This window comes from Myceligenerans salitolerans (assembly GCF_017349295.1).
GTDB lineage: Bacteria > Actinomycetota > Actinomycetes > Actinomycetales > Cellulomonadaceae > Myceligenerans > Myceligenerans salitolerans.
On sequence record NZ_JAFMPK010000016.1, the window covers coordinates 1 to 47,909 of the forward strand.

46 protein-coding genes are annotated in these 47,909 nt (G+C 72.8%); 38 read left to right on the forward strand and 8 right to left on the reverse strand.

Going from position 1 to position 47,909, the window contains the following annotated elements; all coding sequences use genetic code 11:
• From J0911_RS01510 to J0911_RS01610, 21 genes are all read left to right on the forward strand, one after another.
• Positions 1 to 1,815, forward strand: a 1,815-nt coding sequence (locus tag J0911_RS01510; protein WP_207273635.1) for a peptidoglycan D,D-transpeptidase FtsI family protein, incomplete at its 5' end; no start/stop codon positions are given.
• Between the two features lie 78 nt (positions 1,816 to 1,893).
• Complete coding sequence (locus tag J0911_RS01515) at positions 1,894 to 3,582, forward strand: UDP-N-acetylmuramoyl-L-alanyl-D-glutamate--2,6-diaminopimelate ligase (RefSeq protein WP_207273636.1); 1,689 nt, start codon at positions 1,894 to 1,896, stop codon at positions 3,580 to 3,582.
• Positions 3,579 to 5,054, forward strand: coding sequence for a UDP-N-acetylmuramoyl-tripeptide--D-alanyl-D-alanine ligase (locus tag J0911_RS01520; RefSeq protein WP_207273637.1), 1,476 nt, complete (start codon positions 3,579 to 3,581; stop codon positions 5,052 to 5,054). The genes J0911_RS01515 and J0911_RS01520 overlap by 4 nt, the downstream gene beginning before the upstream one ends.
• On the forward strand, positions 5,051 to 6,133 hold the full coding sequence (gene mraY / locus J0911_RS01525) for a phospho-N-acetylmuramoyl-pentapeptide-transferase (RefSeq protein WP_207273638.1): 1,083 nt from the start codon (positions 5,051 to 5,053) through the stop codon (positions 6,131 to 6,133). Before J0911_RS01520 ends, mraY begins: the two co-directional genes overlap by 4 nt.
• A gap of 74 nt (positions 6,134 to 6,207) precedes the next feature.
• Positions 6,208 to 7,809: a UDP-N-acetylmuramoyl-L-alanine--D-glutamate ligase gene (gene murD / locus J0911_RS01530; RefSeq protein WP_307864864.1), complete on the forward strand. Its 1,602-nt coding sequence runs from the start codon at positions 6,208 to 6,210 to the stop codon at positions 7,807 to 7,809.
• Positions 7,810 to 7,824: 15 nt separating this feature from the next.
• Positions 7,825 to 9,057 carry a putative lipid II flippase FtsW gene (gene ftsW / locus J0911_RS01535; RefSeq protein WP_207273640.1) on the forward strand — a complete coding sequence of 411 codons (1,233 nt, stop codon included), beginning with the start codon at positions 7,825 to 7,827 and terminating at the stop codon, positions 9,055 to 9,057.
• 15 nt (positions 9,058 to 9,072) lie between these two features.
• Positions 9,073 to 10,203, forward strand: a complete 1,131-nt coding sequence (murG, locus tag J0911_RS01540) for an undecaprenyldiphospho-muramoylpentapeptide beta-N-acetylglucosaminyltransferase (protein WP_207273641.1) — start codon at positions 9,073 to 9,075, stop codon at positions 10,201 to 10,203.
• Positions 10,200 to 11,666, forward strand: coding sequence for a UDP-N-acetylmuramate--L-alanine ligase (gene murC, locus J0911_RS01545; protein WP_307864857.1), 1,467 nt, complete (start codon positions 10,200 to 10,202; stop codon positions 11,664 to 11,666). The genes murG and murC overlap by 4 nt, the downstream gene beginning before the upstream one ends.
• 251 nt (positions 11,667 to 11,917) lie before the next feature.
• Positions 11,918 to 12,652 (forward strand): cell division protein FtsQ/DivIB, encoded by a 735-nt coding sequence (locus J0911_RS01550; protein ID WP_242636139.1) that lies wholly within the window; start codon positions 11,918 to 11,920, stop codon positions 12,650 to 12,652.
• A 221-nt stretch (positions 12,653 to 12,873) separates the two neighbouring features.
• The gene (ftsZ, locus tag J0911_RS01555; protein WP_207273643.1) at positions 12,874 to 14,205 is read left to right on the forward strand and encodes a cell division protein FtsZ; all 1,332 of its coding nucleotides are present in this window, start codon (positions 12,874 to 12,876) and stop codon (positions 14,203 to 14,205) included.
• Positions 14,206 to 14,240: 35 nt separating this feature from the next.
• Positions 14,241 to 15,032, forward strand: coding sequence for a purine nucleoside phosphorylase YfiH/LACC1 family protein (locus J0911_RS01560; RefSeq protein ID WP_207273644.1), 792 nt, complete (start codon positions 14,241 to 14,243; stop codon positions 15,030 to 15,032).
• A 249-nt stretch (positions 15,033 to 15,281) separates the two neighbouring features.
• On the forward strand, positions 15,282 to 15,755 hold the full coding sequence (locus tag J0911_RS01565; protein WP_207273645.1) for a cell division protein SepF: 474 nt from the start codon (positions 15,282 to 15,284) through the stop codon (positions 15,753 to 15,755).
• Between the two features lie 135 nt (positions 15,756 to 15,890).
• On the forward strand, positions 15,891 to 16,190 hold the full coding sequence (locus J0911_RS01570; protein ID WP_207273646.1) for a YggT family protein: 300 nt from the start codon (positions 15,891 to 15,893) through the stop codon (positions 16,188 to 16,190).
• Positions 16,191 to 16,376: 186 nt separating this feature from the next.
• Entirely contained in the window at positions 16,377 to 17,015 is a 639-nt protein-coding gene (locus J0911_RS01575; protein WP_207273647.1) for a DivIVA domain-containing protein, read from the forward strand.
• Between the two features lie 218 nt (positions 17,016 to 17,233).
• On the forward strand, positions 17,234 to 17,695 hold the full coding sequence (locus J0911_RS01580; protein ID WP_207273648.1) for a TraR/DksA family transcriptional regulator: 462 nt from the start codon (positions 17,234 to 17,236) through the stop codon (positions 17,693 to 17,695).
• 250 nt (positions 17,696 to 17,945) lie between these two features.
• Positions 17,946 to 18,323 carry a hypothetical protein gene (locus J0911_RS01585; RefSeq protein ID WP_207273649.1) on the forward strand — a complete coding sequence of 126 codons (378 nt, stop codon included), beginning with the start codon at positions 17,946 to 17,948 and terminating at the stop codon, positions 18,321 to 18,323.
• Between the two features lie 248 nt (positions 18,324 to 18,571).
• Positions 18,572 to 19,207, forward strand: a complete 636-nt coding sequence (locus J0911_RS01590) for a signal peptidase II (RefSeq protein WP_207273650.1) — start codon at positions 18,572 to 18,574, stop codon at positions 19,205 to 19,207.
• Entirely contained in the window at positions 19,207 to 20,142 is a 936-nt protein-coding gene (locus J0911_RS01595; RefSeq protein WP_207273651.1) for an RluA family pseudouridine synthase, read from the forward strand. The genes J0911_RS01590 and J0911_RS01595 overlap by 1 nt, the downstream gene beginning before the upstream one ends.
• A gap of 189 nt (positions 20,143 to 20,331) precedes the next feature.
• Positions 20,332 to 23,898: a DNA polymerase III subunit alpha gene (dnaE, locus tag J0911_RS01600; RefSeq protein ID WP_207273652.1), complete on the forward strand. Its 3,567-nt coding sequence runs from the start codon at positions 20,332 to 20,334 to the stop codon at positions 23,896 to 23,898.
• Complete coding sequence (locus J0911_RS20960; protein WP_307864858.1) at positions 23,895 to 24,713, forward strand: NUDIX domain-containing protein; 819 nt, start codon at positions 23,895 to 23,897, stop codon at positions 24,711 to 24,713. Before dnaE ends, J0911_RS20960 begins: the two co-directional genes overlap by 4 nt.
• Entirely contained in the window at positions 24,710 to 25,114 is a 405-nt protein-coding gene (locus J0911_RS01610; protein ID WP_207273653.1) for a pyridoxamine 5'-phosphate oxidase family protein, read from the forward strand. Before J0911_RS20960 ends, J0911_RS01610 begins: the two co-directional genes overlap by 4 nt.
• A 58-nt stretch (positions 25,115 to 25,172) precedes the next feature.
• On the opposite strand, the gene J0911_RS01615 is transcribed toward J0911_RS01610, so the two are convergent.
• Positions 25,173 to 25,775 carry a response regulator transcription factor gene (locus J0911_RS01615; protein ID WP_207273654.1) on the reverse strand — a complete coding sequence of 201 codons (603 nt, stop codon included), beginning with the start codon at positions 25,773 to 25,775 and terminating at the stop codon, positions 25,173 to 25,175.
• The gene (locus J0911_RS01620) at positions 25,772 to 27,013 is read right to left on the reverse strand and encodes a sensor histidine kinase (RefSeq protein ID WP_207273655.1); all 1,242 of its coding nucleotides are present in this window, start codon (positions 27,011 to 27,013) and stop codon (positions 25,772 to 25,774) included. The genes J0911_RS01615 and J0911_RS01620 overlap by 4 nt, the downstream gene beginning before the upstream one ends.
• A gap of 183 nt (positions 27,014 to 27,196) precedes the next feature.
• Between J0911_RS01620 and J0911_RS01625 the strand changes: the two genes are divergently transcribed.
• Positions 27,197 to 28,096, forward strand: a complete 900-nt coding sequence (locus J0911_RS01625) for a hypothetical protein (protein WP_207273656.1) — start codon at positions 27,197 to 27,199, stop codon at positions 28,094 to 28,096.
• A 13-nt stretch (positions 28,097 to 28,109) separates the two neighbouring features.
• Here J0911_RS01625 and J0911_RS01630 read toward each other — a convergent pair whose 3' ends face one another.
• A complete protein-coding gene (locus J0911_RS01630) occupies positions 28,110 to 28,385 on the reverse strand; it encodes an RNA-binding S4 domain-containing protein (protein WP_207273657.1) in 276 nt (91 codons plus the stop codon).
• 138 nt (positions 28,386 to 28,523) lie between these two features.
• Between J0911_RS01630 and hisD the strand changes: the two genes are divergently transcribed.
• The 3 genes from hisD (at position 28,524) to J0911_RS01645 (ending at position 33,518) form a co-directional block, all read left to right on the forward strand.
• Complete coding sequence (hisD, locus tag J0911_RS01635; RefSeq protein ID WP_207273658.1) at positions 28,524 to 29,861, forward strand: histidinol dehydrogenase; 1,338 nt, start codon at positions 28,524 to 28,526, stop codon at positions 29,859 to 29,861.
• 229 nt (positions 29,862 to 30,090) lie between these two features.
• On the forward strand, positions 30,091 to 31,806 hold the full coding sequence (locus J0911_RS01640) for a cellulose-binding domain-containing protein (protein WP_207273659.1): 1,716 nt from the start codon (positions 30,091 to 30,093) through the stop codon (positions 31,804 to 31,806).
• Between the two features lie 419 nt (positions 31,807 to 32,225).
• A complete protein-coding gene (locus J0911_RS01645) occupies positions 32,226 to 33,518 on the forward strand; it encodes a carbohydrate-binding protein (RefSeq protein WP_207273660.1) in 1,293 nt (430 codons plus the stop codon).
• 54 nt (positions 33,519 to 33,572) lie between these two features.
• On the opposite strand, the gene J0911_RS01650 is transcribed toward J0911_RS01645, so the two are convergent.
• Entirely contained in the window at positions 33,573 to 36,275 is a 2,703-nt protein-coding gene (locus tag J0911_RS01650) for a RecQ family ATP-dependent DNA helicase (RefSeq protein WP_307864860.1), read from the reverse strand.
• A gap of 81 nt (positions 36,276 to 36,356) precedes the next feature.
• Positions 36,357 to 36,785, reverse strand: a complete 429-nt coding sequence (locus J0911_RS01655; RefSeq protein ID WP_207273661.1) for a hypothetical protein — start codon at positions 36,783 to 36,785, stop codon at positions 36,357 to 36,359.
• Between the two features lie 78 nt (positions 36,786 to 36,863).
• Between J0911_RS01655 and J0911_RS01660 the strand changes: the two genes are divergently transcribed.
• From J0911_RS01660 to J0911_RS01690, 7 genes are all read left to right on the forward strand, one after another.
• A complete protein-coding gene (locus J0911_RS01660; protein WP_307864861.1) occupies positions 36,864 to 37,385 on the forward strand; it encodes a QcrA and Rieske domain-containing protein in 522 nt (173 codons plus the stop codon).
• Positions 37,386 to 37,535: 150 nt separating this feature from the next.
• The gene (locus J0911_RS01665; protein ID WP_207273675.1) at positions 37,536 to 38,675 is read left to right on the forward strand and encodes a histidinol-phosphate transaminase; all 1,140 of its coding nucleotides are present in this window, start codon (positions 37,536 to 37,538) and stop codon (positions 38,673 to 38,675) included.
• Positions 38,675 to 39,331: an imidazoleglycerol-phosphate dehydratase HisB gene (gene hisB / locus J0911_RS01670; protein ID WP_207273676.1), complete on the forward strand. Its 657-nt coding sequence runs from the start codon at positions 38,675 to 38,677 to the stop codon at positions 39,329 to 39,331. Before J0911_RS01665 ends, hisB begins: the two co-directional genes overlap by 1 nt.
• Before the next feature lie 5 nt (positions 39,332 to 39,336).
• Positions 39,337 to 39,942 carry a hypothetical protein gene (locus tag J0911_RS01675; RefSeq protein WP_242636134.1) on the forward strand — a complete coding sequence of 202 codons (606 nt, stop codon included), beginning with the start codon at positions 39,337 to 39,339 and terminating at the stop codon, positions 39,940 to 39,942.
• Positions 39,942 to 40,601: an imidazole glycerol phosphate synthase subunit HisH gene (gene hisH / locus J0911_RS01680; RefSeq protein ID WP_207273663.1), complete on the forward strand. Its 660-nt coding sequence runs from the start codon at positions 39,942 to 39,944 to the stop codon at positions 40,599 to 40,601. Before J0911_RS01675 ends, hisH begins: the two co-directional genes overlap by 1 nt.
• Positions 40,602 to 40,719: 118 nt before the next feature.
• Positions 40,720 to 41,460 carry a bifunctional 1-(5-phosphoribosyl)-5-((5-phosphoribosylamino)methylideneamino)imidazole-4-carboxamide isomerase/phosphoribosylanthranilate isomerase PriA gene (gene priA / locus J0911_RS01685; protein ID WP_207273664.1) on the forward strand — a complete coding sequence of 247 codons (741 nt, stop codon included), beginning with the start codon at positions 40,720 to 40,722 and terminating at the stop codon, positions 41,458 to 41,460.
• Positions 41,457 to 42,206 carry an SseB family protein gene (locus tag J0911_RS01690; RefSeq protein WP_207273665.1) on the forward strand — a complete coding sequence of 250 codons (750 nt, stop codon included), beginning with the start codon at positions 41,457 to 41,459 and terminating at the stop codon, positions 42,204 to 42,206. The genes priA and J0911_RS01690 overlap by 4 nt, the downstream gene beginning before the upstream one ends.
• Positions 42,207 to 42,263: 57 nt before the next feature.
• On the opposite strand, the gene J0911_RS01695 is transcribed toward J0911_RS01690, so the two are convergent.
• From J0911_RS01695 to J0911_RS01705, 3 genes are read right to left on the reverse strand one after another with little or no spacing between them, the layout of a single operon-like run.
• Complete coding sequence (locus J0911_RS01695) at positions 42,264 to 43,004, reverse strand: S1 family peptidase (protein ID WP_207273666.1); 741 nt, start codon at positions 43,002 to 43,004, stop codon at positions 42,264 to 42,266.
• A complete protein-coding gene (locus J0911_RS01700; protein ID WP_242636135.1) occupies positions 43,001 to 43,585 on the reverse strand; it encodes a hypothetical protein in 585 nt (194 codons plus the stop codon). The genes J0911_RS01695 and J0911_RS01700 overlap by 4 nt, the downstream gene beginning before the upstream one ends.
• A 60-nt stretch (positions 43,586 to 43,645) precedes the next feature.
• Positions 43,646 to 43,996: a DUF1844 domain-containing protein gene (locus tag J0911_RS01705; protein ID WP_207273667.1), complete on the reverse strand. Its 351-nt coding sequence runs from the start codon at positions 43,994 to 43,996 to the stop codon at positions 43,646 to 43,648.
• A 239-nt stretch (positions 43,997 to 44,235) separates the two neighbouring features.
• On the opposite strand from J0911_RS01705, the gene infC reads away from it, so the two are divergent.
• The 6 genes from infC to thpR form a co-directional block, all read left to right on the forward strand.
• Positions 44,236 to 45,315: a translation initiation factor IF-3 gene (gene infC / locus J0911_RS01710; protein ID WP_307864862.1), complete on the forward strand. Its 1,080-nt coding sequence runs from the start codon at positions 44,236 to 44,238 to the stop codon at positions 45,313 to 45,315.
• A gap of 101 nt (positions 45,316 to 45,416) precedes the next feature.
• Positions 45,417 to 45,611 (forward strand): 50S ribosomal protein L35, encoded by a 195-nt coding sequence (rpmI, locus tag J0911_RS01715; RefSeq protein ID WP_207273668.1) that lies wholly within the window; start codon positions 45,417 to 45,419, stop codon positions 45,609 to 45,611.
• A gap of 69 nt (positions 45,612 to 45,680) precedes the next feature.
• Complete coding sequence (gene rplT, locus J0911_RS01720; RefSeq protein WP_192863042.1) at positions 45,681 to 46,064, forward strand: 50S ribosomal protein L20; 384 nt, start codon at positions 45,681 to 45,683, stop codon at positions 46,062 to 46,064.
• 50 nt (positions 46,065 to 46,114) lie between these two features.
• Entirely contained in the window at positions 46,115 to 46,969 is an 855-nt protein-coding gene (locus J0911_RS01725) for a TrmH family RNA methyltransferase (protein WP_307864863.1), read from the forward strand.
• 102 nt (positions 46,970 to 47,071) lie between these two features.
• Positions 47,072 to 47,446 (forward strand): spore germination protein GerW family protein, encoded by a 375-nt coding sequence (locus tag J0911_RS01730; protein ID WP_207273670.1) that lies wholly within the window; start codon positions 47,072 to 47,074, stop codon positions 47,444 to 47,446.
• A gap of 42 nt (positions 47,447 to 47,488) precedes the next feature.
• The coding region (gene thpR / locus J0911_RS01735; protein ID WP_207273671.1) for an RNA 2',3'-cyclic phosphodiesterase at positions 47,489 to 47,909 on the forward strand (421 nt) is incomplete at its 3' end.

Sequence of the window (47,909 nt, forward strand, 5' to 3'; positions counted from 1 at the left end):
GCCCGCCGGCCCGCCCCGCTGGAGGGCCGCCGCTACACCCCGGCCCGCCCGGCCCCGGGCCGGCCGGAGGTCCGGCAGCGCTGGCTGATCGGCGTCACCGCCGTGATCGTGCTGGTGTTCGTCGCCCGGCTCGTCCAGGTACAGGTGATCCAGGGGCCGGCGCTGGCGGCGGACGCCCAGGCGTCACGCCTGGCGACCGCCGTCACGCCCGCGCACCGCGGGGACATCACCGATGCGGACGGTGTCGTGCTGGCCACCTCCGTGGACCGCTACACGGTCATCGCCGACCCGGTCGCCATCAAGGAGTTCCGGGGGCACGGCCGTGTCGACTCGCGTGGCGAGGCCGTGCAGGACGGCGCGCTCGGCGTGGCCCAGCTCCTGGGCCCGGTCCTGAACATCCCCGACGCCGAGCTCGCCGCCGAACTGGTCGGTGATTCCCGGTACGTGGTCCTGGCCAAGGACGTGGTGCCCCGTGCCCAGCGGGCGATCGCGGAACTCGGGCTGCGTGCCTACGTCCGCACGGACCTGGTCAGCAAGCGCACCTACCCTGCGGGCACCGTGGGGGCGGGACTGCTCGGCTTCGTCGACGGCGAGCAGACGGGCCAGGCCGGTATCGAGGCCGCGTACGACGACCTGCTGGCGGGCACACCCGGCTCGGAGACCTACGAGCGCTCGCGCGACGGCCTGCGCATCCCGGCGGCGGAACAGGAGCGGACGCCGGCCGTGCCGGGGGACGACGTGCGCCTGACCCTCGTGCACGACGTGCAGTGGAAGGCGCAGGACGCCGTCGACCAGGCGGTCCGTGACACGGGTGCCGCGTACGGGATCGCCGTCGTGCAGGACGTGCGGACCGGCGAGGTGGTCGCGCTCGCCGACTCCGGCGCCCCCGACCCGAACGACCGTTCCACCGCAGCCGTGGCCGAACCGTCCAAGGCGGTCACCGCGGTGTTCGAGCCGGGTTCCACCGGCAAGGTCATCACGATGGCGGCCGCGCTGGAGACCGGCGCCTGGACGCCGGAATCGCAGTTCACGGTGCCGTACCGGTGGACCGCGCCGTCGGGCCAGACGTTCACCGACTCCCACGAGCACGCCGTCGAACGCCTGACGCTGACCGGCGTGCTCGCGGAGTCCTCGAACGTGGGAACCGTCATGGTGGGGGAGAAGATCCCGCTCCAGACGCGCCAGGACTACCTGACGAAGTTCGGGTTCGGCAGGCCGACCGGGCTCGGCCTGCCGGGGGAGTCGGCCGGGCTCATGCCGCCCGACGACGTCGAGCAGTGGGACCTGCGCACACGGGACACCGTGCTGTTCGGCCAGGGCGTCGCCGTGAACGCGATCCAGGCGACCAGCGTCTTCTCGACCGTCGCGAACGGCGGCATCCACACGCCGCCCACGCTCCTGGCCGGCACGACCGACGAGGAGGGGCAGGAGACACCTGCCCCGCGGCCGGACGGGGAGCGGGTCATCTCCACGGACACGGCCGACACGCTCCTGCACATGATGGAGGCCGTCACCGACGAGGACGGCACCGCGGTGGACGCCAACGTGCCCGGCTACCGGGTGGCGGGCAAGACCGGTACCGCGCAGATGTGGCTCGAGAACGGGCAGCAGACGTACATGGCCTCGTTCGTGGGCGTGGCACCCGCCGACGACCCCCGCTACACCGTCGGCGTCTTCCTCCGCTCGCCGCAGAGCAGCATCTACGGCGGTGACGTCGCCGCGCCCGTGTTCAGCGACGTCATGGGCTTCACCCTGCAGACGATGGACGTACCGCCGAGCGACGAGAAGTACCGGCCCCTGAAGACGACGTGGTGAGTCGCGGTGCGCCGCGGACGGGCCGGCCCCACACCGCCGCGTACGGCAGGCATGCCCGCAGACGGTAGGTTCTACCCCGTGACATCCCCGCAAGCTCGGATCCGCCCGGCAGCCGTGACACCACATCGGGCGAGCGACCTGGCCGCGGCCCTCGGAGCGCCGGTTCCCGACACGGACGCCGAGGTCACGGGCGTCGTCTCCGACAACCGTGCGGCCGGACCGGGAGATCTCTTCGTCGCCCTGCCCGGAGCCCGCGTGCACGGAGCCCGCTTCGCCGCCGACGCCGTCGCGCGCGGCGCCACGGCCGTCCTCACCGACCCGGCGGGTGCCGCTCTCCTGACCGGCACGTCGGTGCCCGTCGTCGTCGTGGCCGATCCTCGCTCCGCCGCCGGACCGGCCGCCGCCCAGGTGTACGGCGCCCCCGCCGAGCGACTCCTGACCTTCGGCCTCACCGGCACCAACGGCAAGACGACCACCACCTACCAGCTCGACCACCTGCTGCGGGCGCTGGGCCGCACCAGCGGTCTCGTCGGCACCGTCGAGACCCGCTCCGGTGACCGCGTGCTGCCCAGCGTCCTGACCACGCCCGAGGCCGCCGACCTGCAGGCCGTCCTCGCCGCCATGGTGTCCGACGGCGTCGACTCGCTCGCCATGGAGGTGTCCTCGCACGCCATCGCGCAGCACCGGGTCGACGGCATCGTCTACGACGTCGCCGGCTTCACCAACCTCACGCAGGACCACCTCGACTTCCACGGCGACCTGGACACCTACTTCGCCACCAAGGCGGAGCTGTTCACCCCCGCCCGCTCCCGCCGCGCCGTCGTCGTCGTCGACGACGAGCACGGCGCCGCTATGGCGCGCCGCGCCGAGGTTCCCGTCACCACCCTGTCCACCGGCACGGGAACCCGCCCGCTCGATCCGGCCGCCGACTGGACCGTCTCCGCCGTCGCCCCCGAGGGCACCGGGTCGGCCTTCACGATCACCCACCGCGACGGCCGGACGCTGCGCACGAGCACGGCCCTGCCCGGCGGTTACAACGTGGCCAACGCGGCGCTCGCCGTCGTCATGGTGCTGGAGTCCGGGACGGGGATCGACGCCGTCGACGAGGCGCTCCGGTCGGCCGGCGGGCTCGGCGCGACGGTGCCGGGCCGCATGGAGGTGCTGGCGAGCGCGCCGCGTGTGGTCGTCGACTTCGCGCACAACACCGAGGCGCTCGAACTCGCGCTCTCGGCGCTGCGTCCCACGACGCGCGGCCGGCTGTCGGTGGTCTTCGGCGCCACCGGGGACCGCGACCCGGGCAAGCGACCCTTCATGGGAGCGGCGGCGGTGCGCGGCGCCGACGTCGTCGTCGTGACGGACGACGACCCGCACGGCGAGGACCGTGCCGCCGTGCGTGCCGCCGTGCTCGACGGCGCGCGCGAGGCGCTCGCGGACGTCGGGCGCGAGGTCGAGCTCACCGAGGTCGCCGACCGCGCCGAGGCGATCGCGCGGGCCGTCGCGGCCGCCCGCGGCGTCGACACGGTCCTGGTCGCCGGGCGCGGCCACGAGACGATCCAGGAGATCGCGGGGGTCGACCATCATCTGGACGACCGCGAGGAGGCCCGCGCGGCACTCGCGGCATGGTCGGAGCCGGAGCCGGAGCCGGAGCCGGAGCCGGCGGGCCCGGCGGCGTCACGCCGCTCGGCCGGGCGCCCGGACGGCCGCATCGACCACGAGGGGACGAACCGGCCCGCGCGGCCGGAGTACGAGAGGACCGAGGGAGCATGATCGAGCTGACTGCGGCGCAGGTCGCCGCAGCCACCGGGGGAACGCTGCACGGGGACGCGGACGTGACGGTGACCGGACCGGTGGTCACCGATTCGCGCAAGGCGGGGCCCGGGGCGCTCTTCGTCGCCTGGCAGGGCGAGACCGCGGACGGCCACGACTTCGTCCCGGCCGCGGTGGCGGCCGGCGCCGTCGTCGTGCTGGCCGCGCGCGAGCTGCCCGGCGCGGGGGTACCCGTCGTCGTGGCGGCGGACCCGCAGCGCGCGCTGGGAGACCTGGCGCGCCACGTGCTGGCACGGGTCCGCGAGGAGAACACGGACCTGCGGGTGGTGGCGGTGACCGGCTCGGTGGGCAAGACCACCACGAAGGATCTGCTCGGTGCGCTGCTGCGGCCCGAGGGCGCCACGATCGTGCCCGCCGGGTCGCTGAACAACGAGGTCGGGCTCCCGATGACGGTGCTGGAGGTCACGCCCGCCACGCGGTTCCTCGTGCTGGAGATGGGTGCCGACGCGCCGCGCAACATCGAGTACCTCACGTCGATCGCTCCGCCCGAGGTGGGTGTCGTGCTGGCCGTGGGCGCCGCGCACGTCGGCAAGTTCGGCGGCGTCGAGGCGATCGCGCGGACCAAGGGGGAGATGGCCGAGGGCACGCGGCCGGGCGGGACCGTCGTGCTCAACGCCGACGACATGCGTGTCGCCGCGATGGCCGACCGGGTCGACCGCGCCGCGGGGACGGGCGTCGTCACCTTCGGCACGATCCCGGCGGCGGACGTCCGCGCCCAGGACGTGACGATCGGGCCGGACGGCCGCCCGTCGTTCGTGCTGCGGGTGCGCCCGTCCGTGACCGGGGCCGCCGCGCCGGTGGAGACGCCGGTGTCGCTGGCCCTGGTGGGCGAGCACCACGTGTCCAACGCGCTCGCGGCGGCCACGGTCGCGCTGCGTCTCGGTCTCGACCCGGCGGTGATCGCCGGGCGGCTCGCCGAGGCGGGCCCGGCGAGCCCGCACCGCATGGCCGTGACCGAGCGGCCCGACGGCGTCACGGTGATCGACGACGCCTACAACGCCAACCCCGACTCCATGCGCGCGGGGCTCAAGGCTCTGGCGATCATGGCCGGGCGCGAGCGGCGGTCCGTCGCGGTGCTCGGCGAGATGCTGGAGCTGGGCGACGACTCACGGGTCGCGCACCACGACGTCGGCCTGCTGGCCGTCCGGCTCAACATCAAGCTCCTCGTCGTGGTCGGCGAGGGGGCTTACCACATTCACGAGGGAGCTACCCAGGAGGGTTCCTGGGGGGAGGAGACGGTGTTCGTGCCGGACATCGAAGCGGCGGCGCACTACCTGGACCGCGAGCTGCGCTCGCGTGACGTGGTGCTCGTCAAGTCGTCACTCGGGGCCGGGCTCTGGCGCCTCGGCGATCACCTCGCCGGTACCGGCGAGAAGATCGTGGCGCGGTCCGGGCAGGAGGCCACCCGGTGATCGCGATCCTCGTCAGCGCGGCCGTCGCGCTGGTGGTGTCCCTGTTCGGCACGCCGCTGTTCATCCGCTTCCTCATCCACAAGAACTACGGCCAGTTCGTGCGGCAGGACGGACCGACCGCGCACTTCACCAAGCGCGGCACGCCCCAGATGGGCGGCGTGGTGATCATCGTCGGCACGCTCGTCGGGTTCGCGGTGTCGATGCTGGTCAGCCAGCGCCTGCCGAGCATCTCGGCGTTGCTGTGCCTGTACCTCATGGTGGGCCTCGGCTTCATCGGGTTCCTCGACGACTTCACCAAGATCCGCAAGCAGCGATCCCTCGGCCTGACGGCACGTGCCAAGCTGATCGGTCAGGGGTTCATCGGCATCTCGTTCGCGGTGCTCGCGCTCGGCTTCCCGAACGAGAACTCCCGCACGCCGGCGTCCACCAAGATCTCCTTCCTGCGCGACACGAACATCGACCTCGCGTTCTTCGGCGCGACCGTGGGCCTCATCCTCTTCGTGATCTGGGCGAACCTGCTGGTCGCGGCGTGGTCCAACGCCGTCAACATCACCGACGGCCTCGACGGTCTCGCCACCGGCGCCTCGCTCATCACGTTCGGCGCCTACGTCCTGGTCGGCGTGTGGCAGCTCAACCAGTCCTGCCAGCGCTTCGCCGCCGCGGGCCCGAGCTGCTACGAGGTGCGCGACCCGCAGGACCTCGCGATCATCGCCGCCGCCATCATGGGCGCCTGTTTCGGCTTCCTGTGGTGGAACGCGAACCCCGCGAAGATCTTCATGGGGGACACGGGGTCGCTCGCCCTCGGCGGCGCGTTCGCCGGCCTGTCGATCCTGTCCCGGACCGAGCTTCTCGCGGTGATCATCGGCGGCCTGTTCGTCATCATCGTGGCGTCGGTCCCGATCCAGATCGGGTCCCTCAAGCTGACCGGGAAGCGCGCCTTCAAGATGGCGCCGCTGCACCACCACTTCGAGCTGTCCGGGTGGGGCGAGGTGACCATCGTCATCCGGTTCTGGCTCATCGCCGGACTCTTCGCCGCGCTCGGTATGGGCATCTTCTACGCCGAATGGGTGGTGTCGTGACGCCGGAGCCGGTGTCGTCGGAGGCGGGAGGGCCGTCACCGTCCGGTGCGGGCCGCCCGGTCGTCGAACCGGACGTGCCGCTGGCGCGCGCACGCGTCGTCGTCGCCGGGTACGGCGTCACCGGCCGCGCCGTGGCGGCCGTCCTGCGGGGCCGCGCCGCGAGTGTCGTCACGGTCGACGCCCGGTCCGACGACGCCGACGTCCGCCTCCCCGCCCCGGCCGCCACCGGTCCCGCCGCCCCGTCGGCGACCACGCCGCCGTCCGCGGTGCAGGCGCCGTCACCCGGCACGACGGCGCGGTCGCAGCCCGGCGAGGTCGTGGCGCAGCTGGTGGCCGGGGCCGACCTGGTCGTGGCCTCGCCCGGGTGGCCGCCGTCGTCGCCGCTGCTCGTCGCGGCTCGCGCGGCCGGGGTGCCCGTGTGGAGCGAGATCGAGCTGGCGTGGCGGCTGCGGGTGGACCGGGCGCCGTCGGGCCGCAGTCCGGCGGCCGGACGGGGGGACGCCCGGCTCGGCCCGGCGCCGTGGCTCGCCGTCACCGGGACGAACGGCAAGACCACCACGGTCGAGATGCTGGACTCGATCCTGCGGGCCGCCGGGCTGCGGTCCGCGGCGGTCGGGAACGTGGGACGCCCGCTGATCGAGGCCGCGCTGGACCCCGCTCTCGACGTGCTCGCGGTGGAGCTGTCCAGCTTCCAGCTGCACCACACCCACACGATGGCGGCCGAGGCCGCCGCCGTGCTCAACATCGCGCCCGACCACCTCGACTGGCACGGCTCCCTCGACGCGTACGCAGCCGCCAAGGGCCGCGTCTACGAGCGCGTCCAGGTCGCCTGCGTGTACAACCGGGCCGACCCGCGCACCGAGGAGCTGGTCCGTGCGGCCGACGTCGCCGAGGGCGCGCGCGCCGTCGGGTTCGCCGCCGGTGCGCCCGGCCCGGGTGACGTGGGCCTCGTGGAGGACGTGCTCGTCGACCGCGCCTTCCATCTCCCCGCCGGCGACCCGGCCCGGCACGGCTCCGCCGCGGAGCTCGGCACGCTCGCCGACCTCGAGCACCTCGCCGGCGGCGGCGTCCCGCCCGCGCACGTGGTCGCGAACGCCCTCGCCGCGGCCGCTCTGGCACGCGCCCACGGTGTCCCGGCCACCGCCGTGCGGGACGGCCTGCGCGCCTTCACACCCGGCGACCACCGGATCCAGCCCGTGGCCCGGATCGGCGACGTCGCGTACGTGAACGACTCCAAGGCGACCAACGCGCACGCCGCCGCGGCCTCGCTCGCCGGGTTCCCGCACGGCACCGTCGTGTGGGTGGCCGGGGGGCTGGCCAAGGGCGCCGACTTCGACGAGCTCGTCGCCACCCGTGCGGACCGGCTCCGGGCGGCGGTCGTCATCGGGGCCGACGCCGAGCCCCTCTCGGGCGCGCTGGAGCGACACGCGTCCGAGATCCCCGTGGTGCGGATCGATCCCGGAGACACTGGGACCGTGATGCGGCGGGCCGTGGCCGCCGCCCGAGGCCTGGCCCGGGCGGGGGACACGGTGCTCCTGGCCCCCGCCGGCGCGTCGATGGACCAGTTCGCCTCCTACGCGGAGCGCGGCGCGGCGTTCGCCGCCGCGGTGCGCCAGGAGATCGAGCGGGACGACGCTCGCGGCGGCGCGGACCACGGGGCCGGGGATCGTCACTGACGAAGCGAGGGGAGCATGGCGACGACGTCGGCCGGGCGCACGCGTGGCGAGCGCGAGTGGCTGGGCCAGTGGAACAACGCCGTGACGAGCTACTTCCTGCTCGTCGGCGCCACCGGTCTGCTCACCGTCATCGGGCTCGTCATGGTGCTGTCCAGTTCCGCGGTCACGTCGATCGCGGACGGCGACTCCCCGTACCGGGACTTCGTCACCCAGGCGCAGTACGCGCTCATGGGCCTGCCGGTGATGGCCGCCGCCACGCGCGTGCCCGTGCGCTGGTACAAGCGGCTCGCGCTGCCCGCCCTGCTGGCCGCCGTCGCCCTGCTGCTCCTCGTGATCTTCCTCGGCGAGATCCGTAACGGCCAGCAGAACTGGCTCGTCGTCGGGCCGGTCAGCTTCCAGCCGTCCGAGCTCGCGAAGCTGGCCCTCGCGCTCTGGCTCGGCACCGTCCTCGGGCGCAAGCAGGCGCTGCTGGGCTCCTGGTCGCACGCGATCATGCCCGCGGTACCGGGCGCCGCCGTCGTCCTCGGGCTGGTCCTGGCCGGAGGGGACGTCGGGACGGCGATCGTCATCGGCCTGCTCGTCGCCGGCGCCTTCATCGTGGCCGGCGTACCCGCCGGGCTCCTGGGGCTCGGCGCGGCGGTGGCCGCCGTCGTCGGCTACGTGTTCGTGGTGCTCCAGGAGAGCCAGGACCGGCTGCAGCGCATCCTGGCCACCTACGGCGCCGACTGCGACGTGTCGAGCGAGTGCTACCAGTCGCTGCACGGACTGTTCGGCCTCGGCACGGGCGGGCTGTGGGGCGTCGGTCTCGGCGCCAGCCGGGAGAAGTGGTCCTACCTGCCCGAGGCGCACAACGACTTCATCTTCGCTGTGATCGGCGAGGAGCTGGGCCTGCTCGGCACACTGCTCGTGCTGGGCCTCTTCGCGGTCCTCGGGCTCGCGATGAGCCGGATCGTGCGACGCCACCCCGACCCGTTCGTCAAGGTCACGACGGCGGCCGTGGCGTGCTGGATCGTGGGCCAGGGACTGGTGAACATCGGGGTGGTGATCGGGCTCCTGCCGGTGATCGGCGTGCCGCTGCCCCTGGTGTCCGCGGGCGGGTCCGCCCTCATCACGACGATGGGGGCACTCGGGATGGTGATCTCGTTCGCGCGGACCGAGCCCGGGGCTTCGGAGGCGCTCGCCGCACGCGGTAGCGTCGTCCGCAGGTCGCTGGCCGTGCTCGGCACAGCGGCGAGAAGGAGACGATGACGAGGTGGAACTGAGTTGACCCAGACAAACGTCCGGTCGGTGGTGCTCGCCGGTGGCGGGACCGCAGGACACGTGAACCCCCTGCTCGCCGTGGCGGACGAGATCCGCCGCCGCGAGCCCGAGGCCCGGCTGCTCGCCCTGGGCACCGCGACCGGCCTGGAGGCGGAACTGGTCCCCTCCCGCGGGTACGAGCTGCGGCACGTGCCGCGGGTGCCCCTGCCCCGCAAGCCCTCGACCGATCTCTTCGCGCTGCCCGGCCGGCTGCGCGAGGCCGTGCGCGCGGCCGAGGCCGCCATCGAGGAGATCGACGCCCAGGCGGTGGTCGGGTTCGGCGGCTACGTGTCGACCCCCGCCTACCTCGCCGCCCGCCGCAAGGACGTCCCCGTGGTCGTCCACGAGCAGAACGCGCGTCCCGGTCTCGCCAACAAGCTCGGCTCCCGCTGGGCCGCGCGGGTCGGCCTGACGTTCCCCGGGACCGCGCTCAAGGGCGGTGTCCTGACCGGCCTGCCGCTGCGCGCCGAGATCGCCCGCCTCGTCGACGAGCGCGCGGCCGACGCCGCCGGGACCCGCGCCCGCGCCGCCGCCGCCCTCGGCCTCGACCCGGCACGGCCCACCCTGGTCGTGACCGGAGGCTCCCTCGGCGCCCTCAGCCTCAACCGCGCCGTCGGCGGCGCCGCGCGGGCCATCACGGCCACCGGCGCCCAGGTGCTCCACCTGACCGGCAAGGAGAAGGACGGGCCCGTGCGCGAGATCGCCACCGCGCTGCCCGGCGAGTCCGCGGCCCGCTACCAGGTGCGCGACTACCTCGCCGAGATGCAGCTCGCGCTCGCCGTCGCCGACGTCGTGGTGTGCCGCGCGGGCGCCGGCACGGTGAGCGAACTGGCCGCCCTCGGTATCCCCGCCGTCTACGTGCCGCTGCCGATCGGCAACGGCGAGCAGCGCCTCAACGCCGCTCCCGTCGTCCAGGCCGGCGGCGGGCTTCTCGTGGACGACGCCGACCTCACCCCGGACTGGGTGGCCGGCACGATCCCCGCCCTCCTCGGCGACCCCGAGCGGCTCGGCGTCATGGCGAAGGGCGCGGCGACCGCCGGCGTGCGCGACGGCGCCGCCCGGGTCGTCGACCTCGTCGCGGAGGCGATCGCGTGACCCACGCCGTCGCCGACCTCGGCCGCGTGCACATGATCGGCATCGGCGGTGCCGGCATGTCCGTCATCGCGCACCTGCTGCACGCCCGTGGCGTACCGGTGCGCGGATCCGACGGCGCGGACTCCGCCGCCGTCGCCCGGCTGCGCGCGGCGGGCGTCCCGGTCTGGGTGGGACACGACGCCACGCACGTCACCGGTGAGGACGGCGACGGCAACGGGCCGGCGGACACCGTCGTCGTCTCCAGCGCGGTGCGTGAGAGCAATCCGGAGCTCGCCGCCGCCCGTGCCGCCGGGCTGCCGGTACTGCACCGCTCCGAGGCGCTCGCGGCCCTGATGGCCGGCGGGCGGGGGGTGGCCGTGGCCGGCGCCGCGGGCAAGACCACGACGTCGGCCATGCTCGCCGCCGTGCTGCGGGAGGCCGGGGCCGACCCGTCGTACGCGATCGGCAGCACCGTGCGCACGGCCGACGGCGAGACGCCCGGTGGGCATCTCGGCTCGTCGGACATCCTCGTGGCCGAGGCGGACGAGTCCGACGGCTCCTTCCTCAACTACGAGCCGGTCGTCTCGGTCGTCACGAACGTCGAGCCGGACCACCTCGACCACTGGGGTACGGCCGAGGCCATCCACGCGGCGTTCGTCGAGTTCGCGGGCCGGCTCGCACCGGGCGGGACGCTGGTCGCGTGCGCCGACGACGACGGCTCGCGGGCGGTCGCGCGGGAAGTGGCCGAGGCCGGTGGCCGGGTCGTCACCTACGGCAGGTCCGACGACGCCGCGGTGCGGGTCGGCGACCTGGTCACCGGTGCGGACGGCTCGACCGCGTCCCTGCACGGCGCGCTGCTCGGCCCCGAGCCGCTCACCCTGCGGCTGACGGTGCCCGGCCGGCACAACGTGCTCAACGCCACGGCGGCCGTCGTCGCCGCCGTGCTGCTGGGCGTGGCCCCGGCCGAGGCCGTCGCCGCGGCCCGGGCCTTCGTCGGTACCGGCCGGAGGTTCGAGCCGAAGGGCGAGGCGGGCGGGGTGCGTGTGGTCGACGACTACGCGCACCATCCCACGAAGGTGGCCGCGCTCCTGGAGGCCGCGCGGACGGTGGCCGCGCCCGGACGGGTGCTGGTGCTCTTCCAGCCGCACCTGTACTCGCGTACCCGGGACTTCGCGGCCGACTTCGCCAGGGTGCTCTCCCTGGCGGACGAGGTCGTCGTCACCGGTGTGTACGCGGCGCGCGAGGACCCGGACCCGGCGGTGGGCCCGCAGACCGTCACCGGGCTCATGTCACGGGCCACCGCGCACGCGGTGGACGACATGCACGAGGCGGCGCGCGTGGTGGCGGATCTGGCCCGGCCGGGCGATCTGGTGCTCACCGTCGGCGCGGGGGACGTCACGATCCTCGGGCCGGAGATCCTGGCCCGGCTCACCGAGCGCGCCGCGGCCGGGCAGCTGCGTGCCGTGGGAAGCCCGCGCGGATGAGACCGCCGCAACCGCCGACGAAGGGCGCAGCGCAGGGTGGGGGCCGAGGGACGAGGCGCGCGCCCGGAGCGGAGCACGAGGAGTCGGTGGGCAGGGGGCAACCGCCGACGAAGGGCGCAGCGCAGGGTGGGGGCCGAGGGACGAGGCGCGCGCCCGGAGCGGAGCACGAGGAGCGGGCCGCGTCCGCGCGGCCCGCCGACGGCCCGGGCGTGGTGGCGGACCGGTCTGCTTCCTCGACGGGACCGGTGAGCATGGTCGACCGGCTCGCCGAGCGTGACGCGGAGCGCAGGGCGATGGCGCGCACGCGCTTCTGGCGCGGCGCCGCCTGGGCGGTGGGGGGCGCCGCGGTGGCCGTGGCGGTGGGCTGGCTGGCCTTCTTCTCGCCGCTCCTGGCGCTCGACCCGGCGCGGGTGACGGTCTCGGGCGAGGGGACGACGATCGACGTCGGCGAGGTTCGCGACGAGATCGTTCCGGAGCGGGGTGTGCCGCTGCCCCGGCTGGACACCGTGGCGCTGCGGGAGCGGGTCCTGGGGCTGAGCGGTGTCAAGGACGTGCGGATCATGCGCGACTGGCCGCGGGGGCTGACCGTGGAGCTCACGTCGCGCGAGCCGGTGGTCGCGGTGCCGGACGGCGGTGCGTACGCGCTGCTCGACGAGGACGCCGTGCGCGTCGGGACGGTGGCGTCGCCGACGGACGTGCCGGTGGTCAGCGCGCCGCTGTCGGACGACGCCCGTTCACGGGCCGCGCTGTTCGCCGCGCTGGACGTCATGGCGGCGTTGCCGCCGGGCCTCGCCGGCAAGGTCGCGTCCGTCACGGCCGACACGCAGGACGACGTCCGTACCCGGCTCGACGACGGTACGGCGGTGGTGTGGGGGAGCGGCGACCGGCTGGAGCTGAAGGCGCGTGTCGTGACCACTCTGCGCAAGGCGGAGCCGGACGCGCGCGTGATCGACGTCTCGTCGCCGGACCTTCCGGTCACTCGCTGAGCTCTCCCCGCGGCGACGTGGGGCCGGCGGAATCACATCGGTGTCATTCGAGCGTGCATCGTGGCGCGACACGCGCGACGATGTTCTTGGACCGGCAGTGGTACGCACATACCGTCGGAGTCAGCAGCAACGTGACATAACACTAACCCTCTACCTTAACCTGAGACTTTCTCGGGGACCAGGGGGCGAGGTCGCAAGGACCCGGATCGAAAGGCGACGACGTGGCAACTCCGCAGAACTACCTGGCAGTGATCAAGGTGGTCGGTATCGGTGGCGGTGGTGTGAACGCCGTCAACCGCATGATCGAGGTCGGCCTCAAGGGCGTCGAGTTCATCGCGATCAACACCGACGCACAGGCGCTCCTCATGTCCGATGCCGACGTCAAGCTCGACGTCGGTCGCGAGCTCACCCGCGGTCTGGGCGCCGGCGCCGATCCCGAGGTGGGCAAGAAGGCGGCCGAGGACCACGCCGAGGAGATCGAGGACGTGCTGCGCGGTGCGGACATGGTCTTCGTCACGGCCGGTGAGGGCGGTGGCACGGGCACGGGTGGCGCGCCCGTGGTGGCCCGCATCGCGCGGTCGCTCGGCGCCCTGACGGTCGGTGTCGTGACCCGTCCCTTCACCTTCGAGGGGCGCCGCCGCGCCGTCCAGGCCGATCAGGGCATCGAGAACCTGCGCGACGAGGTCGACACGCTGATCGTCATCCCGAACGACCGGCTGCTGTCGATGTCCGACCGCAACGTGTCCGCGATCTCCGCCTTCCACTCGGCCGACCAGGTGCTGCACTCCGGCGTCCAGGGCATCACCGACCTCATCACCACGCCGGGCCTGATCAACCTCGACTTCGCCGACGTGAAGTCGGTCATGCAGGGCGCCGGGTCCGCGCTCATGGGCATCGGTTCGGCCCGCGGCGAGGACCGGGCCGTGCAGGCCGCCGAGCTGGCGATCTCCTCGCCGCTGCTGGAGGCGTCGATCGACGGAGCCCACGGCGTGCTGCTCTCGATCCAGGGCGGCAGCGACCTTGGGCTGTTCGAGGTGCACGAGGCCGCGCGCCTGGTGCAGGAGGCCGCGCACCCGGAGGCGAACATCATCTTCGGTACGGTCATCGACGACGCCCTGGGCGACGAGGTGCGGGTCACCGTCATCGCCGCCGGGTTCGACGGTGGTGTCCCGCAGCAGCGCAAGGACTCCGGCGCGCTCGGCACCGTGGCCGGCGGGCGTTCGTCCGCCCCTGCCACGGCGCAGGTCCCGGCCGTCACGTCCGACGCCGCCCGCCGGGCGCCGGACCCCGTGCCGGCGCCGCCCGGCGACGACCGGCCCGCGTCGTTCCCGCCCGCCGCGGTGACCACGCTGCCCCACGTCGTGACGGACGACGGCGGGGACGACGTGCCGGAGAGCCTGGACGAGCCCGCCGTGGTGGTCTCACCCTCTTTCGACCGGCGCGACGCCGAGGGCGCGCCGGTCGGTGGGTCGCGGGTCGAGGTCCCGCCGCTGTTCGACGAGTCCTCGCGCCGCACGGTCGACGAGCTCGACGTGCCGGACTTCCTGAAGTGACCCGGTGACCCGGACCGCCTCGTAGGCTCCCGTCCATGACCGCGGACACCGGCATCGGCACGATCCCCGTCGACCTCGGCGCGGGGGTCCGTGCGTTCTTCACCACGGCGTCCGGCGGAGTCTCCCCCGAGCCGTGGGCGAGGCCGGGGGGATCCGGGCTCAACCTCGGACTCAACGTGTCCGACGACGCGGGACGCGTCCGGAGGAACCGCGCCCTGGTCGGCGCGCTCCTGGGCGGGCTCCCGCTGGCGTTCGCCACCCAGGTGCACTCGGCCCGGGCGATACCGCTCGGCCCCGAGGAGCACGCGCGGTGGCGCACCGACACCGCCCCCGACACGGCGGGTGAGGGCGATGCGCTCGTGACGGCCGAGCGAGGTCTGGGGCTCGGCGTCCTGGTCGCGGACTGCGTGCCTGTCCTGCTCGCCGATCCCGGTGCGGGCGTGGTCGGCGTCGCGCACGCGGGACGCAAGGGCACCGCCGCCGGCGTGGTGCTGCGCGCACTGGGATCCATGGCCGAGCGTGGCGCCCGGCCGGACCGGACACGTGCCGTGGTGGGGCCCGCGGTGTGCGGGCGCTGCTACGAGGTGCCCGAGGAACTTCGTGACGAGGTCGCCGCCGTGGTGCCCGGTGCCTTCGCCGAGACGGCCTGGGGGACGCCGTCGCTCGACCTGCCCGCTGCCGTCGGCGCCCAGCTGTCCGGGGCCGGCGTCGACGTGACACGCGTCGAGCGCTGCACGCTCGAGGACGAGGAGTTCTTCTCCCACCGGCGCGCGACCGCTCGCGGCACCACCACGGGCCGGCAGGCGGGCATCGTCGCCCTGGTCTGATCGGCCGGCGGGGCAGTGTCAGCCACCCCGGCTACCGTTCGAGCCATGACCTGCGGAAGCACAGCCATGTAATTTCACTGGGCATGTGTTGAACAACTTTGGCAAAGTTGGTCACGGCACGGCGTGTCGCGCTTCGGTGTCGGAACGCGCCAGGCTACTTTTGTCAAGCCGCACGAGTCGTGCGGCCACACGCAGGCAGACCGGATAGCGGAGAAGGAACTCGCAAGAGGGCGACGAACGGAGAGAGCGATGGCCGGAGCGCTTCGAAAGACCATGCTGTATCTGGGCCTCGCCGACGAGCAGGGCGAGCGGGACGCGTACTACGACGAGTACGAGGACGTGGAGGAGACCGTGCAGGACCACCGACACGCCCAGGTGACGCCGCTGCACCCGGACGGTGCGCCCGGCGACGTCCCGCTGTCCACGTCGGAGCTGCGCCGGATCACCACCGTGCACCCGCGCTCGTACAACGACGCGCGGATGATCGGTGAGGCGTTCCGTTCGGGCACCCCGGTGATCATGAACCTCACCGACATGGACGACGCCGACGCCAAGCGTCTGGTCGACTTCTCGGCCGGTCTGATCTTCGGGCTGCACGGCTCCATCGACCGCGTGACCAACAAGGTCTTCCTGCTGTCGCCGGAGCACGTGGAGATCGCGGGCGAGGAGCACGTGGCCCAGCCGCCCGCCACGAGCAAGGGCGGTTTCTACAACCAGAGCTGACGACCTCTCCGCGGGTCCTCTCCCTCCGGTCGAGCGCGCCGGGCATCCTTCGCGAGGCCCGGCGCGCTCGGTGCGTCCGGGAGTCGTCCGGCGCGCTGGTACCGCATCGTGGTGCCCGTCGCGTAGGTTGGTCTCGTGGCTCTGTTCTGGGGAATCATCGACTTCGCGTTGTTCGCGTTCCTGCTCCTCCTCATCGGGCGGCTGATCTTCGACTGGGTGCAGTACTTCGCCCGCGACTGGCGGCCGTCCGGCGTGGTGCTCGTGATCGCCGAGGCGATCTACACCGTGACCGATCCGCCCCTGCGGGTCCTGCGGCGGGTCATCCCTCCGCTGCGGCTGGGCTCCGTGCAGTTGGACCTTGCTTTCATGGTGCTCTTTTTTCTGGTGGTTATTGCCCAGTCGATCGTGCGGAACCTCGCGGCGGCAACGATGTGAGTGTGACCCTCGTCATGCGACGATCCGTCGCGGTGTGATGAATTCGTGACCGGACGCGGTCCTGGTGCCCAGCCCGGTAACAATCCGCTAACGTGGGAACCCGGCGGACGTGCCGGCAGCCACCATGACCGGTGAGCGCGGGTGTCCGGCGAGCAATTCCGGCTTCAAGGCATTGAGGTGACATGCATGGCACTGCTGACGGCTGAGGACATCCTCAACAAGAAGTTCTCTGCAACAAAGTTCCGTGAAGGGTATGACGTCGAGGAAGTTGACGACTTCCTCGACGAGGTCGTACGGACCCTCACGTCCGTCCAGGAGGAGAACGAAGGGCTGCACTCCAAGCTGGCGGCTGCCGAGCGACGCATCGCGGAGCTGTCCCGCGGCGAGGGCGCCGTCCAGCGCCAGGCGGCGCCCGCACCGGCTGCCGCGCCCGTCGCGGCGCCGATGGGCGGCCCGCAGGGGGCCCCGGAGCCGGAGAACGCCACGGGCATGCTCCAGCTCGCCCAGAAGCTGCACGACGACTACGTGCGCTCCGGACAGGAGGAGGGCGACCGGCTCATCAGCGAGGCGAAGGCCGAGGGGGCTCGCATCGTGCGCGATGCCGAGGAGACGAGCCACCGCACGCTCTCGCAGCTCGAGCAGGAGCGGTCGCTGCTGGAGCGCAAGATCGACGAGCTCCGCCTGTTCGAGCGGGACTACCGCACGCGTCTGAAGAGCTTCCTGCAGAACCTGCTCGGCGACCTCGACGCCCGGGGCTCGGCCCTGCCGCAGGGGCGCGGGGGCCAGCAGCAGGGTCGTCCCGCGGAGATGGCGCAGGGGCTCTGAGGCCCGAAGCGGGCGACCGGTCTTGGCCGGTCACCGCGGTCGCAAGGGCGCCGAGCGCCGGCCCCGGAGAACGACCTCATTGCCACCGGCGCGCGGCGGCACCGACAACGGCCCGTGCAGCGAGAATTCGTCGTCAGTTCGGCGAGTCCCGTTGTGCGGGCCGCTTGTTGTGCCTACGCTACTCGGACTTGACCCGGGGCGGCCGTGAAGGGGATCCCATGACCAAGCTTTCGACGACGACGCGCACCGCGCTGAAGCAGTCGTTTCCCAACCTTGCCAAAGATGTGAAGAAGTTCCCGGTGCGTGAGGGCGAGGAGCCGTGGACGCTGGGCGAGGTGGAAGAGCTCGCGGCCCTTCTGCTCGAGGACCGGGAGCGCCTGGAGGGCGAGCTGCGGGCGGCCGACGCCGAGCTCAGCGACCTCCTGCGCAACTCCGGCGACGGCGCGGGCGACGACCAGGCGGACTACGGCTCCAGTGCGCTCGAGCGCGAGCAGGAGCTCACGCTGGTCAACAACATGCGCGATCTGCTGGAGCAGACGGAGCACGCCATCGAGCGGATCTCGGCGGGGACGTACGGTATCTGCGAGGTCACCGGTCTGCCGATCGGCAAGGCGCGACTCCAGGCGTTTCCGCGTGCCACTCTGTCGGTGGAGGCAAAGGCCCGCGAAGAGCGCCGGTAAGCAGCACCGCAACCGCGCTCCCGGGCATTTCTGGGGGCAATATCAAAGTGGTGATGTCGGGGTTGTCGGTGTTGCAGGGGCATTGTCCTGGTGTTCTATCCGGAAATGTCGCGTTCATGCGTCGAGTGGATCTTCGCGTTCCGATTGACAGGGTGAATTTCTCGGAAGATGCTCATGGCGATGAATCACACGCGTGTCATTCACGGTGTGATTCATCGCTTTTCATCCGACGCTATTTCGAGGAGACACAATGATGCGAGGATTCCGTGCGGCAGGACGCGCAGCTGCGGCCGTGGTGATGGCGGCGGGTCTGGTGGGCGCGGCCGCGACGGGCGCGAGCGCGTCGGTCACGACGGCCGAGGGCCCGGGCGACGGCAGCCTCAACGTGCTGAACAACGTCTGCATCGCGCCGTGGTACTGGGAGGGTCCGGGCAACGTCAGCAACACCGGCAACCTGACCGACTACATCGCCTGCAACGGTGCGCCGGCCGAGATGGGCGGCGACGGCTCGATCAACATCCTGAACAACGTCTGCGCCCTGCCGTGGCACTGGGACGGCCCGCTGAACCTGCTCGCCACGGGCAACGTGACCCAGTACAACGCCTGCAACGCCCCGGCCGGTTCCTGACCGAGGTGCTGTAGTCCGCGGCACGCGTTCGTAGACCACCGGCGCATATCCTCCCAGCCGCCGCATGGTGAGCGACGGTGCCGCATCTGGTGAGGCCCTTTCCCGGAATCCGGGAAAGGGCCTCACCGTCTTTCGTGGGTGCTTCCCCGCACCGTTCCCGGCGCACGGGACCGCCTGCCGAGGACGGTCCGGGCGGGGCCGCCTCCGGCAGACGTGCCCCGCGTCCGTCGCATGGGAGACTTTGCCTGATGTCTACTCCCGCAGAACCTTCCGCCGCCGCCGACGGCGAGACGGACGCCCCGGCCACGCCCGTGTCGTCGGGCAGCCGTGTCCTGGTCACCTGGACCGGTGTGCTCGCGGCCGTCGTACTCGTCGCCGACCAGCTCACCAAGTGGTGGGCGGAGTCGGCCCTCGTCGAGGGCGGGGAACCGATCCCCGTGATCGGCGAGCTCATCCAGTTCCGTCTCGTCTACAACCCGGGTGCCGCGCTGTCGATCGCCACGGGTATGACGTGGGTCCTCACGATCATCGTGGTGGTCGTGGTGATCGCGATCCTGCGGCTGATACGCAGGCTCGGCTCCCGAGGCTGGGCGGTGTCGCTCGGTCTGCTGCTCGGGGGCGCGGTCGGCAACCTCGTCGACCGCCTGCTGCGCGAGCCCGGTTTCGCCCGCGGCCACGTGGTCGACTTCATCGACTACGCCGGATTCTTCGTGGGCAACGTGGCAGACATCGCGATCGTGGTCGCGGCCGTCTGGATCGCGATCCTCTCACTCCTCGGCATCGGGGTCGACGGGCGCCGGGAGGGCGAGGCGCGGCACACGGCGTCGTCGGAAAGCAACGACACGTCGTCCGGGAGCCCGGACGACGTCGCCGGGGCCGCGTGATGCCGCTGCGGACGCTGCCCGTCCCCGACGGTCTCGACGGCGACCGGGTCGACGCCGCGCTCGCGCGCATGCTCGGCCTGTCCCGGACGCGCGCCGCCGAACTCGCCGCGTCCGGCGCCGTGCGGCTGGACGGACGCGAGGTCGGCAAGTCGGACCGGGTCCTGGCCGGGTCGGCCCTCGAGGTCGACGTTCCCGACGAGCGTGGCGGCGGTCGTCACGAGGTGGATCCCGTGCCGGTCGAGGGCATGGACATCGTGCACGACGACGACGACATCGTCGTGATCGACAAGCCCGTCGGAGTGGCCGCCCACCCGTCACCCGGCTGGACCGGGCCTACGGTGGTCGGGGCGCTGGCCGCGGCCGGCTACCGGATCTCCACCTCAGGTGCGCCCGAACGGCAGGGCATCGTGCACCGGCTCGACGTCGGGACGTCCGGCCTGATGGTCGTCGCGAAGTCCGAGCTCGCGTACTCGGCGCTGAAGCGCGCGTTCAAGGAACGCACGGTGGAGAAGGTCTACCACGCGCTCGCGCAGGGGCATCCCGACCCGACGTCCGGCACCATCGACGCCCCGATCGGGCGGCACCCGAGCGCGGACTGGAAGTTCGCGGTCACGGCCGACGGCAAGCCGTCGGTGACGCACTACGAGACGCTCGAGATGCTGCCGGCCGCGTCACTCGTCGAGGTTCACCTGGAGACCGGACGCACACATCAGATCCGTGTGCACTTCGCCGCCCTGCGGCACCCTCTCGTCGGGGACCTGACCTATGGCGCCGATCCCGTGCTCGCGACACGGGCGGGCATCACGCGGCAGTGGCTGCACGCGGTACGCCTCGGGTTCGACCACCCCGGAACGGGGGAGTGGCTGGAGGTCGCCTCGGACTACCCCGCGGACCTCGCGACAGCGCTGGACACGATCGGCGGGCACTACCGCTGAGGCGGTGATGGCGCAGGTCGTACCAGTGGTGCGGGACATCCGCCCGGTGCGCTGCGCGTCGCCCTTCGTCACTGAGGATGTTGCCGCGCCATTTCCTCGGGCTGTGCTTCGGGCGGGTGCCTCGTTCCTCGGCTCCGACCCTGCGCGTCGCCCTTCGTCACTGTCGGTGGCCCCGCATAGGATCGGCCCATGCCCACCGCGACTGCTCCTTCCCCGGCCTCGAAGAGCGAGGACTTCGTCCACCTGCACGTCCACACGGAGTTCTCCATGCTGGACGGCGCGGCGCGGATCGGGGACCTCATGGACGAGGTCGGGCGGCAGGGTCAGAAGGCCATCGCCACCACGGACCACGGGTACCTGTTCGGCGCGCACGAGTTCTGGGCACAGGCCGAGAAGAAGGGCATCAAGCCCATCATCGGCGTCGAGGCCTACGTGACGCCGGGCACCAGCCGGTTCGACCAGACGCGTGTCCGGTACGGCGAGGCGGGCCAGGAGTCCGACGACGTGTCGGCGCGCGGCGCCTACACGCACATGACGCTGCTGAGCAAGAACAACACCGGCATGCACAACCTGTTCCGCGCCTCGTCGCTGGCGTCGATCGAGGGGCAGATGGGCAAGTGGCCGCGGATGGACCGGGAGCTCCTGGAGCGCTACTCCGAAGGGCTCATCGCGACCACGGGCTGTCCGTCGGGCGAGATCCAGGTGCGCCTCCGGCTCGGGCAGTGGGACGAGGCCGTCCGCCAGGCCGGTGAGCTGCAGGAGATTTTCGGCAAGGAGAACTACTACGTCGAGCTCATGGACCACGGGCTCGAGATCGAGACCCGCGTGACCAAGCAGCTCCTGGAGCTGGCCGAGCACATCGGCGCGCCACTGGTCGCCACGAACGACCTGCACTACGTCCGCGAGGACGACGCCACCAGCCAGGAGGCACTGCTCGCCATCAACTCGGGGTCCACGCTGGACGACCCCAACCGGTTCAAGTTCGACGGCACCGGCTACTACGTGAAGTCGGCCGCCGAGATGCGGCGGATCTTCAAGGAGATCCCCGAGGCGTGCGACAACACGCTGCTCATCGCCGAGCAGTGCGAGGTGTCCTTCGACACGAGCGCGAACTACATGCCGCGCTTCCCGGTGCCCGACGGGGAGGACGAGATCTCCTGGTTCGTCAAGGAGGTCGAGAAGGGCCTGCACCGCCGGTACCCGGCCGGAATCCCGGACGCCGTGCGCAAGCAGGCCGAGTACGAGACCGACGTCATCGTCCAGATGGGCTTCCCGGGATACTTCCTCGTGGTCGCCGACTTCATCAACTGGTCCAAGGAACAGGGCATCCGCGTGGGGCCCGGCCGCGGTTCCGCGGCGGGCTCGATGGTCGCCTACGTCATGGGCATCACCGAGCTCGACCCGCTGGAGCACGGCCTGATCTTCGAGCGGTTCCTCAACCCCGAGCGTGTGTCCATGCCCGACGTCGACGTGGACTTCGACGAGCGCCGGCGCGGGGAGGCCATCCAGTACGTCACCGAGAAGTACGGCGACGACCGCGTGGCGATGATCGTCACCTACGGCACCATCAAGGCCAAGCAGGCGCTCAAGGACTCCGCCCGGCTGCTCGGCTTCCCCTTCGCGATGGGGGAGAAGCTCACCAAGGCGATGCCACCCGCCGTGATGGGCAAGGACATCCCGCTGTCCGGCATCTTCGACCCCAAGCACGACCGGTACGCCGAGGCGTCCGAGTTCCGGCAGTTGCACGACACCGATCCCGAGGCGCAGCGGGTCGTCGAACTCGCGCGCGGCATCGAGGGCCTGAAGCGGCAGTGGGGCGTGCACGCGGCCGGCGTGATCATGTCGAGCGACCCGCTGATCGACATCATCCCGATCATGAAGCGCCTGCAGGACGGCGCGATCATCACGCAGTTCGACTACCCGACGTCCGAGGGCCTCGGCCTCATCAAGATGGACTTCCTGGGCCTGCGCAACCTCACGATCCTCGACGACGCCCTCGAGAACATCGTGATGAACGGCAAGGACCCGGTCGACATCGAGAACGTCGGGCTCGACGACAAACCCACCTACGAACTGCTCGCCAGCGGCAACACGCTCGGTGTCTTCCAGCTCGACGGCGGTGCGATGCGCTCCCTGCTGCGGCAGATGCGCCCGGACAACTTCGAGGACGTCTCCGCCGTCATCGCCCTGTACCGGCCCGGGCCGATGGGCATGAACTCGCACGTCAACTACGCGCTGCGAAAGAACGGGCAGCAGAAGATCGAGGCGATCCACCCCGAGGTGGTCGAACCCTTCGCCGAGATCCTCGACGAGACCTACGGCCTGATCGTCTACCAGGAGCAGGTGCAGCGCGCCGCCCAGATCATGGCCGGGTACTCCCTCGGCCAGGCCGACCTGCTGCGTCGCGCGATGGGCAAGAAGAAGCCCGAGGTACTGGCCAAGGAGTTCGTGAACTTCGAGAAAGGTGCCAAGGAGAAGGGATACAGCGACGGGGCGATCAAGGCGGTCTGGGACACGCTGGTCCCGTTCGCCGGGTACGCGTTCAACAAGGCGCACTCCGCCGGCTACGGCCTCGTCGCGTACTGGACCGCCTACCTCAAGGCGAACTACCCGGCCGAGTACATGGCCGCCCTCCTGCAGTCCGTGGGGGACAACAAGGACAAGATGGCGCTCTACCTCAACGAGTGCCGTCGCATGGGCATCACGGTGCTCCCGCCCGACGTCAACGACTCCGCCGTGAAGTTCACGGCCGTCGGGGGCGACATCCGCTTCGGCCTCACGGGAGTGCGGAACGTCGGCAAGAACGTGGTCGACGCGATCGTGGCCGCCCGCGAGGAGCGCGGCGCCTACACCTCGTTCACCGACTTCCTGGACAAGGTTCCCGCCGTGGTCTGCAACAAGCGCACCATCGAGTCGCTCGTCAAGGCCGGCGCCTTCGACTCCCTCGGACACACGCGGCGCTCGCTGCTCGTGGTGCACGAGCAGGCGGTCGACTCGGTCATCAGTGTGAAGCGCAAGGAGGCGGAGGGGCAGTTCGACCTGTTCGCCGACCTGGGCGCCGGCGACACCGGTGACGACGGCGGGATGAGCTTCGCGGTGGAGGTGCCGGACCTGCCGGACTGGGAGAAGAAGCAGAAGCTCGCTTTCGAGCGGGAGATGCTCGGCCTGTACGTGAGCGACCATCCGCTGTCCGGCCTGGACCACGTGCTGTCCCGGGCCTCGGACACGTCGGTCGCCTCGCTGCTCGGTGACGGCGAACGGCCGGAGAACTCCGTGGTGACGGTCGCCGGCCTCCTCACGTCGGTCCAGCGCAAGATGAGCAAGAACGGCAACCCGTGGGCGGCGGTCACTCTCGAGGACCTCGAAGGTGCGGTCGAGGTGATGTTCTTCGGGGAGACCTACCTGGCCTACTCGACGGTGCTCGCGGAGGACCAGGTGGTGGTGCTGCGCGGGAAGGTGCGCAAACGTGACGACCAGGTCTCGCTGCAGGCGATGGAGGTCGCGCTGCCCGACATCACCGTGGGTGCGGACTCCCCGCTCGGGGTGACCGTGCCGCACACCCGCGCGGTCGAGCCGGTGATGGTGCGCCTGCGCGAGGTCCTGGCCGACCATCCCGGCTCGGCCGAGGTGCATGTCGCGGTGGAGGAGCCGGGCAAGCGGACGGTCGTACGCGCCGCCGACTCCCTCCGCGTCGAGAAGACGCCGGCACTCTTCGGCGACCTCAAGGCCCTGCTCGGGCAGAGCTGTCTGTCATGAGCGATCGGGCGCCGGTGCGAGAGGACGGGAACGGGATGACCGACGCCGTGGTGACGCAGGCCATGCCGGACGGCGAACAGGCAGCCGGGTCGGACCCTGCCGCCGAGGGCGGACGGGCGACAGGAGGCGAACCGGTGGCCGGGGGCGCACCGCCGACAGAGGGCGCACCGCCGACAGGGAACGAACCGGTGGCCGGGAACGAACGGGTGGCCGACGCCGTCGTGCCCAACGACCGCTACGACGAGGACGACCATCCACGCTTCGCCCTCGTTCCCGCGGCCTACGTGCTGCTGCGGCGCCAGGCGCCCCGCGATCCCTGGACGGGCGGCACGGGCCGCCGGGGCCTGCCTCCGGGCCCCGGCGCGCCGGGTTCCGACGAGGTTCTGCTCCAGCTGCGGCAGAACACCGGCTATCGCGACGGCTTCTGGGCCTGTGCGGCGGCGGGGCACGTCGAGGAGGGGGAGTCGGTCGTCGAGGCGGCCGTCCGCGAGGCGGCCGAGGAACTCGGCGTCACCGTGGACCCGGCGGACCTGCGGCCGGTGACGGTGCTGCACCGCGGCGAACCGGGTGGGCCCGCCGTCGAGCAGAGGGTGGACTTCTTCTTCGAGACCACCCGGTGGCAGGGCACGCCGCGGATCCTCGAGCCGGAGAAGACCGCTGACCTCGCGTGGGTGCCGCTCGCCGAGCCGCCGGTCTCGCTCGTGCCGCACGAGGCCGTCGTGCTCGACGCCGTCCGTGTCCGTGACGCCGGAGGCCGTGACGTGCCGCCTCTCATGACTCTCGGGTTCTCCGACGGCCGGGGAGGCGCGGCGTGATCCGCCTCAATCCGGAACAGCTCGTGTTCGTCACCGAGCGGCATCTGGCCACGCTCACGACGCTGCGGGAGGACGGCACGCCGCACGTGGTTCCCGTGGCGTTCACCTGGGACGCGACGGGCGGAGTCGCCCGCATCACGGCGAACCGCGGCTCGGTCAAGACCCGCAACGCGCGAGGGTATCCCCCCGGCGGAACCGTCCCCAGGGCGGCGGTGTGCCAGGTGGACGGAGGCCGCTGGATCACCCTGGAGGGCCGGATCGAGGTGAGCGAGGACCCGGACGAGATCGCGACCGCCGTCGAGCGGTACGCGAGGCGGTATCGCACCCTGGGGCCGAACCCGCAGCGCGTCGTGCTGCGCCTGGTCCCGGACAAGGTCATGGCGAGCACCTACATGGCGTGACCGTGTCGGCGCCTCACCGCGGCCCGTCGTCCACGGGCGCGGCCCTGCCGGACCGGCGTCAGATCCAGCCCTCCTCCCAGGCCCGCCGGGCCGCCGCGTGCCGCGTGGCGACCCCGAGCTTGGTCATCGCGGCCGAGAGGTAGTTGCGGACCGTGCCCGGGGCGAGGTGCACGGCGGCGGCGATCTCGCTCACCGGAGCGCCCGAGCGTGCCGCCCGGAGGACCTCGATCTCGCGGTCGGTGAGGGGGCACTCGTTCTCGGTGAGAGCCGACGCCGCGATCTCCGGGTCGACGTAGCGACGGCCGGCCGCCACGTCGCGGATGATCTCCGCGAGCCGCGCCGCGGGGGTGGACTTGGGAACGAAGGCGCGAACCCCTGCGGCCAGCGCCCGGCGCAGCACGGCGGGACGCGCATGACGGGTGACCAGTACGCAGTGGGTGGGCAGGGTGGCGCGGATCTGTTCGGCCGCGTGCAGACCGTCGGCCGGCGGCATCTCCAGGTCGAGGACGGCGATGTCGGGCCGGTGCGCCACGGCGAGCCGCACGGCGTCGGTGGTGGTGGCGGCCTGGGCGACGACCGCGAGGTCGTCCTCCAGGTCGAGCAGGGTGCCCAGCGCTCCCCGGAGCATCTCCTCGTCGTCGGCCAGCAGCAGCCGGATCACGGGGCGCCCACCGTCGCGGTGACGACGAACCTGTCGCCGGCGCTCTCCCAGCTGAGCCGCCCGTCGACGGCCGCGAGCCGTTCCGCGAGCGAGGCCAGTCCGCTGCCGCCTCCGGGCGCCGCCACGTCGTCCCGCGCCGTGCCGGTCGCGCCGGTAGCGTCCACGGAGGCGTCGGCCGCCGGTTCGGCGCCGTCCGGACGTGCCCCGTCGTTGGTGATGCGGAGCCGGGCACCGGCACCGGCACCGGCCAGCTCGATCGCGGCGTGCCGCGCGGTGCTGTGGCGCAGGATGTTCGTGGTCGCCTCGCGGACCACGAGGCCCAGCAGCGCCCGCCCGGCGTCGTGCAGCCCGGCGGTGGCCGAGGGATCGGCGTCGACCCTGGCCTCGACGCCCGCCGAGGCCAGGACGCGGGACACGTTCGCCAGCTCGCCCTCCAACGTGGTGCGCCGGTAACCCTGTACCAGGGCACGGGTCTCGCGCAACGCGTCCCCCGCGAGCTCCTGCACCTCACGCATCGTGTCGGCCGCCCGGCGCGGGTCGTCCCGCGCCAGCCGTGCGGCCAGCTCGCTCTTCAGGGCGATGACCTGCAGATGATGACCCTGCACGTCGTGGAGCTCGCCCGCGAACCGCAGCCGTTCGTCCGCGACGGCCAGCTCGCCCGCCAGGTGACGCGCGTCGTCCAGGCGTTCCGCCACCTGCCAGGCATGCAGCATCCCGAGCGTCGTCGGCCCGAAGGCGGCCACCATGAGCAACGGCATCCAGGCCGCGTGCCCGGTGTCGGGTTCGCCCGTGGCGAGGGCGACCGCCGCACCGGTGAGCGGCAGCACGACGGCCGCACCGCCGAGCGTCAGCCACGCGCGGCGTGCCGGCAGGAACATGGCGAGCGCGGACACCGTCGCCGCGGGAGCGAGGGACCAGAGCCCGAGGTTGCCCGCCGCGAGCGGTACCGCTCCGGCGACCACGCCGCTCGCCGCGGCACCGCCGGTCAGCGCCATCGACGGCGTCCGGGACCGCAGCCGCAGCGCGACCAGGAGCCCGCACGCGACGATCGTGCCGCCCGTCGCCACGGCGGTGACCGCTCGGACGGCGCCCGCGACCTCGGGGTCCAGCACCCAGTCGCCCACGACCAGCCCGAGCACGCACGCCACCGTGCCTGCCAGCCCCCACCACACGTTGCGGCGGAACGCTGCCAGACCGCGTCCGCCCTCGTCCCGGACGGCCGGTGCCACGGTGCCCATGGCGCCATTGTGGCAGCGCAGCGGCCGACCCGGGGTGCGCGTCGCCGGGTCATGACATCTGTCACGCGGGGTCGTGACACCTGCGGGCCGGCGCGTGGCGTCCGGCACTACGGACGCCACGCGGCGCGCGGCAGCGTGGTTCCGGAGGCGGCGGCACGTCGCCCACGACCGGAGGAGGCGGACATGACGACGGACGAAGCGGTGCGGCCGGAGGCGCGAAGCGGGCCGGAGACGGCGACGGCGTCCACGGCGTACGACGGCGCGGCGCGGGCGGGCAGGTGGCGAGCCGCCGGGCGGTTCCTGCTCCACCTGGGCGAGATGGTCGCGGCCATGCTGGCGGGCATGCTCGTGTTCGGCGGGCTAAGGGACTGGTCCGTCGCCGCGCTCGGCCTCACCGGACTTTTGGAACGGCCGGATCTGGACGCGGTGGCGATGGTGCTGGACATGGTCGTGGCGATGACGCTGTGGATGCGCGTGCGCCGACACGGCCGGGCGGCGATCGTCGAGATGAACGCCGCGATGGCGGCACCCTTCGCGGTGCTGCTGCCGCTGTACTGGACGGGCCGTGTCGGGCAGGACGACCTCATGGTCTGGGGCCACGCGCTCATGGTCCCGGCGATGGCCGCGGCGATGCTCCTGCGGCCGGCCGAGTACGCGGGGCCGGGTCACGTCCGCCACGGGCCGGACCTGTCCTGGCTCGCCCGGCGCTGGCCGATCGCCCTGGCGCTGGCCCTGTTCGTCCTGACGATCGCCGACGGTTCCGACCGGTTCCCGGTGTGGATCGTCCTCGGGGTCGCCCTCGTCTACCCGGTGGTCGGAGTGCTGCGGCGGGCCATCCGCGGGCGTTCCATGGTGGTGCTGCAGGCGGCCGGGCTGGCCGTGTTCGCCGGGATCACGACGGCGGCCGCCGTCGTCGACCCCGTGACGGGATCGTTCGTCGTCGCCGCCGGCCTTGTCGGCCACGCGGTGTGGGACGCGTTCCATCACCGGGCCGGCGCCGTCGTCTGGCGGTGGTACGCCGAGGCGTGCGTGGTCTACGACCTCCTGCTCGCGGCCGCGGTCGTCGCGGCGGCCGTGGGTTGACCGCAGGACACGCTCAGCCGACGACCGCGCTCGTCTCGCCGCCGGGGCCCCGTACCGTCACGCGGTCCCCGCGGGCGAGCCGGCGGCCCCGGCGGGTCTCCTCCTCGCCGTTGACCAGCACGTCGCCGGCGGTGACGAGCTCACGGGCCTGCGCACCGTCCTCGGCGAGGTTCGCCAGCTTGAGGAACTGCCCGAGCCGGATCGACTCGTCCCGGATCGGCACACGGTCGGGTCCGGAGAGGGCACCGGGCTGCGGGTCGCGGATCTTCACACCTCCATCATCGCGCATCCGGCACCGGCCCGAACCTCGTGCCACCGCCGGCCAGCTCGGCGGGCCGCCGGCGGGACGGCGCGGCGCTCGCCGGGAACCCGTCCACGGCGCGGCCACGACCACCGCCGCGCACCCACCGAAACTAGAATGAGCGCCGTGATCCAGCGCATCGACCTGACCGGGCGGGACCTGAACACCCCCGCCGCACGTCGCGACCTGCTCGCCACCCTGCCCCGCGCCGAGATGCGCGTGGACGACGCGGCGCGCGCCGTCGAACCCGTGCTGCATCAGGTGCGCGACGGCGGTGCCGCCGCGCTGCGCGATCTCGCCGAGCGGTTCGACGGCGTCCGCCCGGAGCACCTGCGGGTCCCGCCCGAGGCGCTCTCGGGAGCCCTCGACTCGCTCGCCGCGGACGTCCGCGCCGGGCTGGCCGAGGCGATCCGCCGGGTGCGGGAGGTGCACGCCGCGCAGGTCCCGGCCGAACGGGTCACGGAACCGGCTCCCGGCGCCGTCGTCCGGCAGCGGTACGTACCCGTGCGTCGTGTCGGCCTCTACGCCCCCGGCGGCCTCGCCGTCTACCCGTCCAGCGTCGTCATGAACGTCGTCGCGGCGCAGACCGCCGGCGTACCCGGAATCGCTCTGGCATCCCCGCCGCAGAAGGACCACGGCGGGCTTCCGCACCCGACCATCCTGGCCGCGTGCGCGCTGCTCGGCGTCGACGAGGTGTACGCCGTCGGCGGTGCCCAGGCCGTGGCGATGTTCGCCTACGGCGCCGCGGGCACGGAGCCGCAGGACGGCGAGACGCTGTGCGAGCCGGTCGACGTCATCACCGGCCCCGGCAACGTCTACGTCGCCGCGGCCAAGCGCCTGGTGCGGGGCATCGTCGGGATCGACGCCGAGGCCGGGCCCACCGAGATCGCCGTCCTCGCCGACGACACCGCCGACGCCGCGCACGTCGCGCTCGACCTGGTCAGCCAGGCCGAGCACGACCCCATGGCCGCCTCCGTCCTCGTCACCGACTCGGTGGCGCTCGCCGACGCCGTGAGCGACCAGCTGACGGTCCGTGCCGACGCCACCAAGCACAGCCTGCGGGTGACCACTGCCCTGGGCGGCCCGCAGTCGGCGATCGTGCTCGTGGACGACGTCGAGGCGGGGCTCGCCGTCGTCGACGCGTACGGCGCGGAGCACCTGGAGATCCAGACGGCCGGTGCCGCGGCGCTCGCCGGCCGCGTGCGCAACGCGGGCGCGATCTTCGTGGGGCCGTGGTCGCCCGTGTCGCTGGGGGACTACCTGGCCGGCTCCAACCACGTGCTGCCCACGGGTGGTACCGCGCGGTTCGCGAGCGCGCTCGGTGTGCACTCGTTCCTGAAGCCGGTCCAGGTGATCGAGTACACGCGGGATGCGCTGGAGCAGGTCGCCGGGCACATCACGGCGATCGCGGACGACGAGGACCTCCCGGCGCACGGCGAGGCGGTGCGCGGACGGTTCGCCTGACGCCGGCCCGGGAGGCGGTGCGCGGGCGGTTCGCCTGACCCCGGCCCCGGAGGCGGTGACGGCGAAGGACGCCACCTCCGGGACCCGGTCTGCCCGGCGGGTCATCGGCCACGGACACGGGCCGAAAGTTCGACGCGGAAGTATCGGATTTCTAATCGATTCCCCGGCCTGGGTGGATCGATAACGTTTTCGTAGGCTGCGGCGGTATCCCGATCGAAGGAGATCCGCAATGCATATCGCACGATCACCACAGGCGTCCGCGCGATCGCCACGGGCGTCCGTGCGGGGCGCGACGTCGTCCCGGTCCCCGAGACGGCGGCGGTCACGCCGCCATCGCTGGGTCGCTCCCTGGGCCGCCCTCTCGCTCGTCGCGGCCGGCGGCGTGACCGCCCTGACCGCGACCGCCGCGAGTGCCGCGGAAGGGTGCTCCGTCGAGTACACCGTCGTCAACGAGTGGCAGGGCGGCTACCAGGCCGACGTGACCGTGACCAACCTGGGCGACCCCGTCTCCTCGTGGGAGGTGGCCTGGGAGTTCGGGTCGGGACAGGGCATCTCGCAGGCCTGGAACGCGCAGGTGACGCAGAGCGGGTCGCAGGTCGCCGCGAGCAACGTGGGCTGGAACGGAAGCCTCGGGACCGGCGGGTCCGCGAACTTCGGATTCATCGGTTCCGGGCCGAGCGCGCCGGCGCCCGGCAGCTTCACGATGAACGGCGTCACGTGCACCGGCGACGTCGGAAGCGAGCCGACCCCGACCGATCCCGGCCCGACTCCCACCGATCCGGACCCCACACCGACGGACCCGGGCCCCGGGCCGGGTCCCGGGGGCGAGTTCGACGGCGCCGACTGCGACGTCTCCGGCAGCGGTCCGGGAGCCGACCCGCGGCTGCCCGACCCGTTCCTGTCGGTGGACGGCACCCGGATCACCACGGCGTCGGACTGGCGCTGCCGCCGGGCGGAGATCAAGAAGCTCGCCGAGAACACGGTCTACGGCGCCAAACCCGGTCGGCCCGACAGCGTGACGGGCACGGTCACGGGGTCGAACATCACGGTGAACGTCTCGGACCAGGGCCGGACCACCAGTTTCTCGGCGAGCGTCGAGACGCCCGGCGGCAGCGGACCGTTCCCCGCGGTCTTCGTGTACGGCGGTTTCGGAGGCGACACGGCGACGATCCTGAACTCGGGTGCCGCGGTGATCCGGTACGACCCGCTGGTCGTGGGGCAGGAGGGCACGTCGCGCGGCAACAAGGCCGGCGCCTTCTACGACCTCTACGGGTCCAACAGCAGTACGGGTCTGCTCGTGGCGTGGGGCTGGGGCGTCAGCCGCATCATCGACGTGATCGAGGCCGGCGGTGGCGGCGTGCTCGATCCCGACTCTTTCGGTGTGACCGGCTGCTCGCGCTACGGCAAGGGCGCGTTCGTGGCGGGCGCGTTCGACCAGCGCATCGATCTGACGATGCCGGTCGAGTCCGGTGCGGGCGGAGCGCCGATCCTGCGTGGGCTCGCCCAGGAGTCCGGCGCCCAGTCACCCGGCAGCGCCTACGGTGAGCAGCCCTGGCTCGGGGACGCGTTCGGGAACTACCAGAACAACGTGTCCGGACTACCGGTGGACACGCACCAGGTGATCGGCATGATCGCACCTCGTGGCCTGTTCCTCATGGAGAACCCGCACATCGACTGGCTCGGCGCGGGGTCCGGAGCGACGGCGGCGCTCGCGGGCCGGGAGATCTACCGGGCGCTGGGCGCGGAGGGGAACATCTCCTACGTCTCCAACGTCTCGGACGGCAACCACTGCGCGAACCGGTCCGAGTGGGTCCAGCCGATGCGGCAGCACATCCAGGCGTCGCTGTTCGACGCCGGTCAGGGTCCGGGCGACTTCCGGGTCTCACCGAACCGGCCGGGTGACCTCGACCGGTGGCGGAACTGGACGACACCGTCGCTCGGCTGAGCGGTTCCGCGCGGGGGCTGTGCGGTGGGCCGAGCGGTTGCGCCGGACGGTTCGGTGGTGGGCCGAGCGGTCGCGCACGGCACGGTTGGCGTTGCGGGTGAGTGGTGCCGCACGGGTCCGGCCGGTGTCGGGCGGATCGCTCTGCCCGGCCGGTGTCCGGCCGGGCGGGCCCCCGGCCCGGTCCGGCTGCCAGAGGTGGCGTCGCGCCAGGAGGGTCTGCCTGGAAGACGTGTCTCCTCCGGTGGCCGGACCGGGGCCGGACAGGGCCGCGATCCTGTGGGATTCCCTCATGTCCGTGCGGGGCGAACTTGCTAGCGTCCTGAACAAATGGTCGCTCCGGCAGGCAGGCGGCCCGGACGTAGAAGGGCCAGGTGGTCGTCGTGAGATCCCGTCGTTCCCCACTCCTCGTAGCAGCCTTCATGGCCGCCGCACTCGCCACGGGAGCCGTCGTCGTCCCCGGCCTCGTGGTGCCGGCGTCCGCGGCGGAGTGCACGGCGGCGTCCTGGGCGGAGGGGACGAGCTACGCCGTCGGCGACCAGGTCACCTACGAAAGTCGCACCTACACCGCGCGGATCGCCCACACCGCCCACGTGGGCGCGGGCTGGAACCCGGCGGACACACCGACGCTCTGGACGGATGACGGCGCCTGCGACGCCGGCCCGGAACCCACGCCCAGCGAGCCGGAGCCGACGCCGTCCGATCCCGGGCCCACGCCCAGCGAGCCGGAGCCGACGCCCAGCAACGACCCGCCCGCGACGGAATGCGGTGTGCAGGGGCGGCCCGACGGCAAGGTCCTGCAGGGCTACTGGGAGAACTGGGACGGGGCGTCGAACGGGGTGCACCCGGGCATGGGCTGGATCCCGATCGACGATCCCCGCATCTCCGACCACGGGTACAACGTGGCGATGCTCGCGTTTCCCGTCATTCTCCCGGACGGCACCGCGCTGTGGGAGGACGGCATGGACAGCGGCGTGGACGTGCCGAGCCCGCAGGAGATGTGCGCGGCGAAGGAGGACGGCACCCGGCTGCTGCTGTCGATCGGCGGGGCGACGGCCAGCATCGACCTGACCAGTGAGGCCGTGGCCGACCGGTTCGTCGAGACCATCGTGCCGATCCTGCGCGACAACCACTTCGACGGGATCGACATCGACATCGAGGCCGGACTGGTCGGCAGCGGCGACATCGACACACCTTCCACGCAGCAGGCCAACCTGATCCGCATCATCGACGGGGTGCTCGCGCGGATGCCGGCCGGCTTCGGTCTCACGATGGCGCCGGAGACGGCCTACGTCACCGGTGGGAGCGTCGTCTACGGCGGGATCTGGGGCGCATACCTGCCGATCATCAAGCGGTACGTGGACAACGGCAGGCTCTGGTGGCTGAACATGCAGTACTACAACGGCGAGATGTACGACTGCGACGGCAACGGCTATGCCGCCGGCACCGTGGCGGGCTTCGTGGCGCAGACGGACTGTCTCGCCGAGGGGCTCGAGATCCAGGGCACCACGATCCGGCTGCCGTACGACATGCAGGTTCCCGGCCTGCCCGCGCAGCAGGGCGCGGGCGGCGGGTACATGCCGCCGTCGCTGGTGAGCCAGGCGTACTCGTCGTACGACGGACGGCTCAAGGGGCTGATGACCTGGTCGATCAACTGGGACGGGTCACGTGGCTGGACGTTCGGCGACAACGTCAGGGCGCTGCAGGGGCGGTGAGGCCGGTGCGAGGCCTGGCGGAGCCGCGACCTGGCGGAGCCGCACGGCCTCGGGTCAGCGGATCCCCAGGACGAACGGCAGCACCCGTGCGGCACCTGCCTGACGCAGCAGCCGCGCCGCGACCGTGAGCGTCCACCCGGAATCCGTGTAGTCGTCGACCAGGAGCACCGTCCGTCCCGGCAGGCCGCGCAACGCCGGCTCGCCGAGCTGCAGTTCGAGGCGGCGGGCGACGCCGGCGAGCCGCATCGCCGAGTTCACGTCGTGCCGGCCGCTCGCCTCGTGCGCCGCGGCCGGCCCGACCGCGCCGATCATGGGTACGCCGAGGTAGGCAGCCAGCCCGGTGGCCAGGTGGTACGAGAGCTGTGGTCGCGCCATCGAGCGCACACCCACCACCCCCTCCACCAGGAGACGGCCCCGCCCCGGGTCGTCGGCTCCGTCGGTCCCGGGAGAGACGCCCTGGGCCCCGCCTGCCGTGCTCTCGCCGTCCGCCGGTCCGGGCTCCTCCCGCAGCTCGTGCCAGTCGTCCAGCACGCGCGCCGCGGCGCGGCGCAGCGGTACCGGCAGCTCACCGTCGGACGCGCCCGGAGCGAAGAGCTCCCGGAGGGGCCCCGACCAGCCCAGTCCGTCGAGGCGAGCGATGGCGCGCCCGGTCTCGGCCTGCTCCTCGGCGGGAATCTTTCCGCGCAGGTCGAGCCCGAGGGTCGACAGACCGCTGGGCCACATGCGGCGGGCCTCCAGCGTCGTGCCGGGCCGGTCCATCTCGGTGCGTGCCTCGGTGACGGCCTCGGGGTCGGGCGCGTCGGGCAGGTCCACGCCACCGCATCGGTCGCAGCGCCCACAGGTCCAGCCCGGCACCAGAGCCGGGTCGTCCAGCTGGGCCCGTAGGTACGCCATCCGGCAGCCCGGTGTGGCGACGTAGTCGACCATCGCCTGCTGTTCGGCGCTCCGGGTCGCGGCGACTCGCTCGTAGCGCTCCCGGTCGTAGGCCCACTCCCGGCCCGTGGCCTCCCAGCCGCCCTTGACCCGGCGCACCGCGCCGTCGACGTCGAGGACCTTGAGCATCGTCTCCAGGCGGGACCGCTTGAGATCGACATGTGTCTCCAGCGCGGCGGTCGACAACGGCGTCCCGCTCCGCCGTAGCGCCTCCAGCGTCGCACGCACCTGCGGCTCGGCGGGGAACGCCTGTGCGCCGAACCAGTCCCAGATCGCCTTGTCCTCGTGACCCGGCAGGAGGACCACCACCGCCTGGTCGACGCCACGGCCGGCGCGACCCACCTGCTGGTAGTACGCGATCGGGGACGAGGGTGCGCCGAGATGGACGACGAACGCCAGGTCGGGCTTGTCGAACCCCATGCCCAGGGCCGATGTGGCGACGAGTGCCTTGACGCGGTTCTCCTGGAGATCGGCCTCGAGCTGCTCGCGCTCGGCGGGCTCCGTGCGTCCGGTGTACGCGGCCACCGCCAGCCCGGCCGTGCGGAGCTGGTCGGCCACCTGTTCCGCCGCCGACACGGTCAGGCAGTACACGATGCCCGAGCCCTCGACGTCCTGCAGCGTCTGCGCGAGCCAGGCCACCCGGGTCGGCTGATCACCGAGCTCCAGGACCGCCAGGTGCAGCGACTCCCGGTCCAGCTCGCCCCGCAGCACGAGCACGTCCTCCCGCGATGTCGCCGTGCCCCCGCTCTCTCCGCCCGCGATGGCGGCACCTCCGGCGACGCCCAGCTGCTCGGCGACGTCGTCGGTGACGCGCTGGTTCGCGGTGGCCGTGGTGGCGAGCACCGGGATACCGGACGGCAGGTCCGCCAGGAGCGTCCGGATACGCCGGTAGTCCGGACGGAAGTCGTGTCCCCAGTCGGAGATGCAGTGCGCCTCGTCGATGACCACCAGACCGGCGTCGGCGGCCAGCCGGGGCAGGACGTCGTCGCGGAACGCCGGGTTGTTCAGCCGTTCCGGTGAGCACAGCAGGACGTCCACGGTGCCGGCCGCGATCTCGGCGTGGACCTGGTCCCACTCGGTCACGTTGGAGGAATTGATCGTGACCGCACGGATCCCCGCTCGCTCGGCGGCCGCCACCTGGTCGCGCATGAGCGCCAGCAGCGGCGAGACGATCACCGTGGGGCCGGATCCCCGTGCTCGCAGCAGCTTCGTCGCCACGAAGTACACGGCCGACTTTCCCCAGCCCGTGCGCTGGACGACCAGGGCTCGCCGGTGGAACGCGGCCAACGCCTCGATCGCGCGCCACTGGTCCTCCCGCAGCGCGGCGTCGTCGCGCCCGACGAGCGCCCGCAGCGCGGCTTCCGCCTCGTCCCGCAGGTCATCGCCCGGCGACGCCGCGACCGGCTCCGTACGCTGCGGATGCTCGCCGCGTACGGCGGTCGCCTCGTGCTGCCGTTCCTCGGCCCGCGGCTCCTCGCCCGGCAGATCCTCGCCCGGCGGGTCCGCACCCGGCGTCGTCTCGCCCGGCGGCTCCGCGAGTGCCGGCGCTCCGCCCTCCGACGGATACCCCGCCCCGGGCACCGAAGTGGCGCGCGGCACCCCGGCCGCGCCCGCGGCGGTGTCGGCGCCGGTCGCGAGGGACCCGGCCGACCTGCCCGCCTCGTCGAGCATCCCGCGCAGCATCCGCAGCCGGGCCGCCTGTGCCTCGGGAGTGTTCCGCGCCGACGGCGGCAGCGCGGGTTCGCCGAGGTCGACGAGCACGGCGTCGTCGTCCGGCGGTTCCTCCACGGCGAACGGAAGGTCTGCGAAGGGATCGTTGGTCACGCTGTCGATCGTAGGGGTGGCCACCGACACACGTGCGACTTCCTCGCAGAGGCTGTGGAAAACCGGGCCGCCCCGCGGCGCCTACGACGGCCCGCGCTCGCGCCGGAGCGCCATCGCCGAGCCCACCACCGCCGTCACGTCCGCCATCGCCGCGACGACCTCCGCCGTACCGGCGAACTCGAACGGCGACAGCACGCCGAAGAACCCGACCGTGGCCGACAGCAGGTACGCCGTCAAGGTCAGCAGCCCGAACCCGATCCCGCCCAGGAGCGGAAGCCGGTGACGCCAGACGATGATCGCCGCGGTGAGGACGATGCCTCCTACGGCGTTCAGCAGGAAGAGCGGGCCCACGACGTCGATGTCCCGGTATCCCTGGAACCACAGGACGAGATGGACCAGCGCGGACGCGAACACACCGGCGGCACCGAACCCTCGCCACACGGCCGCGACCGGCGCTCCGTCCTGGTCCATGGCTGGCGTGTCCTGCGGTGACGGGTCCATGATCGACATGTTGCCGAACGTGGCCCCGCTTGGCCAGGGGCGTGTCCGGACGACGGCCAACCGCCCAGGACGATGCCGGAGGCGCTCGTGACGCACACCCGACCGGGACGCTCGCAGGCTCCCGCTGCCGACGCCCTCGCCGCCGTTCGCGCCCTGTCCGCGCCCGCGTCGTCGTCCGCGACGGACGAGGACCCGACCCGCCGCGAGATCCTTCGGGGAGCGGGCGCGGTCTGCGGCGCTCTGGCGGGCGGCATCGCGCTCGCGGCCTGCTCCGGAGGCGGGCGGCAGCAGCCCGGTACCGGTCCGGTCGCGCCCGGTCTCGTCGTCGTCCCGCTCGGCGACGTACCGGTCGGCGGTGCCGTGTCCGCGACGATCGACGGCCAGGAGGTCCTCGTCACCCGGCCCGCCGAGGACGAGGTCCATGCCTTCAGCGCGACCTGTACCCACCAGGGCTGCACGGTCGGCCCGGGTGAGGGCGACCTCGTGTGCCCGTGTCACGCGTCACGCTACGCGCTCACCGACGCGGCGGTCCTCGCCGGCCCGGCGCCCGATCCGCTGCCGGAGATCGCCGTCACGGTCGACGGCGACGACGTGGTGACCGCCTCGTAGGAAGGCCGCGAGCCGGCGCCGCGCCCGCTGGACGGACTTCGGCGCGGTCGTGTCGGACCTCTTCCGTAGACTGGCCGCGTGACCGCATCCCGCACCGAGACCCGGTCGGCCGCTGCCGCCGCGCCCGACGGAACCGCCCCGTTCGGGGGCCTGCCGATCCGGCCCGAGCTCGCGCACGAGCAGCCGTACGGCGCCCCGCAGCTCGACGTCCCGGTGCTGCTCAACGTGAACGAGAACCCGTACGCTCCGGCGCCCGAGGTCGTCGCGACGATCGCCCACGAGGTCGCCCGCGCCGCCGCCTCGCTCAACCGCTACCCGGACCGGGACTTCGCCGCCCTGCGGGCGGACCTGGCCGACTACCTCACCCTGGAGTCCGGCGTCCCGACGGGACCGTCCTCGATCTGGGCGGCCAACGGCTCCAACGAGGTGATGCTCCACCTGCTCCAGGCGTTCGGCGGGCCCGGGCGCACCGCGCTGTCCTTCGCGCCCACCTACTCCATGTATCCGGAGTACGCCAGGGACACCCACACCCGCTGGGTCACCGCGCGCCGCGAGGACGACTTCACCGTCGACCCGGCGAGGGCCGCCACCGCGATCGCCGAGCATCGCCCGTCCGTCGTCCTGCTGGCCAGCCCCAACAACCCGACGGGTACGGCGCTGCCGCCGAGCACCGTCGAGGCGATCCTGGACGCCGCGTCCGCCACCGACCCGGACACTCCTGCGGTGGTGGTCGTGGACGAGGCCTACGCCGAGTTCCGCCGCTCCGGGACGCCCAGCGCGGTCAGTCTGCTCGCGGACCACCCCAACCTGGCGGTCACCCGGACGATGTCGAAGGCGTTCGCCCTCGCCGGTGCGCGCGTCGGCTACCTCGCCGCGCAACCGCACCTCGTCGACGCGCTGCGCGTGGTCCGCCTCCCGTACCACCTGTCCGCCGTGACACAGGCGGTCGCTCGCGCGGCACTGCGGCACCGCGACGCGCTCATGGCGCAGATCGACGGCCTGCGCGGGGAACGGGACCGACTCGTCGCCTGGCTCCGCGAGCAGCGCACGCCCGGTGGTGCCCCGTTCCGCGTGGCCGATTCCGACGCCAACTTCGTCCTCTTCGGTACCTTCACCGACCGCCACGCCGTCTGGCAGGGCCTCCTGGACCGGGGTGTGCTGATCCGCGAGACCGGCCCGGAAGGCTGGTTGCGCGTGTCCGTCGGCACGCCGGAGGAGAACGCCACGTTCCGCGACGCCCTCACCGACGTGATCCGCACCCTTCCGCACGTGACCCAGGAGACCGCATGATGCCCGCCGAACCGTCACCACAGGGTGCTCCGGCCTCCGCGCCCGGTCAGGCCCCGGCCGCACGTTCCGCCCGCATCGAGCGGGCCACCTCCGAGTCGAAGGTCACCGTCGAGGTGAACCTCGACGGTGCGGGCCGCACCGACATCGCCACGGGCGTGCCCTTCTACGACCACATGCTCACCGCCCTCGGCAAGCACTCCTTGATCGACCTGACCGTCCACGCGGCCGGTGACACCCACATCGACGCGCACCACACCGTCGAGGACGTGGCGATCTGTCTCGGGCAGGCGCTGCGCCAGGCGCTCGGGGACAAGCAGGGCATCGCCCGCTACGGCGACGCCACGGTGCCTCTCGACGAGGCGCTCGCACTGGCCGTGGTCGACGTCTCCGGCCGCCCGTACCTCGTGCACGACGGCGAACCCGCCGGGCAGGAGTACCACCTGATCGGCGGCCATTTCACGGGTAGTCTCACCCGTCACGTCCTGGAGTCGGTGGCGCACCACGCGCACATCACGCTGCACGTGCGCGTGCTCGCCGGCCGCGACCCCCACCACATCGTCGAAGCCCAGTTCAAGGCCCTGGCGCGTGCCCTGCGCGCCGCCGTCGCGCGTGACCCGCGCGTCGAGGGCGTCCCGTCCACGAAGGGTGCGCTGTAACGTCCATGACCGACACACCCCGTCCCGCCGGCGGCTCCGGCGAGAACGAACCGGAGTTCCCCGACATCCCTGACGACCTGAGCTCGCTCGGGGATCTCGGCGTCGAGGTCCCGGACGACCTGTCAGGCCTCACCCAGAACTCGTCGGTGCCTGACCTGGCGGTGCTCATCACCCAGATCGCGGGCGCCGAACCGCTCGCCGCGGCCGCGTCCCTGGCCGGGCTGGACCTCGACGCGGTACCCACCGAGGTCGGGGCGCTCGCCGTGCTGCGCGATCCGTCCGGGAGCGGGCCCGATGACGCGGCGGCGGCACTGTCGCAGGTGGTGCGCGGAGTTCCCCTGGTCCAGGTCACGCGCAAGGGGGAGCAACTCACGTGCGTACGGTGGACCGACGGTGAGCGCGGCGACGAGATCTCCCCGGCGCTGCTGCTCGGCGGGGCCCCGCAGACCGTCGAGGACGTGCTGACCGGCTATGCGAAGGTGGCGGACCTCGAGGGCGTCGTGGCCTCCGGTGAGATCGGCAGGCTGAAGGCGATGCGCATGCTGAGCTCCGCCGCGCGCAAGGCCCGTAGGGCGAGCCGGGGCAAGCCCGGCACGAAGGACGGCGCCTGATGGCCTCGCGCGTCGTCGTCCTCGACTACGGCTTCGGCAACGTCCGGTCCGCCACCCGCGCGCTGGAGCGCGTGGGCGCGGACGTGACGCTCACCGCGGACCGGACGGCCGCCCAGGAGGCGGACGGCCTGGTCGTGCCCGGCGTCGGCGCGTTCGGCGCGTGCATGGCCGGACTCCGCGGGGTGCGGGGTCACGAGGTGGTCAGCCGCCGTATCGCAGGCGGCCGCCCCGTCCTGGGGATCTGCGTCGGCATGCAGATCCTGTTCGACGCCGGCGTGGAGCACGGGGAGCGTGCCGACGGCATGGGGGAGTGGGCCGGGACCGTCGAGCGGCTCGACGCCCCCGTCGTACCGCACATGGGCTGGGCACCGGTCGAGGCGCCCGGGGGGTCGCGATTGTTCGACGGCGTCGGTGACGAACGCTTCTACTTCGTGCACTCGTACGCCGCGCAGAGCTTCACCCAGGGCCACGACGCGCACGCCGACCCACGGTTCCGCCCGCCCCTGGTCACCTGGTCGCATGCCGGCACACCTGAGCACGGCACCCGGTTCGTCGCCGCCGTGGAGGACGGTCCCCTGTCCGCGACGCAGTTCCACCCGGAGAAGTCCGGTGACGCCGGCGCCCGGCTGCTGGAGAACTGGGTCCGCGGGCTCGGCTGACCCCGTGACCGGTTTCATGTCCGACGACGGCGCCCATGGCGTCCTCCCGGAGGCGACGGGCCTCGTCCGGGACGACCACGGACCGCCGTCGTGCACCATCGACAGACAGAGGAAATCCATGACCGACCGACTGGTCCTGCTGCCCGCCGTCGACGTCGCGGACGGCCAGGCCGTCCGCCTCGTGCAGGGTGAGGCCGGCTCCGAGACCTCCTACGGCGACCCGCTCTCCGCGGCGCTGGACTGGCAGAGCGGAGGAGCGGAGTGGGTCCACCTCGTGGACCTCGACGCGGCCTTCGGGCGAGGGTCGAACGCGGAGCTGCTGGCCGACGTCGTCGGCCGGCTGGACGTCCAGGTCGAGCTCTCGGGTGGGATCCGCGACGACGCCTCGCTCGAGCGGGCGCTCGCGACCGGGGCGCGCCGCGTCAACCTCGGTACGGCGGCACTGGAGGATCCGGCCTGGACGGCAAAGGTCATCGCGGAGCACGGCGACCGGGTCGCCGTCGGGCTGGACGTACGCGGGACGACCCTCGCGGCGCGCGGCTGGACCCGCGAGGGCGGTGACCTGTACGAGGTGCTCGGGCGACTCGACGAGGCGGGCTGCGCGCGCTACGTCGTCACGGACGTGACCAAGGACGGTACGCTCCGCGGCCCGAACCTGGACCTGCTGGCCGACGTCGCCGGGCGGACGTCCGCGCACGTCGTGGCGTCAGGCGGGATCTCGTCCCTGGACGACCTGCGGGCACTGCGGTCCCTGCGGACGCCCGGGGGAAGGTCGGTCGAGGGCGCCGTCGTGGGCAAGGCGCTGTACGCGGGAGCCTTCACCCTGCCCGAGGCGCTGGACGTGGCGGGCCGGCCGTGACGGGGGGCCGCTCGATCCAGCCCACCAGCCAGTTCGCGGGCGACGACGGCTCGGCCGATGCGGAACTGACCCGCCTTCTGGCCGGGCACTCCACGGGCACGGTCCCGCTGGTGGACGTCGTGGCGCGACTCGGCGTCACCCGGGTGCTCGTGCCGGTCCTGGCCGAGCTCGCCGTCGGGGAGGACGTCACCGGCCCGGGCGGCCGGACGCTGCACGTGGACAAGGAGGCCTCGTCGGGCGTGGTGGCCCTCGAGGCGCCCGACGGCCGCCGGGCGCTGCCGGTGTTCACGTCGGTGGCGGCGATGTCGGCGTGGCGCACGGATGCCCGGCCGGTTCCGGTCGAGGCCACGCGGGCCGCGCTGTCCGCGGTGAACGAGGACTGGTCGCTGCTGGTCGTCGATCCCGGTGGGCCGGTGACCGTGCAGGTGCCGCGACCCGCCGTCTGGGCGCTGGCGCAGGGGGAGCGCTGGCGTCCCGCGCTCGAGGCCACCGAGGACGGGCTTCGGGTGGAACGCGAGGTCGCGGAGGCCGTGACGGTGGCGGCGGCACCCGTACGGCACGTCGTCCGCGCGCATGCGGAGCCGGGCCGCAAGGCCGAGGTGGCCGTCGTCCTGGCGCTCGACCCCGGTCTCGACCGGGCCGGGCTGGACACCGTGCTGGGGCAGGTCAACGCGAGGCTCGGCGCCTCCGACGTGATCTCCCGGCGGGTCGACTCGCTGGAGCTTCGTATCGGTGCGGCGCGTTAGCCCGGCGCCACCCGGTCACCGTCCGCCGGGTCCGGCGGGCGTTCGCGCGATCGAGCGCTAGGAGGCCTCGCACGTGGCGACGTTCTCGAACGCCGTGGCGTCGGCGAGCAGGTCCCGCACGGTGGAGATCGGGACCAGCAGACTGTCGTCGTCGGCGGTCTTCGCGTAGACCACGCCGATCACGCGTCCCTGGTCGTCCAGCGCCGCCGAGCCCGACGAGCCCGGCTCGACCTTGGCGTCCGTCACGAGGACCTCGCCGAGGTTGGCGTTCAGGGGATCGCGCGTCGAGCCGATCACGCGTCCCGCGGAGATGGTGAGCTCGCCGCCGGACGGATAACCGACGATCGTCACGTCGTCGCCCTGCCGCGGATCGGTCTCCGCGAGCACGGGGTAGGAGGGCAGCGCGTCCCGGGTGCGGACGATCGCCAGGTCGGCGAGCGCGGCGGTGGCAGCGGTGCCGACGTCGATGTCGCGGCCGTCGTAGGTGCTGACCTGCAGGTTGTCGCTGTCCGCGACCACGTGCTTGTTCGTGATCAGGGTGTACTCGTCGACGGCGAACCCGGACCCGGTCGACAGCTCGTCGCAGCCCACGTTCCGTACGCGCACCGCCATCCGCTGCACGGCGTCGAACCCGTCGGGCGAGATCGTCTCGCTGCCCTCGGCCGGTTCCAGGTCGGACACACGCGACGGCACGATCTCGTTCGGCACGGGCTCCGGCAGCGCGGGCAGCACCCCGCAGCCCGACCCTGCCAGGGCGACGAGGGCGGCGAGCGCGGCCAGGCGGCCGCCGCGCCTCACGACGCGAGCTCCTGCTGCAGCGCGTCGTTGGCGTCACCGGCCTTGTCGCACAGCTCGCCCACCTGGTTCTTGAAGCGCGTCAGGTCGGCGGCGTCGTAGGCGTCGGCGTCCTCGAGGTAGCCGATGAGCTGCTCCTGGGCGTCGACGCACTGACCGAGGGCGACGGCGACCTTCGCCGCTGCCTCGCTCACCCGCGCCTGGTAGTCGAGATGCTGACGTGACGCCACGTTCTCGTCACCGAGCTGCGCCTTCTCGTTGGCGAGCTCGCTGATCCTGCCGGTGGCGGTGGCGAGCTGGTCGCGGGCGGCGGCCAGCTCCGCGTTCACGCCGTCGAGCTGTCGGCCCAGCGCCGCGGCCTCGGCGGCGTGGTCGCGCGCCTCGCCCTCCCATTCCTGCGCGGTGCGCTGCCACTGCGTGGTGGTCACCCAGAGATAGCCGGCCAGCACGAGCGTCAGGATCAGTGCCGCGGCGAGCCAGGGCGAGGCACCGGCGCGACGCCGGCCGGGTCCGGGCGGTGGGAGCGGCGCGGGTGGCGCGCCGTACCCGTCGGGCGGCGGTGGGGCGGGGGGAGTCGTGGTCATGGGCCTACTTCGGTCGCGGAGGGGTCAGCAGGGTGGTGCTGGAACGGGCCGCGTCGTCAGTCAGACGACGGAGCCGGTGTACTTCTCGCCGGGGCCTTCCCCCGGCTCGTCGGGGATCACGGAGGCCTCCCGGAACGCCAGCTGGAGCGAGCGCAGGCCGTCGCGCAGCGAACGGGCGTGCTGGTTGCCGATGTCCGGGGCCGACGCCGTCACCAGCGCGGCCAGCGCCGTGATGAGCTTGCGGGCCTCGTCCAGATCCAGGTGGTCGCTCGAGTCGTCCCCCTCGGCGAGCCCGCACTTCACCGCCGCGGCACTCATCAGGTGTACCGCGGCGGTCGTGATGACCTCGACGGCCGCGACGTCGGCGATGTCGCGGACGGCGGCGCCCGCGTCGTTCTCGCTGGTGCTCATGGGCCTTATCTTTTCATCCGTGGGACGGTACGTTCGCCACGGGTGTGGTCGCCGCCGACGCCTCGGGCGGGACGGGACGCCGGCCGGCGCGCCGTGAGCCGCGTGTCACAGGCGCCGGGGTGGGAGCGGTCGTGGCGTGCGTGCTAGTCTGGTCGCCGACCAACCTGGAGACTTGTGCTCCGGGTGCATCAAGTGGATCCCATCCCACCCGAGTCGCCACCGAGCGCCGAGCGCCGACAGTGTCCGGGTCCTGGTCGGGCAGTCGCGTCCGTGAGGCGTTCGGCTCGCTCACCGATGATGGCCTCCGCTGGTGCTCAGGGCGGGGGCCCTTCTCGTTCCTGGTGGTCCACCTGCAACTTCCTAGGAGCATCACCATCAGCGAGCCTCGCATCAACGACCGGATCCGTGTTCCCGAGGTCCGGCTCATCGGCCCGGGCGGGGAGCAGGTCGGCGTAGTTGCCACGGCAGTCGCCCTGAAGCTTGCCCAGGACGCTGACCTCGACCTCGTCGAGGTCGCCCCGAACAGCCGGCCGCCTGTCGCCAAGCTCATGGACTTCGGCAAGTTCAAGTACGAGTCCGACATGAAGGCGCGTGAGGCGCGGCGGAACCAGACGAACACGATCCTCAAGGAGATCCGGTTCCGTCTGAAGATCGACCCGCACGACTACGCCACCAAGAAGGGCCACGTGGAGCGGTTCCTCTCGGCCGGTGACAAGGTCAAGGTCATGATCATGTTCCGCGGCCGCGAGCAGTCCCGCCCGGAGATGGGCCGGCGGCTGCTCGAGCGGCTGGCGGACGACGTCGCGGAGCTCGGCTTCGTCGAGTCCATGCCGAAGCAGGACGGCCGCAACATGACGATGGTCATCGGCCCGGTCAAGAAGAAGGCCGAGGCGGCGAAGGCCGAGCGTCCCGCCAAGCAGCGTGGGCACGAGAAGCTGAGCAAGTCCCAGGCGCGCCGTGCGGCCGAGGCGGCAGCGGCTGCCGACACGGGGTCCGCCGACACGGGGTCCGCCGACGAGGAGACGCCGAAGGCGGCAGCGACCCCGGCGACCCCGGCGCCGTCCGAGGCAGCTCCGGTGGCGGACACCGCGAAGGCCGCGCCGCGCCCGCGCACGACACCCGCGTCCAGGCCCGCGACGTCGAAGCCGGCGACCGCGCCCCGGCCCGCCGCGGCGCCGAAGCCGGCTGCCGCACCGAAGCCGGCCGCGGCGCCCAAGCCGGCTGCCGCACCGAAGCCGGTGGCGGCGCCCAAGCCGGTGGCCAAGCCCTCCGCTCCCAAGCCGGCGGCACCCAAGCCGCGCGGGCCGCGCAAGGGCTGACCGACAACCACAGACCACCCTGACACCGGGACCGCCTCATCGGGCCCGGTACGCAGTGCCGGGCCCGGCGGGTCCGGCTGACATGAGGAGAGACGGCAGTCATGCCGAAGAACAAGACGCACTCCGGTGCCAAGAAGCGGTTCCGGATCACCGGCAGCGGCAGGGTCATGCGCGAGCAGGCGATGCGCCGCCACTACGCCGAGCACAAGCCGACCACGCGTACCCGTCGCCTGGCGATGGACCAGCCGGTCTCCCAGGCCGACGTCAAGAAGATCAAGAAGCTGCTCGGCAAGTGATCCGGCCGGCGCCGTGAGACGCGGCGCCCGAGGACCCACTTCCAGCCCGAAGGACACAAGGAGCATCACGTGGCACGCGTGAAGCGGGCGGTCAACGCCCAGAAGAAGCGTCGTACGACCCTCGAGCGGGCCAGCGGTTACCGTGGCCAGCGCTCGCGCCTCTACCGCAAGGCGAAGGAGCAGGTCACCCACTCGCTGGTCTACAGCTACCGCGACCGGAAGGCGCGCAAGGGCGACTTCCGCAAGCTGTGGATCCAGCGCATCAACGCCGCATCCCGCGCACAGGGTCTCACCTACAACCGCCTCATCCAGGGTCTGAAGGCCGCTGGTGTCGAGGTCGACCGCCGCATGCTCGCCGAGCTCGCGGTGAACGACGTGGCCGCGTTCAACGCGCTCGTCCAGGTCGCGAAGGACGCCCTCCCGGCGGACGTCAACGCCCCGGCCGCGGCCTGAGGTTGACGAGGAACCACCCGGACGCCCGGACGGCGCCCAGCACCCTTGACGTGACGCTCGCCAATCCGCGGGCGGACCGGGTCAGGCAGGTGCGGGCCCTGTCCGGGCGTTCGGCGCGCTCGCGCCACGGCCTGTTCCTCGTCGAAGGGCCGCAGGGCGTGCGTGAGGCGGTGCGGTGGACGGCCGCCGGAACCGTGCGCGACGTCTACCTGACGCCCGCCGCGGCCGAGCGGTATCCCGAGATCGTGGACGCGGCGCGGGACAACGCCGCAGGGCAGCCCGCGCACACCGGGATTGCGGCCGCGACGCTCCGGCTCCACGTCGCGACACCGGAGGTGCTCGAGGCGATGAGCCAGGACGCGCAGGGCGTGCTGGCGGTGCTGCGTACCCGTCCCGCCGAACTCGATGCCGAGCTGCCCGGGGCCCGGCTGGTCGCGGTCCTGTGCAACGTCCGCGACCCGGGCAACGCCGGGACGGTGATCCGGGCCGCCGACGCCGCCGGCGCCGGCGGCGTCGTCCTCGCCGGCGAGAGCGTCGACCTCTACAACCCCAAGGTCGTGCGGGCGACGGCGGGTTCGCTCTTCCACCTGCCCGTCGTGACCGGGCGTGTGCTGGCCGACGTCGTCGCGCGGCTCCACGAGGCCGGGTTCCAGGTGCTCGCCGCCGACGGTGGTGGCGAGCACGATCTGGACGACCTGCAGGACACCGCCGGTCGGCGGGGTACGCCCGATCTGGCGTCTCCCACCGCGTGGCTGTTCGGCAACGAGGCGTGGGGGCTGCTCCCGGCGGACCGTGCGCTGGCGGACGCCGTCGTGCGCGTGCCGATCCGGGGCCGGGCGGAGTCGCTCAACCTGGCGACCGCCGCCGCGGTCTGCCTCTACGCGAGCAGCCGCGCGCAACGCTGACGTCTTCGCCTCCCGGCGTCGCCACCGTTCGGGCCGCTCGCCGAGGCGCGTCCTCGCCACCGGGGCCTGGCGGCCGCCACCACCCGCCGATAGCGTGGCCGTATGAGATACGTCCCGGATCTGAGCCGTCTCGTCGACGCGGCGGCCGAGCAGTTCGGCGTGCGGCAGGTCTTCGGTGACGCGTACGAGCGTGACGGGAAGATGGTGATACCGGTCGCGCGCATCCGGAACAGCGCAGGCGCCGGTGGCGGCGGCGGCTCCGAGGGGCAGGACGCCGCCCGCGACGGCGGGGGCGGGGGCGTCGGTTTCGGCCGCAGCGGCGAGCCGGCGGGCGTCTTCGAGGTGGACGGCGACGGAGCCCGCTGGGTTCCGGCCGTGGACGTCGGCCGGATCGTCCTGGGTGGCCAGGTCACCGTGGTCGCCATCGCCGTCGCGGTGTGCTGGGCGGTGTCGCGTCGCCGGTCCCGCGACGGGTGAAAGCGCTACCGGTTCCCGTCGGTGGCCGCCTAGGATCGCCGGGTGCGCTTGTTCACGGCGGTGTTCCCGCCCGAGGCTGTCCTTGACCATCTCGACCTCGCCGTCCACGGCGTGACCAGCACCGGCGCGTCCCCACGGTGGGTGCCGCGAGAGAACAGGCACATCACGCTCGCTTTCTACGCGGACGTACCCGAGGGGGCCGTGGACGAACTGTCCGAGGAACTCGCCGTCGTCGCCGCCAAGCACGGTCCGCTCGACCTCGGCCTGCGTGGTGCCGGCTCGTTCGGGGGCAGGGTGCTGTGGGTCGGGGTCGACGGTGACCTGGGTCCGCTGCGCGAACTCGCGCAGGACTGCCTCGCGGCGTCGCCGCGCGAGGTGCCCGAGGACGTCAAGCCGCATCGCCCGCACCTCACGATCGCGCGGGCACGGGCCGGGCAGGTGCGCCCGCCGCGCGGCCGTGACC

Coding starts and splice junctions, on each gene's coding strand:
- J0911_RS01520 (WP_207273637.1), top strand. CDS start 3,579: ATGATCGAGCTGACTGCGGCGCAGGTCGCCGCAGCCACCGGGGGAACG.
- ftsW (WP_207273640.1), top strand. CDS start 7,825: ATGGCGACGACGTCGGCCGGGCGCACGCGTGGCGAGCGCGAGTGGCTG.
- J0911_RS01550 (WP_242636139.1), top strand. CDS start 11,918: ATGGTCGACCGGCTCGCCGAGCGTGACGCGGAGCGCAGGGCGATGGCG.
- J0911_RS01560 (WP_207273644.1), top strand. CDS start 14,241: ATGACCGCGGACACCGGCATCGGCACGATCCCCGTCGACCTCGGCGCG.
- J0911_RS01565 (WP_207273645.1), top strand. CDS start 15,282: ATGGCCGGAGCGCTTCGAAAGACCATGCTGTATCTGGGCCTCGCCGAC.
- J0911_RS01575 (WP_207273647.1), top strand. CDS start 16,377: ATGGCACTGCTGACGGCTGAGGACATCCTCAACAAGAAGTTCTCTGCA.
- J0911_RS01580 (WP_207273648.1), top strand. CDS start 17,234: ATGACCAAGCTTTCGACGACGACGCGCACCGCGCTGAAGCAGTCGTTT.
- J0911_RS01585 (WP_207273649.1), top strand. CDS start 17,946: ATGATGCGAGGATTCCGTGCGGCAGGACGCGCAGCTGCGGCCGTGGTG.
- J0911_RS01590 (WP_207273650.1), top strand. CDS start 18,572: ATGTCTACTCCCGCAGAACCTTCCGCCGCCGCCGACGGCGAGACGGAC.
- J0911_RS01595 (WP_207273651.1), top strand. CDS start 19,207: ATGCCGCTGCGGACGCTGCCCGTCCCCGACGGTCTCGACGGCGACCGG.
- dnaE (WP_207273652.1), top strand. CDS start 20,332: ATGCCCACCGCGACTGCTCCTTCCCCGGCCTCGAAGAGCGAGGACTTC.
- J0911_RS20960 (WP_307864858.1), top strand. CDS start 23,895: ATGAGCGATCGGGCGCCGGTGCGAGAGGACGGGAACGGGATGACCGAC.
- J0911_RS01620 (WP_207273655.1), bottom strand. CDS start 27,013: ATGGGCACCGTGGCACCGGCCGTCCGGGACGAGGGCGGACGCGGTCTG.
- J0911_RS01625 (WP_207273656.1), top strand. CDS start 27,197: ATGACGACGGACGAAGCGGTGCGGCCGGAGGCGCGAAGCGGGCCGGAG.
- J0911_RS01630 (WP_207273657.1), bottom strand. CDS start 28,385: ATGCGCGATGATGGAGGTGTGAAGATCCGCGACCCGCAGCCCGGTGCC.
- J0911_RS01640 (WP_207273659.1), top strand. CDS start 30,091: ATGCATATCGCACGATCACCACAGGCGTCCGCGCGATCGCCACGGGCG.
- J0911_RS01645 (WP_207273660.1), top strand. CDS start 32,226: ATGGCCGCCGCACTCGCCACGGGAGCCGTCGTCGTCCCCGGCCTCGTG.
- J0911_RS01655 (WP_207273661.1), bottom strand. CDS start 36,785: ATGTCGATCATGGACCCGTCACCGCAGGACACGCCAGCCATGGACCAG.
- hisB (WP_207273676.1), top strand. CDS start 38,675: ATGCCCGCCGAACCGTCACCACAGGGTGCTCCGGCCTCCGCGCCCGGT.
- J0911_RS01675 (WP_242636134.1), top strand. CDS start 39,337: ATGACCGACACACCCCGTCCCGCCGGCGGCTCCGGCGAGAACGAACCG.
- hisH (WP_207273663.1), top strand. CDS start 39,942: ATGGCCTCGCGCGTCGTCGTCCTCGACTACGGCTTCGGCAACGTCCGG.
- priA (WP_207273664.1), top strand. CDS start 40,720: ATGACCGACCGACTGGTCCTGCTGCCCGCCGTCGACGTCGCGGACGGC.
- J0911_RS01700 (WP_242636135.1), bottom strand. CDS start 43,585: ATGACCACGACTCCCCCCGCCCCACCGCCGCCCGACGGGTACGGCGCG.
- J0911_RS01705 (WP_207273667.1), bottom strand. CDS start 43,996: ATGAGCACCAGCGAGAACGACGCGGGCGCCGCCGTCCGCGACATCGCC.
- rpmI (WP_207273668.1), top strand. CDS start 45,417: ATGCCGAAGAACAAGACGCACTCCGGTGCCAAGAAGCGGTTCCGGATC.
- J0911_RS01730 (WP_207273670.1), top strand. CDS start 47,072: ATGAGATACGTCCCGGATCTGAGCCGTCTCGTCGACGCGGCGGCCGAG.